Annotated in this window: 52 protein-coding genes (1 of these 52 running past the window's edge); 30 read left to right on the top strand and 22 right to left on the bottom strand. The window is 73.8% G+C overall.

What is annotated here, in order from left to right; genetic code table 11:
* The 3 genes from KBX06_RS11605 to KBX06_RS11595 all read left to right on the top strand — a co-directional run.
* Window positions 1-788 carry the end of a SpoIIE family protein phosphatase gene (locus KBX06_RS11605; protein ID WP_210834485.1) on the top strand. The gene continues 1336 nt to the left of window position 1, outside the view, so 788 of the gene's 2124 nt are visible here — the last part of the coding sequence; its start codon lies beyond the left edge, outside the window; the stop codon is at window positions 786-788.
* A 40-nt stretch (window positions 789-828) separates the two neighbouring features.
* Window positions 829-1506: an HAD family hydrolase gene (locus KBX06_RS11600; RefSeq protein ID WP_210834484.1), complete on the top strand. Its 678-nt coding sequence runs from the start codon at window positions 829-831 to the stop codon at window positions 1504-1506.
* Window positions 1507-1611: 105 nt separating this feature from the next.
* Entirely contained in the window at window positions 1612-2964 is a 1353-nt protein-coding gene (locus KBX06_RS11595; protein WP_210834483.1) for a sodium:proton antiporter, read from the top strand.
* On the opposite strand, the gene KBX06_RS11590 is transcribed toward KBX06_RS11595, so the two are convergent.
* Window positions 2942-3883 carry an NAD(P)/FAD-dependent oxidoreductase gene (locus tag KBX06_RS11590; RefSeq protein WP_210834662.1) on the bottom strand — a complete coding sequence of 314 codons (942 nt, stop codon included), beginning with the start codon at window positions 3881-3883 and terminating at the stop codon, window positions 2942-2944. The two genes, KBX06_RS11595 and KBX06_RS11590, sit on opposite strands and share 23 nt — an antisense overlap.
* A gap of 163 nt (window positions 3884-4046) precedes the next feature.
* Between KBX06_RS11590 and KBX06_RS11585 the strand changes: the two genes are divergently transcribed.
* The gene (locus tag KBX06_RS11585; RefSeq protein WP_210834482.1) at window positions 4047-4262 is read left to right on the top strand and encodes a DUF3072 domain-containing protein; all 216 of its coding nucleotides are present in this window, start codon (window positions 4047-4049) and stop codon (window positions 4260-4262) included.
* Here KBX06_RS11585 and KBX06_RS11580 read toward each other — a convergent pair.
* Complete coding sequence (locus KBX06_RS11580; protein ID WP_210834481.1) at window positions 4256-4771, bottom strand: metallophosphoesterase; 516 nt, start codon at window positions 4769-4771, stop codon at window positions 4256-4258. The two genes, KBX06_RS11585 and KBX06_RS11580, sit on opposite strands and share 7 nt — an antisense overlap.
* 149 nt (window positions 4772-4920) lie before the next feature.
* On the opposite strand from KBX06_RS11580, the gene KBX06_RS11575 reads away from it, so the two are divergent.
* Entirely contained in the window at window positions 4921-6285 is a 1365-nt protein-coding gene (locus tag KBX06_RS11575; RefSeq protein ID WP_307854602.1) for a glycoside hydrolase family 6 protein, read from the top strand.
* Between the two features lie 119 nt (window positions 6286-6404).
* Complete coding sequence (locus tag KBX06_RS11570; RefSeq protein ID WP_210834479.1) at window positions 6405-6989, top strand: general stress protein; 585 nt, start codon at window positions 6405-6407, stop codon at window positions 6987-6989.
* Window positions 6990-7076: 87 nt separating this feature from the next.
* Here the strand turns inward: KBX06_RS11570 and KBX06_RS11565 are convergent, their stop codons facing one another.
* Window positions 7077-7610 carry a GNAT family N-acetyltransferase gene (locus KBX06_RS11565; RefSeq protein WP_210834478.1) on the bottom strand — a complete coding sequence of 178 codons (534 nt, stop codon included), beginning with the start codon at window positions 7608-7610 and terminating at the stop codon, window positions 7077-7079.
* Window positions 7611-7755: 145 nt separating this feature from the next.
* Between KBX06_RS11565 and KBX06_RS11560 the strand changes: the two genes are divergently transcribed.
* The gene (locus KBX06_RS11560) at window positions 7756-8238 is read left to right on the top strand and encodes a MarR family winged helix-turn-helix transcriptional regulator (RefSeq protein ID WP_210834477.1); all 483 of its coding nucleotides are present in this window, start codon (window positions 7756-7758) and stop codon (window positions 8236-8238) included.
* Between the two features lie 11 nt (window positions 8239-8249).
* Entirely contained in the window at window positions 8250-9236 is a 987-nt protein-coding gene (locus tag KBX06_RS11555) for a pirin family protein (RefSeq protein WP_210834476.1), read from the top strand.
* 66 nt (window positions 9237-9302) lie between these two features.
* On the opposite strand, the gene KBX06_RS28220 is transcribed toward KBX06_RS11555, so the two are convergent.
* Window positions 9303-9431 carry a hypothetical protein gene (locus tag KBX06_RS28220; protein ID WP_256442366.1) on the bottom strand — a complete coding sequence of 43 codons (129 nt, stop codon included), beginning with the start codon at window positions 9429-9431 and terminating at the stop codon, window positions 9303-9305.
* Window positions 9432-9573: 142 nt separating this feature from the next.
* On the opposite strand from KBX06_RS28220, the gene KBX06_RS11550 reads away from it, so the two are divergent.
* A complete protein-coding gene (locus KBX06_RS11550; RefSeq protein WP_210834475.1) occupies window positions 9574-11163 on the top strand; it encodes a phospholipase D-like domain-containing protein in 1590 nt (529 codons plus the stop codon).
* Window positions 11164-11191: 28 nt separating this feature from the next.
* Here the strand turns inward: KBX06_RS11550 and KBX06_RS11545 are convergent, their stop codons facing one another.
* Window positions 11192-11950, bottom strand: coding sequence for a hypothetical protein (locus KBX06_RS11545; protein ID WP_247685708.1), 759 nt, complete (start codon window positions 11948-11950; stop codon window positions 11192-11194).
* 354 nt (window positions 11951-12304) lie between these two features.
* Here KBX06_RS11545 and KBX06_RS11540 point away from each other — a divergent pair, with 354 nt between their 5' ends.
* On the top strand, window positions 12305-13132 hold the full coding sequence (locus KBX06_RS11540; RefSeq protein ID WP_210834474.1) for a SigB/SigF/SigG family RNA polymerase sigma factor: 828 nt from the start codon (window positions 12305-12307) through the stop codon (window positions 13130-13132).
* 180 nt (window positions 13133-13312) lie between these two features.
* Here KBX06_RS11540 and KBX06_RS11535 read toward each other — a convergent pair whose 3' ends face one another.
* Genes KBX06_RS11535 through KBX06_RS11525 form a run of 3 tightly spaced genes read right to left on the bottom strand, consistent with a single transcriptional unit; the run spans window position 13313 to window position 16125 of the window.
* Window positions 13313-13930 carry a GNAT family N-acetyltransferase gene (locus KBX06_RS11535; protein ID WP_210834473.1) on the bottom strand — a complete coding sequence of 206 codons (618 nt, stop codon included), beginning with the start codon at window positions 13928-13930 and terminating at the stop codon, window positions 13313-13315.
* Entirely contained in the window at window positions 13927-15453 is a 1527-nt protein-coding gene (locus KBX06_RS11530; RefSeq protein ID WP_210834472.1) for an APC family permease, read from the bottom strand. Before KBX06_RS11530 ends, KBX06_RS11535 begins: the two co-directional genes overlap by 4 nt.
* A 45-nt stretch (window positions 15454-15498) precedes the next feature.
* Window positions 15499-16125, bottom strand: a complete 627-nt coding sequence (locus KBX06_RS11525; protein ID WP_210834471.1) for a GPP34 family phosphoprotein — start codon at window positions 16123-16125, stop codon at window positions 15499-15501.
* 141 nt (window positions 16126-16266) lie between these two features.
* Between KBX06_RS11525 and KBX06_RS11520 the strand changes: the two genes are divergently transcribed.
* From KBX06_RS11520 to hrpB, 3 genes are read left to right on the top strand one after another with little or no spacing between them, the layout of a single operon-like run.
* Window positions 16267-17109 carry a helix-turn-helix transcriptional regulator gene (locus tag KBX06_RS11520; RefSeq protein WP_210834470.1) on the top strand — a complete coding sequence of 281 codons (843 nt, stop codon included), beginning with the start codon at window positions 16267-16269 and terminating at the stop codon, window positions 17107-17109.
* Window positions 17110-17149: 40 nt separating this feature from the next.
* On the top strand, window positions 17150-17350 hold the full coding sequence (locus tag KBX06_RS11515; RefSeq protein WP_210834469.1) for a DUF397 domain-containing protein: 201 nt from the start codon (window positions 17150-17152) through the stop codon (window positions 17348-17350).
* Between the two features lie 28 nt (window positions 17351-17378).
* Window positions 17379-20009: an ATP-dependent helicase HrpB gene (gene hrpB / locus KBX06_RS11510; protein ID WP_210834468.1), complete on the top strand. Its 2631-nt coding sequence runs from the start codon at window positions 17379-17381 to the stop codon at window positions 20007-20009.
* A gap of 86 nt (window positions 20010-20095) precedes the next feature.
* Here the strand turns inward: hrpB and KBX06_RS11505 are convergent, their stop codons facing one another.
* On the bottom strand, window positions 20096-20821 hold the full coding sequence (locus KBX06_RS11505; protein WP_210834467.1) for a PP2C family serine/threonine-protein phosphatase: 726 nt from the start codon (window positions 20819-20821) through the stop codon (window positions 20096-20098).
* A gap of 230 nt (window positions 20822-21051) precedes the next feature.
* Between KBX06_RS11505 and KBX06_RS11500 the strand changes: the two genes are divergently transcribed.
* Both KBX06_RS11500 and KBX06_RS11495 read left to right on the top strand, forming a co-directional pair.
* Entirely contained in the window at window positions 21052-23664 is a 2613-nt protein-coding gene (locus tag KBX06_RS11500) for a glycoside hydrolase family 9 protein (protein WP_210834466.1), read from the top strand.
* Window positions 23665-24725: 1061 nt separating this feature from the next.
* Window positions 24726-25259, top strand: coding sequence for a GNAT family N-acetyltransferase (locus tag KBX06_RS11495; protein ID WP_210834465.1), 534 nt, complete (start codon window positions 24726-24728; stop codon window positions 25257-25259).
* Between the two features lie 50 nt (window positions 25260-25309).
* On the opposite strand, the gene KBX06_RS11490 is transcribed toward KBX06_RS11495, so the two are convergent.
* Genes KBX06_RS11490 through KBX06_RS11480 form a run of 3 tightly spaced genes read right to left on the bottom strand, consistent with a single transcriptional unit; the run spans window position 25310 to window position 28018 of the window.
* The gene (locus KBX06_RS11490; protein WP_210834464.1) at window positions 25310-26275 is read right to left on the bottom strand and encodes a TIGR03885 family FMN-dependent LLM class oxidoreductase; all 966 of its coding nucleotides are present in this window, start codon (window positions 26273-26275) and stop codon (window positions 25310-25312) included.
* A gap of 54 nt (window positions 26276-26329) precedes the next feature.
* Window positions 26330-27742 (bottom strand): NADP-dependent succinic semialdehyde dehydrogenase, encoded by a 1413-nt coding sequence (locus tag KBX06_RS11485; protein ID WP_210834463.1) that lies wholly within the window; start codon window positions 27740-27742, stop codon window positions 26330-26332.
* A gap of 12 nt (window positions 27743-27754) precedes the next feature.
* Window positions 27755-28018: a DUF6343 family protein gene (locus KBX06_RS11480; protein ID WP_210834462.1), complete on the bottom strand. Its 264-nt coding sequence runs from the start codon at window positions 28016-28018 to the stop codon at window positions 27755-27757.
* 189 nt (window positions 28019-28207) lie between these two features.
* Between KBX06_RS11480 and KBX06_RS11475 the strand changes: the two genes are divergently transcribed.
* Both KBX06_RS11475 and KBX06_RS11470 read left to right on the top strand, forming a co-directional pair.
* A complete protein-coding gene (locus KBX06_RS11475) occupies window positions 28208-28816 on the top strand; it encodes an antibiotic biosynthesis monooxygenase (protein ID WP_374225618.1) in 609 nt (202 codons plus the stop codon).
* A 177-nt stretch (window positions 28817-28993) separates the two neighbouring features.
* Window positions 28994-29845, top strand: coding sequence for a GDSL-type esterase/lipase family protein (locus tag KBX06_RS11470; protein ID WP_210834460.1), 852 nt, complete (start codon window positions 28994-28996; stop codon window positions 29843-29845).
* A gap of 63 nt (window positions 29846-29908) precedes the next feature.
* Here the strand turns inward: KBX06_RS11470 and KBX06_RS11465 are convergent, their stop codons facing one another.
* The 3 genes from KBX06_RS11465 to KBX06_RS11455 all read right to left on the bottom strand — a co-directional run bounded on the left by KBX06_RS11465 (window position 29909) and on the right by KBX06_RS11455 (window position 31795).
* The gene (locus KBX06_RS11465) at window positions 29909-30667 is read right to left on the bottom strand and encodes an EcsC family protein (RefSeq protein ID WP_210834459.1); all 759 of its coding nucleotides are present in this window, start codon (window positions 30665-30667) and stop codon (window positions 29909-29911) included.
* Between the two features lie 38 nt (window positions 30668-30705).
* Window positions 30706-30849: a hypothetical protein gene (locus tag KBX06_RS11460; protein ID WP_210834458.1), complete on the bottom strand. Its 144-nt coding sequence runs from the start codon at window positions 30847-30849 to the stop codon at window positions 30706-30708.
* 103 nt (window positions 30850-30952) lie between these two features.
* A complete protein-coding gene (locus KBX06_RS11455) occupies window positions 30953-31795 on the bottom strand; it encodes a peptidase M23 (protein WP_374225617.1) in 843 nt (280 codons plus the stop codon).
* A 420-nt stretch (window positions 31796-32215) separates the two neighbouring features.
* Between KBX06_RS11455 and KBX06_RS11450 the strand changes: the two genes are divergently transcribed.
* From KBX06_RS11450 to KBX06_RS11440, 3 genes are read left to right on the top strand one after another with little or no spacing between them, the layout of a single operon-like run.
* Window positions 32216-33136 carry a proteasome assembly chaperone family protein gene (locus tag KBX06_RS11450; RefSeq protein ID WP_210834457.1) on the top strand — a complete coding sequence of 307 codons (921 nt, stop codon included), beginning with the start codon at window positions 32216-32218 and terminating at the stop codon, window positions 33134-33136.
* A 37-nt stretch (window positions 33137-33173) separates the two neighbouring features.
* Window positions 33174-33971 (top strand): exodeoxyribonuclease III, encoded by a 798-nt coding sequence (locus KBX06_RS11445; RefSeq protein WP_210834456.1) that lies wholly within the window; start codon window positions 33174-33176, stop codon window positions 33969-33971.
* Between the two features lie 28 nt (window positions 33972-33999).
* Entirely contained in the window at window positions 34000-34308 is a 309-nt protein-coding gene (locus tag KBX06_RS11440) for an antibiotic biosynthesis monooxygenase (RefSeq protein ID WP_210834455.1), read from the top strand.
* Between the two features lie 49 nt (window positions 34309-34357).
* Here KBX06_RS11440 and KBX06_RS11435 read toward each other — a convergent pair whose 3' ends face one another.
* From KBX06_RS11435 to KBX06_RS11425, 3 genes are all read right to left on the bottom strand, one after another.
* On the bottom strand, window positions 34358-34636 hold the full coding sequence (locus KBX06_RS11435) for a hypothetical protein (protein WP_210834454.1): 279 nt from the start codon (window positions 34634-34636) through the stop codon (window positions 34358-34360).
* Between the two features lie 92 nt (window positions 34637-34728).
* Window positions 34729-35418, bottom strand: a complete 690-nt coding sequence (locus KBX06_RS11430) for a class F sortase (RefSeq protein ID WP_210834453.1) — start codon at window positions 35416-35418, stop codon at window positions 34729-34731.
* A 7-nt stretch (window positions 35419-35425) separates the two neighbouring features.
* On the bottom strand, window positions 35426-35953 hold the full coding sequence (locus KBX06_RS11425) for a hypothetical protein (protein ID WP_210834660.1): 528 nt from the start codon (window positions 35951-35953) through the stop codon (window positions 35426-35428).
* A gap of 222 nt (window positions 35954-36175) precedes the next feature.
* Between KBX06_RS11425 and trmB the strand changes: the two genes are divergently transcribed.
* The gene (trmB, locus tag KBX06_RS11420; RefSeq protein WP_247685723.1) at window positions 36176-36805 is read left to right on the top strand and encodes a tRNA (guanosine(46)-N7)-methyltransferase TrmB; all 630 of its coding nucleotides are present in this window, start codon (window positions 36176-36178) and stop codon (window positions 36803-36805) included.
* A 113-nt stretch (window positions 36806-36918) separates the two neighbouring features.
* The gene (locus KBX06_RS11415) at window positions 36919-39423 is read left to right on the top strand and encodes an RNA helicase (protein WP_210834451.1); all 2505 of its coding nucleotides are present in this window, start codon (window positions 36919-36921) and stop codon (window positions 39421-39423) included.
* 32 nt (window positions 39424-39455) lie between these two features.
* On the opposite strand, the gene helR is transcribed toward KBX06_RS11415, so the two are convergent.
* Window positions 39456-41600: an RNA polymerase recycling motor ATPase HelR gene (gene helR, locus KBX06_RS11410; protein WP_210834658.1), complete on the bottom strand. Its 2145-nt coding sequence runs from the start codon at window positions 41598-41600 to the stop codon at window positions 39456-39458.
* A 427-nt stretch (window positions 41601-42027) separates the two neighbouring features.
* On the opposite strand from helR, the gene KBX06_RS11405 reads away from it, so the two are divergent.
* From KBX06_RS11405 to KBX06_RS11390, 4 genes are all read left to right on the top strand, one after another.
* Complete coding sequence (locus tag KBX06_RS11405) at window positions 42028-42672, top strand: hypothetical protein (protein ID WP_210834450.1); 645 nt, start codon at window positions 42028-42030, stop codon at window positions 42670-42672.
* 192 nt (window positions 42673-42864) lie between these two features.
* The gene (locus KBX06_RS11400) at window positions 42865-44649 is read left to right on the top strand and encodes a hypothetical protein (protein ID WP_247685707.1); all 1785 of its coding nucleotides are present in this window, start codon (window positions 42865-42867) and stop codon (window positions 44647-44649) included.
* 45 nt (window positions 44650-44694) lie between these two features.
* Entirely contained in the window at window positions 44695-45774 is a 1080-nt protein-coding gene (locus KBX06_RS11395) for a glycosyltransferase family 2 protein (RefSeq protein ID WP_210834449.1), read from the top strand.
* A 131-nt stretch (window positions 45775-45905) separates the two neighbouring features.
* Entirely contained in the window at window positions 45906-46265 is a 360-nt protein-coding gene (locus KBX06_RS11390) for a YciI family protein (RefSeq protein WP_210834448.1), read from the top strand.
* 27 nt (window positions 46266-46292) lie between these two features.
* Here KBX06_RS11390 and KBX06_RS11385 read toward each other — a convergent pair whose 3' ends face one another.
* On the bottom strand, window positions 46293-46727 hold the full coding sequence (locus KBX06_RS11385; protein ID WP_247685706.1) for a cytidine deaminase: 435 nt from the start codon (window positions 46725-46727) through the stop codon (window positions 46293-46295).
* Window positions 46728-46901: 174 nt separating this feature from the next.
* Between KBX06_RS11385 and hrpA the strand changes: the two genes are divergently transcribed.
* Window positions 46902-50930, top strand: coding sequence for an ATP-dependent RNA helicase HrpA (gene hrpA, locus KBX06_RS11380; RefSeq protein WP_210834447.1), 4029 nt, complete (start codon window positions 46902-46904; stop codon window positions 50928-50930).
* Here the strand turns inward: hrpA and KBX06_RS11375 are convergent.
* Entirely contained in the window at window positions 50897-52237 is a 1341-nt protein-coding gene (locus tag KBX06_RS11375) for an NAD(P)/FAD-dependent oxidoreductase (protein ID WP_210834446.1), read from the bottom strand. The genes hrpA and KBX06_RS11375 overlap by 34 nt on opposite strands.
* Before the next feature lie 143 nt (window positions 52238-52380).
* Window positions 52381-53310: a LysR family transcriptional regulator gene (locus tag KBX06_RS11370; RefSeq protein ID WP_210834445.1), complete on the bottom strand. Its 930-nt coding sequence runs from the start codon at window positions 53308-53310 to the stop codon at window positions 52381-52383.
* 35 nt (window positions 53311-53345) lie between these two features.
* Between KBX06_RS11370 and KBX06_RS11365 the strand changes: the two genes are divergently transcribed.
* From KBX06_RS11365 to KBX06_RS11355, 3 genes are read left to right on the top strand one after another with little or no spacing between them, the layout of a single operon-like run.
* On the top strand, window positions 53346-54077 hold the full coding sequence (locus KBX06_RS11365) for a succinate dehydrogenase cytochrome b subunit (protein ID WP_210834444.1): 732 nt from the start codon (window positions 53346-53348) through the stop codon (window positions 54075-54077).
* 1 nt (window position 54078) lies between these two features.
* Entirely contained in the window at window positions 54079-56016 is a 1938-nt protein-coding gene (locus tag KBX06_RS11360) for a fumarate reductase/succinate dehydrogenase flavoprotein subunit (RefSeq protein ID WP_210834443.1), read from the top strand.
* Window positions 56013-56777: a succinate dehydrogenase/fumarate reductase iron-sulfur subunit gene (locus KBX06_RS11355; RefSeq protein WP_210834442.1), complete on the top strand. Its 765-nt coding sequence runs from the start codon at window positions 56013-56015 to the stop codon at window positions 56775-56777. The genes KBX06_RS11360 and KBX06_RS11355 overlap by 4 nt, the downstream gene beginning before the upstream one ends.
* The last annotated feature ends 63 nt before the right edge of the window (window positions 56778-56840 follow it).

Here is a 56840-nt window from a genome sequence, read left to right as displayed (position 1 = left end):
AGCTCTTCGTGACGGTGGTCTTCGGGGTCGTCGACGCAGACCGGCAACGGCTCACCCTGGCCAGTGCCGGTCACCCGGCCCCGCTGATCCGCCGGTGCGCCCTCGACGGTGAGCCGGTCGCCGAATACCTCGATCTGCCTGCGGGCGCCCCGCTGGGCCTGGGCTGCCGGCCACCCACCGTCACGGTGCCTTTCGCCCCCGGCGACACGCTGCTGCTGTTCAGCGACGGGGTGGTGGAGCGGCGCTGGCAGGACCTGACGGCCGGCCTGGAGGCCCTGGCCGCCGCCGTCGCCGGCGCGGGCAGCGGTGATCCCCGCGCGCTGTGCGCGGTGGCGACCGCGGCCGTGCCCGGCGCCACCGAGGACGACGTCGCCGTGCTCGCGGTGGAGCACGCGCTGCGGCCGTCGCGCTCGACGAGCATGGAGGTGCCGGCCGAGCCGACCGCGCCGAGCCGGGTGCGGCACTGGCTGACCGGGCAGCTCACGGAGTGGCAGGTGCCCGAGTCGGTCATCGGCGCGGCGGTGCTCTGCACCAGCGAGCTGACCACCAACGCCCTGCTGCACGCGGGCACCGCGGCCCGGGTGGAGATCGACCTCAGCCCGGAGCGGCTGCTGGTGTCGGTCGCCGACTCGGGCACCCGGGGCACGGTGACCCGGGCGCAGACCGACACGCTCAGCAGCCGGGGCCGCGGGCTCGGGCTGATCGAGGAGCTGAGCGACGCGTGGGGGACGGACCCGACGGTACGCGGCTCGACGGTCTGGTTCGAGATCCTGATCCCGCCCGGGTGACCGGGGCGTCACCCCCGTCCGGAGGGGGTAGGAGGACGGCATGCCCACCGACAAGCCCACCGGTGTCCTCTTCGACGTGGACGGCACCCTGGTCGACACCACCTACCTGCACACCGTGAGCTGGTGGGAGGCGTTGCGCCAGCTCGACCGGCCCATCCCCATGGCGACGATCCACCGTGCCATCGGGATGGGTTCGGACAAGCTGCTCGACCACCTGCTCGGCCCGGAGCGCGATCGGAGCGGGGACCAGAAGCTGCGCGACTCCCACGACACCCTCTTCGCCGAGTACTGGGAGCGGCTGGTCGCGCTGCCCAGCGCCGCCGACCTGCTACGGGCCTGCGCGGAGCGGGGGCTGCGGGTCGTGCTCGCCACCTCCGCCGCCGAGCACGAGGTGGCCGCCCTGCGCCGGGCGCTGGCCGCCGACGACGTGATCCACACCGTCACCTGCTCGGCGGACGCGCGGGAGAGCAAGCCGGCGCCGGACATCCTGGTGGCCGCGCTGGAGCAGTCCGGGCTCGCCGCCGAACGTGTGGTCTTCGTCGGCGACTCGGTGTGGGACGTCGCCGCCGCCGGCCAGTTGGACATCCCCTGCGTGGGGCTGACCTGCGGCGGCACCAGCCGCGGCGAACTGGCCGGGGCCGGCGCGGTGGCGATCTACGAGGACCCCGCCGCGCTGCTCGCCGGCCTCGACGACTCGCCGGTCGCCCGGTTGGGGTGACCGGCGCCGGTTCCGTCGCTCCGGACAGGAATACGAGAAGTCTTCCGGGGGCAAGGACTTGCACCACCTGCCCGCACTCTGTGGGCGAGGCGGAGAGGTGGGGTCGTGGAGCCGGTAGACGTGGCGTTCGCGGTGGTCGGTCTGGGTGCGCTGCTGGCGGGGATCCTGCCCCGGCTGCTCGAACACCGCCCCCTGTCCATGCCGATCGCCTTCCTCGGGCTGGGCATGCTGGTCTTCCTCCTCCCCATCGGGCTACCGAGCCCTGATCCGCTCGCGCACCGGACGTTCGCCACCCACCTCACCGAGATCGGTGTCATCGTGGCGCTGATGGGGGCCGGCCTGAAGATCGACCGGCCGTTGAGCTGGGCCCGCTGGTCGTCGACGTGGCGGCTGCTGGCCATCGCCATGCCGCTGTGCATCGCGGCGGTGGCGCTGCTCGGCTGGTGGTGGGCCGGGCTGCTGCCGGCCGGCGCGCTGCTGCTGGGGGCGGCCCTCGCGCCGACCGATCCGGTGCTCGCCGCCGACGTGCAGGTCGGCGAGCCCACCGACGTCGAGGACTCCGAGGACGAGGTCCGCTTCGCCCTCACCTCGGAGGCCGGGCTGAACGACGGGCTGGCCTTCCCCTTCGTGTACGCCGCCATCGCCATCGCCACCACCAGCCTGGCCCCCGGCGACTGGCTGGGCCGCTGGATCGGCGTGGACCTGCTCTGGAAGGTGGCGGCTGGGGTGGCGGGCGGTTGGCTGGTCGGCTGGCTGCTCGGCAAGCTCTTCTTCCGGGCCCCGAGCGAGCTGCGGCTGGCCCGGCACTCGGAGGGCTTCCTCGCGCTGGCCGCGACCTTCCTGGCGTACGGGCTGGTGGAGCTCCTGGGCGGGTACGGCTTCCTCGCGGTCTTCGTGGCCGCCCGGGCGATCCGGTCCGCCGAACGCACCCACGAGTTCCACTCCGTGCTGCACGACTTCGCCGAGCAGGTCGAGCGGCTGCTCACCGTGCTGTTGCTGCTGCTCTTCGGCGGCGCCGTGGTGGGCGGCCTGCTGGGCCCGCTGACCTGGCCGGCCGCCGCGGTCGGGCTGGCTCTGGTCTTCGTGGTCCGTCCGCTGGTCGGCTGGCTGTCGCTGCGGGGGGCGCCCGGTCGGCCCGCCGAGCACTTGGTGATCGCCCTGTTCGGCATCCGGGGCGTCGGCTCGTTCTTCTACGTGGCGTACGCGACGACGAAGGCCGATTTCGCCCAGGCGGACCTGATCTGGGCGACCGTCGGCCTCGTGGTGATCGTCTCGGTGGTGGTGCACGGCATCGCGGCGACCCCGGTGATGCAGTTGCTGGACCGGTCGGGGCAACGCACCGCCGACCCGTCCGAGCGCGGTCAGGCCGGCGGTCCCGGCGCCGCCGGTGGCCGGCCGCCCGGCCCGCGCCGGGGCCGGCAGGGGGCTCCGGCCCTCACGCCCCACGCAGGCGGGTGACGAGGGCACGACCGAGGTCGCGACCGGAGAGCCAGGCGCTCTGCACCCGGGGCTTGCCGAAGGCGTCGCCGGCCAGCCCGACGCCGTCGGCGTCGAGGTGGTACGTCCCGCCGGGCCCGGCGGTGGGCTTCGCGTACGTCCAGCGGTGCACGTGCACGTGCACCGCCGCTTCGGGCAGCCCCAGCAGGTCCCGGACGGCTTCCTCGATCGCCGGCCCGGCCCCGCTGGGCTGGGCGAGGTGGCCGGCGGCGAACTCGGGCGTGGTGTGGGCGACCAGCACCGGCGCGTCGTCGCCACGGCGGTCGCCGTCGTCGCAGACGAGGTTCAGCAGCGGGTGGTCGTTGACGAAGGCGCCCCGGAAGGTGGCCCACCGGCGGGCCGGGAAACGCAGCACCCCGGCCAGGGACGGCGACCAGCGCTGGGCCTGCGTGGCGCGGGTGGCGGCGGCCAGGGCCGGGTCGAGCAGCAGGGCCGCCTGCGGCCCCGGCATGGCGAGCGCCACCGCCGCACAGGGCCGCCCGTCCACCACGGGCCCCGGCTCGACGCCGAGCACGAGCCGGTCCACGGTCACCGGCAGGTCCCGGGCCAGGTGCTCCACCAGCGAACGCAGCCCCCGGGGCGCCGCCCAGCGCATCGGGCCCGGCACCGCGCGCCGACCGTCGGCGCCGTACGCGACGAAGGTGTCGGTCCACTCGCGGGCCAGGCCGGCCGAGCGCCATCCCTCGGCCACCTCGGCGAAGTCCGGATCGCCGACCGTGAAGTACGCGGCGCCGGTGTCGGCGGGCCGGCCGTCGAAGCGGCGGCTGGCCATCCGGCCGCCGGCCACCCGGGCGCGCTCCCGGATCTCCACCGGGATGCCCGCGCGGGCCAGTTCCGTCGCGCACGCCACCCCGGCGATGCCGGCGCCGACCACCACCACACCCGCCCGCTCTCGCGCAGTCACCCGGTGATCGTATGCGGGCCCGTGTCCCCGGCGCGGCGGGACGCACGCGCGGCACGCCCGGGCGTACGACGCGCGGGAGAGCGCATGGATCGGGGCCGCACGGGGTATTGGCACGTCTGTTCGAAGGAGGGTGGAGACCATGACGGACCGCACCAGCAGCCGGGCCAACCCGGAGGCCGCCATCAAGGACCCGGACGAGTGGGTCACCGGCGAGGAGCCGCCGACCGCCGCCCAGGAGTCCTACCTGGCGACCCTGGCCCGGGAGGCCGGCGAGGAACCGCCGGAGGGACTGACCAAGGCCGAGGCCTCGAAGCGGATCGACCAGCTCCAGGAGGAGACCGGCCGCGGTCAGTGACCGGGCGGGCGGCGCGCTGGCAGGCGGTGCAGCTCGACCTCGTCGAGCCGCCCCGCCGCCACCCGCGCCGTCAGGTACGTGGCGTACGGCTGGGCGCGGCGGTCGGTGGGCGAGCCGGGATTGAGCAGTCGCGGGCCGCCCGGGGCGACCGTGTCCCAGGGGATGTGCGAGTGACCGAAGACCAGCACGTCGGTGTCGGGGAAGCGGGCCGCACACCGACTTTCCCGCCCGGCCTTCGGGCCGGTCTCGTGCACCACGGCGACCCGCAGCCCGTCGAGTTCGATCCGGGCCACCTCGGGCAGCCGGGCGCGCAGCGCCGGCCCGTCGTTGTTGCCGTACACGCCGACGAGACGCCGGGCCCGGGCGGCCAGGGCGTCCAGCAGCGCCTCGTCGACCCAGTCTCCCGCGTGCAGCACCACGTCGGCGGCGTCGACCGCCGCCCAGAGCTGCTCCGGCAGGTCCCTGGCCCGCTTCGGCACGTGGGTGTCGGCGGTGATCACCAGGCGCATCCCGCCATCCTCCCCCCGCAGACCCCGCCGGCCCGGGAAAAATCGCCGGTCGCGCCGCGGGCCCTTCCCATCGCCGCGCCCAGCACGTAGTTTGACGGCGATGCATGGGAGCGCTTCCAGCGGTGCTCCTCGATGGATGGGAGAGTTCCGTGAGAAGCAGACCCGCACTCGTCGCGGCCGGCGCCGCCGCGGCCCTCACCGTCGCCGCCACCGTCGCCGTCGGCGTCCTGCACACTCCCGCCGCCGTCGCCGCCGACTCGGCGTTCTACGTCGACCCGGCCACGGCCGCCGCGGCCTGGGTCGCCGCCAACCCCGGCGATCCCCGGGCCGCCGTCATCTCCGAGAGGATCGCGAACGTCCCGCAGGGCCGCTGGTTCACCCGCACCAACACCTCGACCGTACGGTCCGAGGTCGACGCCCTGGTCGGGGCGGCGGCGGCCGCTGGCAAGGTGCCGATCCTGGTCGTCTACAACATCCCCAACCGCGACTGCAGCGGGGCGAGCGGCGGCGGCGCCCCCGACCACGCCACCTACCGGCAGTGGGTCGACCAGGTCGCGGCCGGACTGGCCGGACGACCGGCGACCATCGTCCTGGAACCGGACGTACTGCCGCTCATGACCAGCTGCCAGAACGGGGCCCAGCAGGCCGAGACGAGGGCCTCCATGGCGTACGCCGGCAAGAAACTCAAGACGGGCTCGGCCGCCGCGAAGGTCTACTTCGACATCGGCCACTCCGCGTGGCTCTCCCCCGGCGAGGCGGCCTCCCGGCTGCTCGGCGCGGACGTCGCCAACAGCGCGGACGGCATCTCGCTCAACGTCTCCAACTACCGGCGCACCGCCGACGAGGTCGCCTACGCCAAGGCCGTGATCGCGGCGACCGGGGTGTCCCGGCTCAGGGCGGTCGTCGACACCAGCCGCAACGGCAACGGGCCGGCCGGCTCCGAGTGGTGCGACCCGGCCGGGCGGGCCATCGGCACCCCGAGCACCACCGCCACCGGGGACTCCGCCGTCGACGCGTACCTCTGGGTGAAGCTGCCCGGCGAGGCCGACGGCTGCATCGCCCCGGCCGGCCAGTTCGTGCCGCAGCGGGCGTACGACCTGGCCGTCGCCGCCGGCCCGGCCCCCACCACCGCGCCGCCGACCACCGCGCCGCCGACCACGGCCCCGCCCACGACGCCCCCGCCGACCACTCCCCCGCCGACCGGCGGCTGCGCGGTGTCGTACACCCCGAACTCCTGGGCCGGCGGCTTCACCGCCGAACTGCGGGTGACCAACCACGGCGCCGCGCTCACCGGCTGGACCGTCACGTTCGCTCCCGGCGCGGGGGTCCGGCTGACCAACGGCTGGAACGGCGACTGGACCCAGTCGGGCGACCGGATCACCGTGCGCAACGCCACGTGGAACGCCGGCCTGCCCGCGGGCGGCACGGTCTCGATCGGCTTCCAGGGCACCTGGCCGGGCGGCACCCTGCCCACCCCGACCGGGTTCACCCTGAACGGCACCGCCTGCTCATGACCCCCACGCGCCTGGCCCGCCCCCGCGCGGGGGCGGGCCGGGCAGCGGGCACCCGCTCCGCCGGTGGCGTTACCCCGGGACGGCGGCGGGAACGCGGGTGGTCGACGAAGGAGGAGCCCATGACCACACCGTCGAGCCCGACCTCGGCATGGCGGCCCGGGATGCCGGGCGGCGACACCCTCCCGTCCGGTCCCGCCGGGCGGCCGAGCGCCCCAGGTCAGGACGGGCACGGCCCGGAGACCGGCCCGCCCACCGTCACGATCGGGTCGTACCCGGACTATCCGTCCGCCCAGCGGGTCGTCGACTACCTGGCGGACAACCGGTTCCCGGTCGAACACAGCGCCATCGTCGGCACGAACCTCACCCTCGTCGAGACCGTGCTCGGGCGGATGACGACCGGGCGGGCCGCCCTGGCGGGCGCCGGCACGGGTGCCTGGTTCGGGCTCTTCATCGGGCTGCTGTTCGGCATCTTCACGGCCGGCAACTGGGTCGCGGTGATCCTGGTCGGGCTGCTCGTCGGCGCGGTCTGGGGAGCGGTGTTCGGCGCGGTCGCGCACGCGATGACCGGCGGGCGGCGCGACTTCACCTCGGCCAGCTCCCTGCGCGCCGGCCAGTACGCGGTGATCGTGGACGCGCAGTTCGCCGAGCAGGCCCGTCAGCTCCTCGGTCGGATGCACATGACGGCCTCGCCACCCGCCCGCTGAGGTCCGTCGGGGCGCCCGCCGGCCGGGAGGCGCCCCGGGCCTCGTCGACCGGGGGCGGGCCCGCCTCGGCGTGGTCCGCCTGCCGGGTCAGCGGTCGGTGGCGAGGCGGGCGTGCAGGTGCTCGTCGTGACGCCGGCCGTCACCGTATCGGTAGGACTCACGCAGTGTGCCCTCGGCGCGGTATCCGGCCCGTTCGGCCACCCGGCAGGAGGGCCGGTTGGCCACCGCGTGGCACAGCTCGATCCGATGCAGGCCGCGCTCCGCGAACCCCCATCCCGTCAGCCGTACGACGGCCCGTGCCGCGATCCCGCGTCCGCGCGCCCCGGCCACCGTCCAGTAGCCGATCGAGGCGTCCCCGCCGTCGATCCGGTGCAGCGACACCGAGCCGAGCAGGACGCCGGGATCGGCGGGATCGGCGACCGCCAGGGAGACGTGGTCCCCGGCAGACCAGTCGGCCCGGCGGCGGACCCACCCGAGCGCGGAGTCCCGGTCGAGCGGCCCGCCCTGGGGGTTCCACAGGGCGATCGCCGGATCCCGCAGCGCGTCGAGGACCCCTGGCGCGTCCTCCTCCCGCCAGGGACGCAGCAGCAAGCCTGGGGCGGCGAGTTCGAGATGGTCCACGAGGCCGGAGTCTGGCACGCCGGGCGGCCCGGTGCCCGGATTTTCGCGGAGACACCGTTCAAAGCTGCAACACCTTTCCCCCGCCAGTCGGGAGATGACGCTCACAGGCACTAATTCAATTTTGAAGGAGTGCTACTGTCGTGGCGTGACCGAGAGCCTGGACAGGGACCGACTCGCCGCCTGGCGGGCCTACATCGAGGCCAGCCAGCGGCTCTACACGCGGTTGGAGGACGACCTGCGCGCCGACAGCGCGCTCAGCTTCGCCGACTACCACGTGCTCGTCCTGCTCTCCGAGGCGCCGGGCCAACGGCTGCGGATGGGTGAGCTGGCGAGCCGCCTGGTCTTCTCGCCGAGCCGCCTGACGTACCAGATCACCACCATGCAGCGGCGCGGCCTGGTGGCCCGGGAATCCTGTCCGGACGACCGCCGCGGCAGCGAGGCCGTGCTCACCGCCGCCGGGCTGCTGGCCCTGCGCGAGGCGGCCCCGCACCACCTGCGTTCGGTGCGCGCCCACCTGATGGACGACCTCGACGACGCCGAGGTCGCCTGCCTCACCCGGATCTTCGGGCGACTCGGTCGGCGCCTGCGCGCGCAGCGCGACGCGTCGACCGCCCACCCCCACAGCTGAGGAGTTCCCCGATGCCCGCCGTCACCGTCGACAACGTCCTCGTCCTGCCCCGCCTGCCCCGGCTCGACGAGTCCACCGCGTTCCGCCCGGTCCGCCGGCTGACCACCGCGCCCAGCGGCTACGAGGGCGAGGGCTTCCCGGTCCGTCGGGCGTTCGCCGGCGTGCCGGTGACCGAACTCGACCCGTTCATCCACCTCGACCAGATGGGCGAGGTGGACTACGCCCCGGGCGAGCCGAGAGGCACGGCCTGGCACCCGCACCGCGGCTTCGAGACCGTGACGTACATGATCGACGGGATCATGGACCACCAGGACTCGCAGGGCGGCGGCGGCACGATCACCAACGGCGACACCCAGTGGATGACGGCCGCGAGCGGGCTGCTGCACATCGAGGCGCCGCCGGAGCACCTCGTCGTGAGTGGCGGGCTGTTCCACGGCACCCAGCTCTGGGTCAACCTGCCCCGGGCGGCGAAAATGGACCCGCCCCGCTACCAGGACATCCGCGGCCGGGAGGCGGCCCTGCTGACCACGCCCGACGGCGGCGCGCTGATCCGGGTCATCGCCGGCGAGATCGCCGGGCACCGGGGGCCGGGCTCCACCCACACGCCGATCACCATCACGCACGTGACCGTGCAGCCGGGCGCGCGCGTCGACCTGCCCTGGCGGCCCGACTTCAACGCCCTGGTCTACGTGCTGGGCGGGCGGGGCACGGTGGGCACCGACGGGCGGCCGGCGCACACGGGGCAGCTCGCCGTGCACGGCCCCGGCGACGCGCTGACCTTCGCCGCCGACGCCAGCCAGGACGGCCACACCCCGACGCTGGACCTCTACGTCATGGGCGGCGAACCGATCCGGGAGCCGGTGGCGCACTACGGCCCGTTCGTGATGAACACCCGCGACGAGCTGCTCCAGGCGTTCGAGGACTTCAAGGCCGGCCGGCTCGGCGTCGTTCCCGCCGAGCGGCTGCCGCACACCGACGGCCAGGCCCCCAGGCCCTGAGGCCACGCGCGGGTGGTGGGCACTCCGGCACCGCGGGGGCGCCCACCGGCACGTCGGACTGCGGCGTCAGGAGACGGCGAATATGCCCGCCACGCCCAGGATCACCATGAGCAACACCGTCACCAGCGCACCCCGCTCGCTCTCCACCGCCTGCTCGCGGTACTCGGTCACGGAGTTCGTCTTCTCGCCGGGCATGGTGTTGCCTCCTCGGTGTCGCGTCGTGATCGGGCGGGATGCCGCGGGTCGGCCGACCGGGTCATCGGGGCGCCGGTCGGGATGCGGACCCACGGCGTGGGTCCTACGGTGAGGACGTCGTCGACCTCGGGGGGCTGGAACGGTGGCATCGCGCAACTGGTTCCTGAGCGCGGCCGAACGCGCCAACCCGGTGTCAGAGTTACCCGTTTGCACCAGCGGAAACCTCGCCGAGCCGTTGATTCACGGCGCCGCGTACTTCGACCGGCTGGTCGACGAGGTGGAGGCCCTGGAGGCCGGCGACCACCTCTTCTTCAGCGACTGGCGGGGCGACCCGGACCAGCGGCTGCGTCCGGACGGACCGACCGTGGCACAACTGCTCGCGCGCGCCGCGCAGCGGGGCGTGGTGGTCAAGGGCCTGATCTGGCGCTCACACCTCGACGTCCTGGCCTACAGCGAGGCGGAGAACCGCGACCTGAGTGAGACGGTCTCCGCCGCCGGCGGCGAGGTGCTGCTCGACCAGCGGGTCCGCCGGGGCGGCTCGCACCACCAGAAGCTGGTGGTGCTGCGGCACCTGCGGGCGCCGGAACGCGACGTCGCCTTCGCCGGCGGGATCGACCTCTGCCACAGCCGGCGCGACGACGCCGCGCACCGGGGCGACCCGCAGGCGGTGCAGATGTCCACCCGCTACGGGGACCACCCGCCCTGGCACGACGTGCAGCTCGCGGTGCGGGGGCCGGTGGTGGGGGCGTTGGACACCACCTTCCGGGAGCGGTGGGGCGACCCGATGCCGCTGGACTCGGAGAACCCCCTGGCCTACCTGCGTGACCGGCTGCGCAAGGCGGACCTGCGACCCGACCCGCTGCCGCCGCAGCCGGCCGATCCGCCGCCCTGCGGCCCGCACCACATCCAGGTGCTGCGCACCTACCCGGCGGTCCGGCCCCGCTACTCCTTCGCCCCCCACGGCGAACGCACGGTGGCGCGCGGCTACACCAAGGCGGTCCGGCGGGCCCGGCGGCTGATCTATCTCGAGGACCAGTACCTGTGGTCCACCGAGGTGGCCGACCTCTTCGCCCGGGCGCTGCGGGACAATCCCGACCTGCACCTCGTCGCGGTGGTCCCCCGCTACCCGGACGTGGACGGCCGGCTGGCGCTGCCGCCGAACACGGTCGGTCGGGAGCAGGCGCTCTCGCTCTGCGAGCGGGCGGCCCCGCAGCGGGTGCACGTCCTCGACGTGGAGAACCACGCCGGAACCCCGGTGTACGTGCACGCCAAGGTGTGTGTGGTCGACGACGTGTGGGCCAGCGTCGGCAGCGACAACTTCAACCGCCGGTCCTGGACGCACGACAGCGAGTTGTCCTGCGCGGTGCTGGACGACACCCGGGACGAGCGGACGCCGACCGACCCGGCCGGCCTCGGCGACGGCGCCCGGGTCTTCGCCCGGGAGCTGCGGTTGCGGCTGTGGCGCGAGCACCTGGACCGCGACCCCCACGGCGGCGAGGACGCCGACCTGGTCGACCCCGCCGACGCCGTGGCGGCGATCACCGCCTCCGCCGACGCGCTGCAACGGTGGCACGACACCGGACGGGTCGGTCCCCGGCCGCCGGGCCGGCTGCTGCCGCACCGGGCGCAACGGCTGCCCTGGTACACCCGGGCGTGGGCGCTGCCGGCGTACCGGCTGGTCTACGACCCGGACGGCCGGCCGCTGCGGGCCCGCCGGTCCGGCACGTGGTGAGCGCGCCCGCCCGGTGCCGGGCGGGCGTTCAGGCGGGTACGGAGAGGGCGTCGATCCTGCCGAGGGTGGGCACGGCCTCGAGGGTGCCGGTGTCCCCGGCGTGGGCGGTCAGCCCTCCGGGATAGGCGAACGAGGCGCGCGGGGAGTAGAAGCCGAACCCGATGGTCAGCGGATTCTCCGGGCGCAGCGCGTAGATCGGGTGCGCCGGCTCCAGGAACTCCAACGACTCGATCACGAACGGGTCCACCGGTTCGGCGACGTACGGGTACACGGAGCTGAGCAACCGCCCGTCGCGGGCCGTGAAGTAGCGGTGGTGGCCGCTGCTGATCGTCCCGCCCGTCTCGCCGACCTGGCAGCGGGCGCGGATCACCGGCACGCCGTCGATCTCCGTCTCGGCGACGGTCTCCCCGCCGTCGCGCGCGATGCGGGTACGGCCGGCGTGGGCGGGCGCGCCCCGGGCGGCGGCGTAGGCCCGGACCCGTTCGCTACAGGTCACGTAGTGCGTCCACCACCCACCGGGGTGGCACCCGCCCGGCGCGTCCACCCCGGTCAGCGCCACGCCGAGGTAGGTCAGCGAGTACGCGCCGAAGCCGGAGGTCTGGCTGTCGTCGTCGACCACGTACTGGTTCATGAAGACCAGCCGGTCGGGCGACGGGCGCAGCCCGGCCGGGACCAGCGCCGCGGCCGCGTCCGGGTCCGCCGGCAGCCAGCCGAAGTAGAGCGTGCGGCTGTTGACGACCAGGTGGGGAGCGGCGGGGTCGAGCACGGAACCTCCGGGGCGGGGCATGTACCCGCACGCTACGGGCCGTCCCGATGACGCAACAACGACGGAAAGCCGACATTCGACGCCGGTCGTCCGGTCCACCGTGACCGCCCGGCCGGGCGGGTGGGGCCGCCCGGATGCGACATCGTCGATGTCTGGTCGGGCCGGGCTGACCGCACGCCGACGTAGGCAGGCCCACAATCCGAGGAAGGTTTGCCTGTTTAGCCACTTTGATGGCCAGAAATTACTTAAGTACATCGTACTTTCGGCTAGATTTCGTCAGACTGATCGGGCTAAGGTGACTCCCGAACGGACATCTGAAGTTAAACCTAAGCGTCACGTCTTTTATCCGCGGACGAGGTGCAGGGAGGACCACCCATGACCGCGCCAACGATCAGCGAGCCGGCGACCACAACAGCACCCGGCACCACTGCGAAGCTCGACCCGCGTGCGCTCACCGACAGCGCCGCCGACCTGCTCAACGCGATGGCCGCGCTGCCGGCCGGCCACCCGTCCCGCGCCGCCCTGCGCGACAAGGCGATCGAGGCGTGGCTACCGCTCGCCAACCATCTCGCCCACCGCTACAGCGGTCGGGGCGAGCCCACCGACGACCTGGCCCAGACCGCCGCCGTCGGCCTGATCAAGGCGATCGACAAGTTCGACCCGTCCCGCGGTGTCGACTTCGCCGGCTACGCGATCCCCACCATCATCGGCGAGCTCAAGCGGCACTTCCGCGACCGCACCTGGGACATCCGGGTCCCGCGTCGCCTCCAGGAGCTGCGCCTGGCCATCTCCGACGCCAACAGCACGCTGCTGCAGAGCCTCGGCCGTTCGCCCACGGTCGCCGACATCGCCGCCCACCTCAAGCTCACCGAGGAAGAGGTGCTGGAAGGGCTGGAGGGCGCCCGCGCCTACAACGCGGTCTCGCTCTCCACGCCGACCGGCGACGGCGACCGCGCCACCGAGCTCGGCGACATGCTCGGCGGTGAGGACGGCGAGTTCGAGCTGGCCGAGCTGCGGGTGGCCCTCGGCCCGGCCCTGGCGACGCTCGACGAGCGCGAGCAGAAGATCCTCACGCTGCGCTTCTACGGCAACCTGACGCAGTCGCAGATCGCCGAGCAGATCGGCGTCTCGCAGATGCACGTCTCCCGGCTGCTGGCCCGCGCGCTCACCAAGCTGCGGGGGGAACTCGACGGCACGTACTAGGGGTGACAGGGAGATGGCCGGGCCGGCGGGCCCGGCCATCTCCCTGTCCGGCGTGAAGGCGCCAGCACCGCAGAACGGCGCCCGGGTCACCCTCCTCGCGGGGGCGAACCGGGCGCCGTCGCTGCGCAGCGGGTCGACCGGACACCGTCGGGCCGGGCCGGTCGGGGCGTGCGCCGTCGCTCAGGCGGGGTGCCCGGATCCCGTCGCCGGGGGTACGGGCTCGCGCCACATCGGCCAGAACGGCGTGCCGTCGGGCAGGTGGAACGGCTCGGCGACCCGGTAGCCGTGCCGCGCGTACAGGTCGCGGCCGATCTCGCTGGCCGCCTCGAGGTAGCCGGGCACGCCCCCGGCGTCCAGGACGGCGTGGTGGTGCCGCAGCAGCGCGCTGCCCAGCCCCTGCCCCTGCCGGTCCGGCGCGACGGCGAGGAACGCCAGGTGGTGGTGGTCCGGGTGCGGGTGGTGGGCCTCGAAGAGCCTGTCCAGGTGTGCGAACCGGTCGGTCCACTCCCCGCACGCCGCGGCCAGCCGGGCGTCGTAGTCCGCTGGCGGCGGGGCCGGTTCGCCCACCGAGGGGAACCAGACCGCCACCCCCGCCCGGTCCGCGGTCGCGTGCACGAGGCCGTGCCGCATCGCGTGGTCCACCAGGATCGCGAACTGGCCGGCCAGCACGGTCTGTCGCCGCGCCGCGTCGGGCACCAGCCAGCGCGGGGCGTCCAGGGCCATGAACGCCTCGGCGATCCGGCCGGCCACCAGCGACGTCTCCGCCGGCCCGAGCCGCTCGACCCGTACCCCGCTCATCGCCGCGCCGCCGTCGCAGCCGGGACGGACGCGCCGACGTGCCCGGTGGTCGGCACCGTCGCCGCCACGCTCTCCGCGCCCAGACCGATGCGGGCGTACGTGTCGGGGCGGCTGTCGCGCAGCACCAGCGCCCACAGCAGGCCGAGCAGCGCGGCGACCGGGTAGACCGCCGGAACCGCCCAGCGCAGGGGCGAGTCCGGCGCCACCCCGAGCAGATCGGCGAAGTTCGCCACCGCCAGCACGACGATGACGGCGAGGGCCACGGCGGCGAGGCCGGGGGCGAGGGCGCGACGCCACAGCGTCTCCTCCGCCCGGCTGCGGGCGAAGAACGCGATCACCGCGACCGACGTGGTGGCGATCAGCAGCAGCACCCCGAAGCCGCCGGCCGTGCCGACCCAGTAGAACAGCTGCACCACCGGATCCCAGCCGTTGAGGGCGTAGAGCACGATCACCACCAGCCCGAGCGCGCTCTGCGCGAGGGAGGCCGCCCGGGGCGACCCGGTGCGCGGGGAGGTCCGCCCGAACACGGCCGGCAGCACCCGCTCCCGGCCGAGGGCGAAGGCGTACCGGGCGGTGGTGTTGTGGAAGGAGATCATCGCGGCGAGCACCGAGGTCAGGAAGAGCGCCTGGCCGACGGCCACGGCGGTGCCCCCCAGGTGCGCCTCGGCCAGGTTGAAGATCAGTCCGATGCTCTGCTCGCCCGCCTCGGCGGCGATCCGGTCCGGCCCGACGGCGACGGTCATGCTCCACGACGACAGCGCGTAGATCCCGGCGATGATGGCGATGGAGAGATAGGTGGCCAGCCGGACCGTCCGCCGGGGGTCCTTGCTCTCCTCGCTGAACACCACGGCGGACTCGAAGCCGACGAAGCCCAGGATGGCCAGCACCAGCACCGCGCCGGCGCCGGGCACGACGAGGTTCTCCGGCGAGAGGGCGGCGAAGCTGACGTTCCCGCCGGCCGGGTGGGTCAGCTGCCCGAGGTCGAAGGCGACGATCACCACCATCTCGGCGACCAGCAGCGCCGCCAGCACCAGGCCGTTGAGGTCCACCCGGAGCAGGCCGAGCACGCCGACCGTCGCCCAGGCGATCAGCGCCACCAGCCACCACGCCGGGGCCACCCCGAAGAGGCGGCCCAGCACCGGCTCCGCGGCGGCACCGATGGTGCCGTAGAGCCCCACCTGGAGGGCGTTGTACGCGATCAGCGCCACCCAGGCGGCGCCGACGCCGGCCGGGCGGCCCAACCCCCGGGAGACGTAGGCGTAGAACGCGCCGGCGTTGGTCATCCGCCGGGCCATCGCCACGTAGCCGATGGAGAAGAGCGCCAGCACGGCGGCCACCGTCAGGAAGGCCACCGGGATGCCGAGCACCCCGACGACCCCGTAGCCGGTGGTGACGACGCCGGCCACCACGGTCAGCGGGGCGGCGGCGGAGAGGACGAAGAAGATCACCGACGGCACGCCGAGCCGGCCGCGGGCGAGGGCCTCGGAGACGTTGCTCGGTCGGCCGAGTGTTGGTGTCGACATACGCGGGACTCCGGTTCGAGGGGAAAGGGAGGGGTGGAGGGGCGGTCAGCCCGCGCCGCGCAGCACGGCGGCCCCGACCGCGGCCTCGGTGTTGGCCACGAGTTCCCGCAGTGGCGGGGGCAGCGCCGGGATGAGCACGCCCAGCCGGTGGTGCGCCCGGGGGCCGGCGCTCCACAGCACCTCGCGGCTCAGCCCGGCGGCGACGACCAGACCCAGCAGCGTCCCGTCGGGCACGCTCGGCGGTTCCGGCCGGTCGAGCAGGGCACGCAGCCGGGTGGCCGGCCAGGCCACCGCGTTGAGGTCGATCGGCAGGTAGCTGACGGTGGTACGGATCAGCCGCCGGCTCTCCTGCCGGCGCAGCACCCCCGCCCTGACCAGCCGCTCCCCCACCGAGGCGGTGGCGGTCTGCGCCAGGAAGCTCAGCCAGGTGCGCACCGGGTGCTGCTGCGTCTCGCCGACCAACTGGTCGAGCACGGTGTGCGCCAGCGCGTCCGCCGGCGGGCGGCGGTCGACCACCGTGACCAGGCCGGAGGCAACGGTGACGTGGCCCTGGAGGACCAGTTCACCGAGCAGCCCTCCGGCGAGGCCGAGGCCGGTCGCCGTCGGGTGCAGCTTCGCCTTGCCCCGACTGTCGTTGTGGGTGATCAGGAAGAACTCGTCGGCGATGAGCAACCGGTCCTCCCACGCGGGTTGTCCACAGTGATCGCAACCGGGCAAGGATGCACCGGCCGTGACTGCAACGCAACTCCCGTTTATGGAAGTTGCACTCCGTACTGGCGCGACCTGCGGATCTTGCCGTGACAGACTCGGAGGGTGACCGCGAGCCCCACCGTCCGCCGCCGCCGCATCGCCCGGGAACTCCGCCAGTTGCGCGAACGCGCGGGCATGACCCTGGACGTCGCCGCCCGGCAACTGGACATGTCCAAGAGCAACCTGTCCCGCATCGAGAACGCCCAGATCGGCATCAAGCCGCGCGACGTCCGGGCCGCGCTGGCGCTGTACGAGGTGACCGGGGCGGATGCCGAAGCGCTGATCGAGATAGCCCGCGGGGCGCAGCAGCGCGGCTGGTGGCAGAGCTACAGCGACGTGCTGCCGGAGTGGTTCGAGTTCTACGTCGGGCTGGAGGCGGAGGCGGCGACCCTACGCACGTACGAGGTCGAGGCGGTGCCCGGGTTGTTGCAGACGGAGGCGTACGCGCGGGAGGTCTTCCGGCGCACCGCGGGCGAGGACGGGATCGAGCGCAAGGTCGCCGCGCGGCTGCAACGGCAGAACGTGCTGCACCGCGACAGCCCGGTCGAGTTGTCCGTGGTGCTCAACGAGGCGGCGCTCTGCCGTCCGGTGGGCGGGGGCCCCGTGATGTCCGATCAGATGGCCCATCTCGCGAAGGCTGCTCAGTTACCGAACGTTACTCTTCAGGTACTTCCGTTCTCGGCCGGCGGGCACCCGGCGATGAACGCCCCGTACGTCGTGCTGACGTTCGCCGATGCCGCCGACGCGACCGTGGTTTACCTGGAAAACCTTACGATGGGACTGGCTCTGGAGGAGGCCGGCCAGGTGCGCGGGTATAGCCTTGTGCACGAGGAGCTGTGCCGGATGGCACTCAACCCGGAGGCGTCTCTGACGCGACTGACGGAAGCTTCTCGTCACTTTGCGTGACCGCTGACGCGGCGCGCCGGCACAGACGGGGGTACCGCCGATGACCGCGTTCGACCTCACCCGGGCCCAGTGGCGCACCAGCACCCGCAGCGTCGGCAACGGCAACTGCGTGGAGGTCGCCGCCGCCGGGGACCGGGTCGCCGTCCGCGACAGCAAGGACCGGCCCGGTCCCGTGCTGGCCTTTCCCGCGTCGGCCTGGCACGCCTTCGTCACCAACGTCGACGGGGTACGCCCCGGCTGAGCCGCGGCGGGCGGTGCGAGACTGGGCCGTGCTCTCGGACGTGCTCCTCGACCTGCCCGTACGGCCGGTGCTGCCGGAGCTGGTCGCGGCGCTGCGCGCCACCGGCGCCGGGGTGCTGGTCGCCCCGCCCGGGACCGGCAAGACGACCCTCGCCCCGCTGGCCGTGGCCGACGAGGTCGCCGGCCGCGTGCTGGTCGCCCAGCCGCGCCGGGTGGCCGCCCGCGCGGCGGCGCGCCGGATGGCCGCGCTGCTCGGCGAGCCGCTCGGCGAGCGGATCGGCTACGCCGTGCGCGGCGAGCGACGCAGCGGACCGCGCACCCGCGTCGAGGTGGTCACCACCGGGCTGCTGGTGCGGCGGCTGCACCGCGATCCCGAGCTGGCCGGTACCGGCGCCGTGCTGCTCGACGAGTGCCACGAGCGTCAGCTCGACGCCGACCTGGCGCTCGCGTTCACGGTGGAGGCCCGGGCCGCGCTGCGTCCCGACCTCTGGCTGCTGGCGATGTCGGCCACCCCCGAGGCCGACCGGTTCGCCGCGCTGCTCGGCGGCGGGGGCGCTGCCGCCCCGATCGTGCGGGCGTCCTCGGCCCTGCACCCGGTGGCCCGGATCTGGGCACCCCCGCCCCGGCCGGTGGCCGCGCCCGGGGCCGGCCCGGTCGACCGGGGCCTGCTCGACCACGTCGCGGCAACGGTCCGCCGGGCCCTGCGCGAGCGCGACGGGGACGTGCTCGTCTTCCTGCCCGGAGCCGGCGAGATCGGCGCCGTGGCCCGCCGGCTGGCCGACCTGCGCGACGCGGTCGCCGTCCTGCCGCTGCACGGCCGGCAGCGCGGCGCCGACCAGGACGCGGCGCTGCGCCCGGCCGACCGGCGGCGGGTGGTGCTCGCGACGGCCGTGGCGGAGAGCAGCCTGACCGTGCCGGGCGTACGAGTGGTGGTGGACGCCGGGCTGTCGCGGGTCGCCCGGATGGACCTGGCCCGGGGCCTGGGCGCGCTGGTCACCGTCGGTGTGTCCCGGGCGGCGGCCACCCAGCGGGCCGGCCGCGCGGGCCGGGAGGCGCCGGGGTGCGTCTACCGCTGCTGGTCGGCGGCCACCCACGAGCGGCTGGCCGCGCAGCCGGAGCCGGAGATCGCCACCGCCGACCTGACCGGCTTCGCCCTGGAGCTGGCCGCCTGGGGGTCGCCGGACGGCGCCGGGCTGGCCCTGCCCGATCCGCCGCCGGCGGCGTCGATGGCCGTCGCCCGCGACACCCTGACCACGCTCGGCGCGCTCGACGCGGACGGCCGGATCACCGACCGGGGCCGGGCGATCGCCGCGGTCGGGGCCCACCCCCGGCTGGCCCGGGCGCTGCTCGACGGAGCCGCCCGGGTGGGCGCGGACCGGGCGGCGGAGGTGGTGGCGGTGCTCGCCGACGACACCGCCGCCGGGCCGGGCGACGACCTGACCGCCGCCTGGCGCCGGCTGCGCGCGGGCGCGGACCCGGGCGCCACCGCCCGCTGGCGTGCGGAGGTACGCCGGCTGCGCGCCGCCCTGCCCGACGCCGCGCCGGCGGGGCGACCCGGCCGGGCGCCCGCGACCCACCGTGCGGCGACGGCGGAAGGGGCCGGCCGGGCGCGGCCGGACGCCGACCCGGGCCGGACCGGGGAAGCCGGCCGGACCGGGGAAGCCGGCCGGGACCGGCTGACCGACGACCTGGCCGCCGGGCTGCTGGTCGGGCTCGCCCACCCGGAGCGGCTGGCCCGGGTGCGGCGACCGGGCGGCTCGGCGTACCTGATGAGCGGCGGGACCGCGGCGGAGCTGGCGCCCGGGTCGGCGCTGGCCGGCGTCGACTGGCTGGCGGTCGCGGTGGCGGACCGTTCCCCCGGCGCGCCGACCGCCCGGGTACGGCTGGCCACCCCGCTCGACGAGGCGACCGCCCGGGAGGCGGGCGGGCCGTTGCTGCGCACCGAGCGGGAGGTCGGCTGGGCCGACGAGGACGTGGTGGCCCGGGAGGTGGTGCGGCTCGGCGCGATCGAGCTGGTCGAGCGACCGCTCACCCGGCCCGACCCGGCGCAGGTGGCGCAGGCCCTGCTGACCGGCCTGCGTCGTACCGGCCTCGGCCTGCTGACCTGGACCCCGGCGGCGCGGGCCCTGCGCGAGCGGCTGGCGTTCTGCCGGCACGCGCTCGGCGGTGACTGGCCCGACGTGGGCGACGAGGCGCTGCTCGCCGACGCGCCCGCCTGGCTGGGCCCGGAGCTGGCCCGCGCCCGCCGCCGCGCCGACCTGGCCCGCGCCGACGTGGCCGGGGCACTGCGCCGGCTGCTGCCGTGGGCGCTGGCTGCCCGGCTGGACACCGTGGCACCCGAGCGGCTCACCGTGCCGAGCGGGTCGCGGGTCCGGCTCGACTACGCCGACCCGGCGGCGCCGGTGCTCGCGGTGAAGCTCCAGGAGACCTTCGGCTGGCGCGACGCGCCCCGGATCGCCGACGCCCGGGTGCCGGTGCTGCTGCACCTGCTCTCGCCGGCCGGACGGCCGGTGGCGGTCACCGCCGACCTGGCGTCGTTCTGGCGGACCGGCTACCCGCAGGTGCGGGGCGAGCTGCGCGGACGCTACCCGCGCCACCCGTGGCCGGAGGACCCGACCACGGCCCCGCCCACCCGGCACGCCGCCCCGCGCCGCCGGTGAGCGGGCTCATGTCGTGGCCTCCCCGCGGTCGGCGACGCCACGAGGCTCCTGAGCGCCGAACCGGCTGGTTCGCTCGCGACGCTCGCTCACTCCTCCACGACGTCGGCGACGACCACCGTGACGTTGTCCGGCCCACCGGCGCGCAGCGCCAGGTCGATCAGCCGGCGGGCGCAGTCGTCGCGGTCCGGGTGCTCGGCCAGCACCTCGGCGAGGGTGTCCGGGCGGACGACGTTGGAGAGCCCGTCGCTGCACAGCAGCCAGCGGTCCCCCACCCACGGCACCATCGTCGCGTACGCCGGGGAGACCTCCTCGCCCTGCAACGCCTGGGTGACCACGGCCCGGCGGGGGTGGCTGCTGGCCTGGTCGGCGGTGATCACCCCCTGGTCGACGAGCAGTTGCACGAACGTGTCGTCCCGGGTGATCTGCTTGAGCACGCCTTCGCGGAACAGGTAGGCGCGGGAGTCGCCGACGTGGGCGAGGGCCAGGCAGGTGCCCGTACGGGCGAAGAGCAGGGCGGTCAGGGTGGTGCCCATGCCCTGCCGCTCCGGATCCTCGGCGACCGCCTGGTGGATCCGCACGGTGGCCTGCTCGATGCCGCTCTGCAGCGCCGCCACCAGCGCGTGCTCCGGGGTCTCGACGTCCAACGGAGCGACCGCCTCGATGGCGATCGCGCTGGCCAGGTCGCCGGCCGCCATCCCGCCCATGCCGTCGGCGACGGCGACGAGCCAGGTACCGGCGTGCAGGGCGTCCTGGTTCCCACTGCGGATCAGCCCACGGTCGCTCGTTCCGACGGAACGCAGCTTCAGGGTCATGGGTGGCAGCCTGCCAGGCGGAGGGCTCGGTTGTCTCTAGGAGATCGAGACCTCGGCGCGTCGCGCGGCGAATCTCACTGTCGCCGGGCCCCGTCGGGCGGTTCCGAAGCATCCAGTCGGATCGATTGACAGGTGCCGAGCGCACTGGAAGCATCGAGGCGGGCTGGGAGCGCTCCCAGCTTTTCCGTCACCGCCCCGTCCCCCGCAGTCGTCCGGAAGGAACAACACCCGTGACGCCATCCCCCCGCCGCCTCGCGCTGCTCGCGGCCGCGACCGCCGTCGCCCTGACCGCGGCCACCGCCGGCGCGGCCCACGCCGAACCGCCCCCCGACGCACCCGAACAGATCGACAACGGCGACTTCAGCGCCGGCGTGTCCCCCTGGTTCTCCTACGGCACCGGCGCGCTCGGGGTGACCGACGGCCGGCTCTGCACGACGGTGCCCGGCGGCCTGGCCAACCCGTGGGACGCCGGCATCGGCCAGGACGGCGTGCCGCTGGTCGCCGGAGCCGAATACACCCTCGGCTTCGACATCTCCGCCACCCCGGGCACCGCCGTCAAGGCCGTGCTGCAACTGGGCAGCGCCCCCTACACCACGTACGCCAGCGTCGACGCCACCGCCGGCGGCACCGCCCAGCGCTTCGAGCAGACGTTCACGGTCACCGACGGCAACCCGGCCGCCCAACTGATCTTCCAGGTCGGCGGCAGCGCGGCCGAGCAGACCGTCTGCCTCGACGACGTGTCGCTGCGCGGCGGCGACCCGCCCGAGCCGTACGTGCCCGACACCGGGCCACGGGTGCGGGTCAACCAGGTCGGCTACCTGCCCGGGGGGCCGAAGAACGCCACCGTGGTGACGTCGGCGACCGACGCCCTGCCCTGGCAGCTCCGCTCCGCCGCCGGCGCCGTGCTGGCCAGCGGCAGCACCACCCCGCGCGGCGTCGACGCCGCCAGCGGGCAGAACGTGCAGACGCTCGACTTCTCGTCGTACCGGACCCCGGGGGCGGGGTTGACCCTGGTCGTCGACGGGGAGACCAGCCACCCCTTCGACATCTCGGGCACCCTCTACGACCGGCTGCGTGCCGACTCCCTCCAGTTCTTCTACGCCCAACGCAGCGGCATCGCCATCGACGGCGACCTCATCGGCGCGGAGTACGCCCGGCCGGCCGGGCACCTCGGCGTGGCGCCCAACAAGGGTGACACCTCCGTGCCCTGCCAGCCGGGCGTCTGCGACTACTCCCTGGACGTGCGCGGCGGCTGGTACGACGCCGGCGACCACGGCAAGTACGTGGTCAACGGCGGCATCGCCACCTACCAACTGCTGAGCACCTTCGAGCGGACCAGGACGGCGGCCACCGCCGGCCACGGCGCGGCCCTCGGCGACAGCACGCTGCGGGTGCCCGAACGCGGCAACGGCGTACCGGACGTCCTCGACGAGGCCCGCTGGGAGCTGGAGTTCCTGCTGCGCATGCAGGTGCCGGCCGGCGAGCCGCTCGCCGGGATGGCCCACCACAAGATCCACGACCGGAACTGGACCGGGCTGCCGCTCGCCCCGCACGACGACCCCGAGCAGCGCGAGCTGCACCCGCCGTCCACCGCCGCCACCCTCAACCTGGCCGCCGTCGCCGCCCAGTGCGCGCGCCTGTTCGCCCCCTACGACGCGGCCTTCGCGACGCGCTGCGGCACCGCGGCGAAGTCGGCCTACGCCGCCGCGAAGGCCAATCCGACGCGGTACGCCAGCCCGGCCGACAGCACCGGCGGCGGCGCCTACGACGACACGAACGTCACCGACGAGTTCTACTGGGCCGCCGCCGAGCTCTACCTGAGCACGGGCGAGCAGGCGTACCTGGCGGACCTGAGCGCCTCGCCGCACCACACCGGCGACGTGTTCGACCCGCGCGGCTTCGGCTGGCAGGGCGTCGCCGCCCTGGGCCGGCTCGACCTGGCCACCGTGCCGAACGGGCTGCCGGCCGCCGACCTGGCCCGCGTCCGCGCCTCGGTCACCGCCGCCGCCGACGCCCACCTCGCCGAGGCGGGCCGACAGGCGTACGGGCTGCCGATGCCCGGGGACCCGGGCAGCTACTTCTGGGGCGGCAACAGCAACATCATCAACAACGCGGTCGTGCTGGCCACCGCCTTCGACCTGACCCGGAACGCGAAGTACCGCGACGGCGCGGTGCAGGCGATGGACTACGTCCTCGGCCGCAACGCGCTGAACATCTCGTACGTGACCGGGTGGGGCGAGCACGCGGCGGAGAACCAGCACAGCCGGATCTTCGGCCACCAGCTCGACCCGGACCTGCCGAAGCCGCCCGCCGGCTCCCTGGCCGGTGGCCCGAACGCCGCCCTGCAGGATCCGTTCGCCGCGAAACTGCTCGCCGGCTGCAAGCCGATGTTCTGCTACGTCGACGACATCAACTCGTACGCGACCAACGAGGTGGCGATCAACTGGAACTCGGCGCTGGCCTGGATCGCCTCGTTCCTGGCCGACCAGGGTGACTCGGCGGCGGTGCCGGCGCCCACCTGCGCGGCCACGTACACCAACCACGGCACCTGGCAGGGCGGCACCGGATTCACCGCCCAGGTGACCATCCGCAACACCGGCACCAGCACCGTCGACGGTTGGACGGCCCGCTTCGCCTTCACCGGCGACCAGAAGGTACGCGAGGCGTGGCTGGCCAAGGCGACCCAGGCGGGGGCCACGGTCACCGCGAAGAACGAGTCGTACAACGCCCGGATCGCCCCGGGCGGCTCGGTCACCTTCGGCTTCAACGCGGTGACCGGCGGCGGCGCGAACCCGGAGCCCGGCCTGATCACCCTCAACGGCGCGGCCTGCACGCTGTCCTGACCGACCCGCGCCCGTCGCCCTGCGGCGACCGGTCGCCTGGACCGCACCGACCCGCATCGTCGCGGTGACGACCGCGCCGCCCGCGTGGTGGCCTCCCCGAATCCGAGGGAGGCCACCACCTTGGTCGGGCCTCCTCGCGCGACACGGCCGGGCGGCCGGCAGGCGCCCAACTGCGGTGGACGGCCTCCGCAGCGTACGACAGGGTGGCGGCATGGACGACGCGGAGCGACGGGTGTGGCGGCGCTGCCGGACGGCACCCGGGAACGCTGCCTGATCTCCTGCCTGGCCACCGAGCGACTCGCCGCGCTCACCGCGCACGCGCGGGGCCCGGGGTGGGGCAACCCCGGCCAGGGGTACGACGAGGGGTACGACGGGCGGTCCCGCCCGACGGATGCCGCCGACACCGGCGGACAGGCACGATGCCCTGATCTGCGGCGGTCGAGGCGCCGGGCCGGGCACGGGCCGGCGCCTCGACCGAGTCGGCGCCTCAGCCCGAGCCAGAACGGGCCCGAGCCAGAACGGGCCCGAGCCAGAACGGGCGGTCCGAGCCGGAGCGGCCCGCTGGGCGACCAACCAGGCGGCGAACGTGTGCCGGCCGCCGAGTCCCCTGCCGCCCCCTGCCCCATCGGTGCCCCTGTCGAGCTGCCCCCATAGATGGGGCAGGGGCCAGGCCGCAGCATCGACCATCCGACGTAGGCGCGGGCAGGCACCCGCGCCTACGGCACGGCCCAGTCTGCTGCGCCCACAGATGCGCCACCCCGACGAGGACGCCCGGCCGCCCGGCCGCCAGGACGGCCGGCCGCCAGGACACCCGGCCGCCAGGACGGCCGGTCCCATGGACGGCCGGTCCCATGGACGGGGCAGCTCGACAGCTCCCGCTCGGCACATCCGCCCCGGCTGGTCGAGCGGGCAGTTGTGGGGTCGGATGCCGTTGTGGGATCGGATGCTGCCCGTGGCCCGCCCAGCCCGGGTCAGGGCGCGACGCCGCCGGGTCGGGGCTGTCGTGGGCACCGGGGGAACCGCCGTGCGTCGAGGCGCCCGGCTGTAGCAGCATGTCCGACATGACCGACCAGCGGAGCCCGAACCTGTGCCCCGGCGCACCCACAGACTCGCCCGCCGTGCTGCGGCTGCTCGACGACGCCACCGCCTGGCTGGTGGCACGGGGGCGCACCGGCCAGTGGGGCACCGAACCGGCCTCGGCCGACCCACGGCGGATCGCGCAGGCCGAGGCCTGGGCGACCGGCGGCGGGCTGTGGCTGGCGACGCTCGGCGAGCGGGCGGTCGGCGCGCTCGTGGTGGGGACGGCGACCGCGTACGTGCCACCCGCCACCGAACCCGAGCTGTACGTGAACCTGCTGGTCACCGACCGCGCGCACGCCGGGTCGGGCATCGGCGGCAGGCTGCTGGCGTACGCCGCGCAGCTGGCCCGGGAGCGCGGGCTCGGCCTGCTGCGGGTGGACTGCTACGCGGGCGACGACGGCGCGTTGGTCCGGTGGTACGAGCGGCAGGGCTTCACGGCCACCGACGCGTTCACGGTCGAGCGCCCGGGGCGCGACCCGTGGCCCGGGCAGGTCCTCGTGCGCCGCCTGCCCTGACCCGGGCCGCTCAGCCCTGACCCGGGTTGCTCGACCCTGGCCGGCCCCGCTCAGGCGGCGCTGCGCAGCTTCGGCAGCACCTCGGCGCCGAACGCGTCGATGAAGTCCCGCTGCTCCTGCCCGACGTGGTGCAGGGCGATCTGGTCGAAGCCGAGCTCCAGGTACTCCGTCAGCCAGCCGACGTGCCGCCCGAGGTCGGCCGAGACGTTCACGACGTCGTGGACCTTCTCCATCGGCACGCCCTGCGAGACCGCGTCGAAGTGCTCCGGGGTCTCCAGGTCCCAGCAGACCGGCGGGGCGAAGACGTTGCTGCGCCACTGGTCGTACGCGACCCGCTCCGCCTCGGCCTGCTCCGGCGCCCAACTCACGTGCACCTGGAGGTGCAGCGGCCCACGCCCGCCGGCGTCCCGGTACGCGTCGATCATCTGCCGCAGGTGGGCCGTCGGGGCGTTCACGGTGATCAGCCCGTCCGCCCACTCGGCGCACCAGCGGGCGGTGGCCACGCTGACCGCCGCACCGATCAGCGCCGGCGGCTGCTCCGGCCGGGTCCACAGCTTCGCCCGGTCGACCCGTACCAGGCCGTCGTGGCTGACCTCCTCGCCGGCCAGCAGCGCGCGGATCACGTCCACGCACTCGCGCAGTCGGGCGTTGCGGACGTCCTTGCGCGGCCAGCCGTCGCCGGTGATGTGCTCGTTGCTCGCCTCACCGGTGCCGAGGGCGGCCCAGAACCGGCCCGGGTACATCGTCCCCAGGGTGCCGATCGCCTGCGCGATGATCGCCGGGTGGTAGCGCTGCCCGGGGGCGTTGACCACCCCGAACGGCAGGGTGGTGGCCTGAAGCGCGGCCCCCAGCCAGGACCAGGCGAAGGCGGACTGGCCCTGCCGCTCACTCCAGGGCGCGAAGTGGTCCGAGGACATCGCGGCGTCGAAACCGGCCCGCTCGGCGTGGATCACCGCCTCCAGCAGGGCGCGGGGATGGATCTGCTCGTGGGACGCGTGGAAGCCGAACACCGTCATGGCGTCACTTCGTACCCATGACGGGGTCCGGCTACGCCGACGAGTCGACGCGGGCTACTCCGCGTGCGCCCCGGCGCCGGCCGACGCGGCCCCCTCGCCCACCCAGACGGTCTTCGTGTTGCAGAACTCCCGCATGCCGAGTGCGGAGAGCTCGCGGCCGTAGCCGGAGTTCTTCACCCCGCCGAAGGGCAGTTGCGGGTAGGACGTGGTCATCCCGTTGATGAAGACGTTCCCGGCGTCCAGGTCGGTGGCGAAGCGCTCCTGCTCCTCCGGGTCGCGGGTCCAGGCGTTGGATCCCAGGCCGAAGGAGGTGCCGTTGGCCACCTCGATCGCCTCGTCGTACGACGACACCCGCCAGAGGCCGGCGACGGGGCCGAAGACCTCCTCGGACCACATCCGCATCTCGGGGCGCAGGTCGGTGACCACCGTCGGCGGGTAGTACCAGCCGGGGCCGGCGGGCGGCTCGCCGCCGCAGAGCACCGTGGCGCCCTTGTCCACGGCGTCGCGTACCTGGGCGTGGATCTCGTCGCGCCCACCCTCGCTGGCCAGCGGGCCGACATCGGTGTCGGGATCCATCGGGTCGCCGACGCGCAGGGCCGACATCCTCGCGGCGAACGCCTCGGCGAAGGCGTCGAAGACGTCGGCGTGCACGATGAACCGCTTGGCGGCGATGCAGGACTGACCGTTGTTCTGGCAGCGGGCGGTGGTGGCGACCTCGGCGGCCCGGTCGAGGTCCGCCGACGGCATCACCACGAACGGGTCGCTGCCGCCGAGTTCCAGCACGGTCTTCTTCAGCTCCCGGCCGGCGATCTGGGCGATCGACCGGCCGGCGCCCTCGCTGCCCGTCAACGTCGCCGCCCGCACCCGGGGGTCGCTGAGCACCCGGTCGACCTCGGCCGAGCCGACCAGCAGCGCGGTGAACGCCCCCTCCGGGAAGCCGGCACGGCGGAACAGGTCCTCCAGCAGCAGCGCGGTCTGCGGCACGTTGGAGGCGTGCTTGAGCAGGCCGGTGTTGCCGGCCATCAGGGCCGGCGCGGCGAAGCGCAGCACCTGCCAGAGCGGGAAGTTCCACGGCATCACGGCGAGCACCGGCCCGATCGGCTGGTAGCGGACGAAGGCCCGGGTGGCCTTGACCGCCCCCGCGTCGGCGGGCTCGTCGGCGAGGAAGTCGGCCGCCTTCGCCGCGTAGAAGCGGCAGGCGGTGGCGCACTTGGTCACCTCGGCCCCGGCCGACGCGTACGTCTTGCCCATCTCGGTGGTCATCAGCCGGGCGATCTCGTCGCGTTCGGCCTGCAGCAGGTCGGCCGCCGCGTTCAGCCAGCGACCGCGCTGGTCGATCGTGGTGCCGCGCAACTGCCGGTACGCCACGTCGGCCCGTTCGATCGCGGCGTCGACCTGCTCCGCCGACATCGGGTCGTAGGTCTTGAGCGTCTCTCCGGTCGCGGGATTGGTGGTCGCGATGGGCATGTCTGACTCCTGTCACTCGAACAGTGAGTGGCGGGCTCCCGGTTCCTCCCGGCGGCGGGCGGCGCGGCGGCGCTGGATGATGATCAGGTCGACCACCGCGACCACCGCGAAGACCACGCAGAGGACCCCCAGCCACGCCAGGTCCGCGTAGAACGCCAGCACCGCGAAGACGGTCATGGTCACCAGCCCGAAGCTGGCCAGCAGGAGCCGCATGTTGAGCGCGCTGTAGGCGTGGCCGACCGTGCCACGGGCGCGCCGGGGCTGCGATCTCGTCATTGCACCGACCTACCCCCGATCGGCCGGCTTAACCCGCTGGGCCGATCGACTCCCCCGGGCGGCCCCGGGGGGTGTGCCAGTCTCCCCGGGCCGCCGCGTCCGTGGGCCGCGTCACCCCGTGCGTGGGGTGCGTTACACCGGCGGCCCGTGAGCCTGCCCGACCGGCTCCGACCGGAGACAATGACCGGTATGACGACCCACGCGCTGCCGGTGACCGTCGCCGTCGCCCGGCGCACGGACCCCGCCCGGACCAGCGAGATGGTGGCCTGGATGCGGGCCGGGACGGCGCTGGCCGAGGCGTTCCCGGGGTTCCTCGGTTCCGGCTGGGTGCGCAGTGCGCCGGGCTCGGGCGAGTGGCACGTCATCTATCGCTTCGCCGACCAGGAGACGCTGCGCCGCTGGGAGGAGTCCCCGCAGCGGCACTGGTGGCTCTCCTCCGCGCAGGGCATCGTCGAGCACACCCGGGTCGAGCGGCGCACCGGCATCGAGGGCTGGTTCGACCCGCCGCGGGAGCACGTGGCGCAGACCGTGCCGGTCGGCGCCGAGCCGACGGTGCCGTCGCCGTCCCCGCCGCGCTGGAAGCAGGCGGTGACCATCTGGCTGGCGTTCTTCCCGCTCAGCCTGACCGCGACGCTGCTCACCAGCCGCTATCTCCCGGACGTGCCGCTGGCCGCCCGGGTGCTGATGATGACTCTCACGCTGACCCCGCTGATGACCTACCTGGTGCTGCCCCGGATCACCCGGGCCCTGCACTGGTGGCTGCACGGCCAAGCCGCGCCCTGGCGCCCGGCGCGCTGACCTCCGTCTGAGGCCGCTGATCCCGCCCGACCGCCGCCTGGCGCGCGATCCGCGCCTAGCACGCGGACCCACGCCCGACCAGCCGTCTGCCGCATAGCCGACAGCAGCGGGCCGCCCCACCGCACCCGCGCTTAAAGTTACCGCGCTGTCGCTCTCCGCCGCGGGACTGGGGATGGTATGCCTCGACGCTGGGTCACCGTGGCCGCCTGCCTGCTGGCGCTGGTCGCGCTCGCCTGCGAGGGCGGTGGGGAGCCGGGCTCCCGCCCGCCCCGGGAGACGCCGTCGCCCGGCTCACCCGGCGGCATCGCGGCCCTCGGCGACTCGATCAGCACCGGCTTCGGCTCCTGCCTGGTGCTCGTCTCGTGCGAGCGCAACTCCTGGTCCACCGGCGACGGGCTGCGCGTCGACAGCCTCTACCGGCGGCTGCTCGACCGGAACCCGGCGATCCGGGGCAAGATGCACAACCACGCCAGCCCCGGGGCCCGCGCGGCGTCGCTGGAGGGGCAGGCCCAGCGGGCGGTACGCGACCGCGTCGACCACGTCACCGTGCTGATCGGCGCCAACGACGTGTGCCGGGGCGGCATCGAGGCGATGACCCCGGTGAAGCAGTTCCGCGCCGACGTCGACCGCGGCCTGCGGGTGCTGCGGAAGGGCCGGCCGAAGGCGCGGGTGCTGGTGGTGAGCGTGCCGAACCTGCACCGGCTCTGGGAGGTCGGGCGCACCGACGCGCGGGCGGTGCGGGCGTGGAAGCGGGGCGTGTGCCCGGCGCTGCTGGCGAACCCCACCTCGACGGATCCGCTCGACCGGGCGCGCCGGGCGGCCGTGCGGGAGCGCATCGCCGACTACAACGCCCAGCTCGCCGCCGCCTGCAAGGCGTACGGCTCGCGCTGCCGACACGACGGCGGGGCCGTGCACCGGGTGCGGTTCGACCTGGAACTGGTCAACCCGCTGGACTGGTTCCACCCGAACGCCGCGGGCCAGGACCGCCTGGCCGACGTGGCGTGGCGCGCCTCGGGCCTCGGCTCCTGACCCGCCCGCCGGCCGCGCCGGCCCTTGCGGACCGGGCGCGGGTTCGGCGTCGAGCGGCCCGCGTCAGGGCCGACGGGGCTCGGGGACGGTGGGTCCGCCGTGCTGGCGGTAGAGGGCGTGGGAACGCACGGCGAGGTCCTTGGTCGCCGACGAGTTGGCCCAGGTGCCCAGGACGATCGCCGCACCGGGCACCACCTTCGCGAAGACCCGCTTCGCCGCGCGCAACCCGGCCATCTGGGCCAGGCGTACGCCGAGGCGCAGCATCACCTTGCCGAGCGGGTTCTGCCCGCCGCTGCCGAAGAGCGCACCGGCCCGCTCCCGCCCGGCGGCCACCCCGAGCGCGAGCCGGGCGCTCTCGGCGACCTTGTGCACCTTCTGCAGCACCAGCAGGTCGGTGGCCCGGTCGCCGTGCAGCGGGTCGACGCCGTACGCGGCGGCGATGTGCAGCACCATCCGGGCCTGGGTCCAGGCCAGCACCCCCACGTCGATCACGGCACCGGGCAGTCCGGCGGCGCCCGATACCGCCCCGGAGAGCCGGGCGTGGTTGACGAACTTGCGTACCGCCTGCTCCGCCAGGGCTTCGGCGGAGGCCCCGGGCTGCTCGGCCCGGGCCCGCGCCGCCCAGTGCGCCGCCTCCGGCCCCAGGCGGCGCACGGCCTCCAGGGCGAGGTGCTCCGGGGCGTACTGCGGGTCTTCCCGCATCCGGTCCCAGAGCTTCAGCGGCGGCGCCTCGGGGGCCTCCTGCGTCGGTGCCGGAACCACGGCCGGCGGCTGCGGTCCTCCGGCGACGGGCTGGTCGTCGGTGGGCGCGGAATCGGTCACAGGGTCTCCCGGGGGTCGGAGAGGTCGTCGGTGACGGGTCAGCGGCGGTTCTGGAACTTGGCCGCGAGGCCCTTCAGCTTCTGCTGGGTGCCGGGCTTGTTCAGCTCGCGCCGGCCGCGGTCGACCATCTGCTGACCCTTGGGCGAGCGCAGGAAGGTGCTGATCCGCTGCATCAGTGACATGTGGTCCTCCAGTCGGTGGTGCCTGTTCCATGTGTACCTCGGAGCGACAACACATGTACCCCGGATGCCCGAACCACAACCGTCCAATGTGGTTGGTCAGAGCCTACTGCCCGGCCTCGAGGACCGCGGCGACGACCTTGGTGGCCCGCGACTCGTGCTTGGCGTAGTGCTCCGGATAGGCCGAGATCTGCACCGCCTGGGCGGCGTCGGTGAGCCGCATCTGCTGCCAGCCGGGCACCCGGGCCAGCGCGGAGAGGAACTGCCGGGTGGCGAACTCCGGGTCCATCAGCTCCCCGACCTCGCCCCAGCCGCTGCTGGAGCGCTGCTGGAACAGCCCGACCGAGTCGTGGTCCCACCCGATGCCCTGGTGCGGGTAGTCGCGGGACTCGGGGAGCACCCCGCTGGCGACGTTGTAGAGGTTGCTCTCCTGCATCGCGGTGGCGACCGCGATCACCAGGGCACGCCGGGGCATCCCCATCTCGCGGCCGGTCCGCACGATCGCCTCGGCGTTCTTCATCTGGGCCTTGTCGAGGCCGGCGACCGGAGCGGGGGCGACCGGCTTGCGCGTGGTCCTGCGCGGGGCGGGGGTGGTGGTGTCCGGGTCGGCGGCGCGGGTGGGGCTGGCGGAGACGGCGACGCGCTCCTTGTCGCGGGAGGCCGGGCCCGGCTCGGCACGCTCGGCGAGCGCGGCGGGGGCGGGTGCGGCGTCGGGGGTGGCGTCGGCGGATCCGCCCCGCGCGCCCTGGGCGACGGCGGTCAGGCCGAGGCAGCAGAGCACGCCGGTGGCGAGGGCGATCCGGGCCCGGGCCGGGCCGCGCGTCAGCAGGCGGGCGTACGCCCCGGCGGCACGGAGACTGGCTGACCGATCGGACGAGGGGATATCGTTCGAACGGTCGATCGGCTCGCCGACGGTGGTCTGGTCGGCGGAGGTGCGGTCGTCAGGCATCAGCCGAGGCTAGGCAGGCCGACACCCCGATCACCTCAGGTGATCTCGTGGCTTTCCTCACGATTTGGCCAGGCTCGGGTGGACGCCCGCGCCGAGCCGGGCAGCCCCGGGGACGGACCTCGCGGACCGGTCAGACCTCCGCAGCGCCCCGCGCCGTCCCGGCGTGCCCGGAACCCGGACAAACCACCGACGCCCGGCCCATGATCCCCAAACTCCCCCGTTCAGCCGATAGCCTGGTCGTCCTGACAGACATGGCTTCGTCGCCCGACGGCGGGGTTGCGGGCATACGCCCGATTACTGGTCACGTGACGACCCGCGGCGGGGCGCGGCGAGGAATGCACGAGGATGGCGGGTACGTTCCCCGAACCGGGTGCCGTCCCGCACGGCGACCCGTACGCACGACCAGGGAGGTCCGCACCGGTGCTCGACCCACACGAGCTCTACGAGCTCACCGACGATCTGCCCGACCTCGGTCAGCCGGTGCTGATCCAGACCCTCACCGGCTTCGTCGACGCCGGAAGCGCCACCCGACTGGCCAGGGAGCAGCTGCTCACCTCCCTGGACGCCCGCCCGATCGCGCGCTTCGACGTGGACCAGCTCTTCGACTACCGCTCGCGCCGACCGGTGATGACCTTCGTCGAGGACCACTGGGAGGCGTACGACGCCCCGGCGCTGGAGCTGCACCTGCTCCGCGACGACGACGAGACGCCCTTCCTCCTGCTCACCGGCCCGGAGCCGGACCTTCAGTGGGAGCGTTTCGTGGCCGCCGTGGCCGGGATCTCCGCCCGGCTGGACGTCCGGCTCACCGTCGGGCTCAACTCGATCCCGATGGCCGTGCCGCACACCCGGCCCGCCGGGGTGACCGCACACGCCACCCGCCGCGAGCTGATCGCCGGCTACGAGCCGTGGTTGCAGCGCGTGCAGGTCCCCGGCAGCGTCGGGCACCTGCTGGAGTACCGCCTCGGCGAGCTGGGCCGCGACGCTCTCGGCTTCGCCGCCCACGTACCGCACTACGTCGCGCAGACGGAGTACCCGGCCGCCGCCGAGGTGCTGCTCGCGTCCGTGTCGCGCAGCACCGGGCTGCTGCTGCCCCGCGACGGGCTGCGCTCGGCGGCCGAGGTGGTGCGCGTGGAGATCGACCGGCAGGTCGCCCAGACCGACGACGCCGCCCAACTCGTGCAGGCCCTGGAGGAGCAGTACGACGCGTTCGCGCGTGGCCGGGGCGAGAAGAACCTGCTGGCCGCCGAGGCCGGGCCACTGCCCACCGCCGACGAGCTGGGCGCCGAGCTGGAGCGGTTCCTGGCCGAGCAGACCCGCCCGGGCGACACCCCGGGCAGCTGACCCGGCGACGCGTGCGCGGATGGGGCAGGCTGGTCACATGCGTCTGGCGACCTGGAACGTGAACTCGGTGAAGGCCCGCCTGCCCCGGCTGCTCGACTGGTTGGCCGGCACCGGGCCGGACGTCGTCTGCCTCCAGGAGACGAAGTGCCCGGACGGCGCCTTCCCGGTTGCCGAGGTGGGCGAGCTGGGCTACACGGCGGCCAGCCACAGCGACGGCCGGTGGAACGGGGTGGCGATCCTGTCCCGGGTCGGTCTGGCCGACGTCACGGTGGGGTTCCCGGGCGAACCGGGCTTCCCCGATCCGGAGGCCCGGGCCATCTCGGCGACCTGCGGCGGGGCCCGGGTCTGGTCGGTGTACGTGCCGAACGGCCGGACTCCCGACGACCCGCACTACGCGTACAAACTGGCCTGGTTCGCGGCGCTGCGCGACGCGCTGGAGGCGGAGCTGACCGGCGGCCTGCCGCTGGCGGTCTGCGGCGACTTCAACGTGGCGCCCACCGACGCCGACGTCTGGGACCCGGCGGTGTTCACCCACTCCACGCACGTCACCCCGGCGGAGCGGGCGGCCCTCGCGGCGCTGCGCGACCTCGGGCTCTCCGACGTGGTGCCCACCCCGATGAAGGGCCCGCACCCGTTCACCTACTGGGACTACCGGGCGGGCATGTTCCACCAGAACAAGGGCATGCGGATCGACCTCGTGTACGCCTCCGCGCCGTTCGCCCGGGCGGTCCGCTCGGCGTACGTCGACCGGGAGGCCCGCAAGGGCAAGGGCCCCTCCGACCACGCGCCGATCGTCCTCGACGCCGACCTGGTTCCGGCGGTCGAGTCGTTCTGAGCCCCGGCGTCGTCGCTAGGCTTGGGCCATGGCAGTCGTGAAGATCAACGCGATCGACGTCCCGCCCGGTGCCGGCGAGGAGTTGGAGAAGCGGTTCGCCGCCCGGGCCGGGGCGGTGGAGAACTCCCCCGGGTTCCTCGGCTTCGAGCTGCTGCGTCCCGTCGCCGGGGAGAACCGCTACTTCGTCTACACGAAGTGGGAGAGCGAAGAGGCCTACCAGGCATGGGCGGCCGGCCCGTCGCGCGCCGCCCACGCCGGCGAGAAGCGCCCCCCGGTCGCCTCCGGCGCCACCCTCCTGGAGTTCGAGGTCGTCCAGCAGGTCCCCGGTCGATCGTGACGGACACGGAGCCTGACTGGTGCAGCCTCGAATACCATTCGCATTCACTTCACAGCGGAAATCCGTTGTTCCACGGCGCGTCCAACTGCTCCGGGTCCACGCCAGCTTCCCGCACCGCCGCATCCACCTCGCCGACCTCGTCAACGATTCTCAGATAAGGCGTCCTCATGTCCTCTTCGCAGAAACAGGCGTCGTCGTCGACCAACTGTTTCGGCACCTCGATCGCCGCGACTCTGAACCTGCCATCCGGCGCGGGCAACACCCAGACCCACGAATAGCAGTCGCCGGAACCGCTCGGCCTTCGGGCTGACACAAGCGCCTTGGTCATGAGTAGGCGATTCCTCGCCTGAGTCCTCATTCAACCACGGTATCGCACGTTCCAGGCGTCCGGGCACCGCCGCCACCTGGATCACCCTGCGGTCAAGAAGGTGACCGGGTGTCGGCGGAGGAGATCATCGTGGCGAAGGCGATGATGTTGTCGGCGTAGCCCGTCCGGCCGCCCAGCCAGTCGCCGCCGCAGGTGATCAGGCGCAGGCCCGGCGGGCCCTCGTCGCCGTAGACCCGTTCCGCCGGCAGCCGCTCCTTGGGGAAGTGCTCCACGGAATCGACCTTGAACACCACGACCGAGCCGTCCGCCCGGGTCACGTCGACGGTGTCGCCCGGGCGCAGTTCGTGCAGGTCGTGGAAGACCGCCGGGCCGCGCCTGGTGTCCACGTGCCCGACGATGACCGACGGGCCCGGCTCGCCCGGCGTGGGGCCCCGGTCGTACCAGCCGGTCTCGTCGGCCCGCTCCAGCGGCGGCACGGCGATCGACCCGTCCCGGGCCTGGCCCACCGGGGCGACCGGCGCGGACACCTCGATCGCGGGAACCGACAGGCGCACCGGCCGGCTGGCCGCGAGCGCCCCGCTCCCGCTGCGCGCCGGCCGGTCCTGCCCGCCGCCGGCCGCCCAGTCGAACGGCCCGGCGGTGCGCCCCAGCCCCGCCCCGGTGGCGAAGACCCCGGCCAGCACCAGCACCACGGCCAGCGGCACCGACCAGGGGCGTCGTCCGGGCGGCCGTGGCCCCCGGGCCGTCGCGGCGGCCGGCTGCGGGACGGGTGTGGTGGCCATGACGGGCTCAGCGTCGGACGGCGCCACGGACGGTACGCGGGCGGCGCCCCGCCCGGACCGCGAGCACGATGCCGGTGACGGTCAGGGCGACGCCACCCGGCAGCAGCAGTTCCCCGGTGAAGCCGCCGGTGCCCCCGCCGAACCCGGTGGCCGGGCCGCGACTGGGCTGCACGGCCCTGACCACCTGGAGCATGGTCGAGGCGCTCTCGCCGTCGCGGCACTCCAGCTTGATCCGGTAGTTGCCGGGGCGGGTGCGCTCCCGCACCATCGGCGCGGCGGTCAACGTGCCGTCCTGCGGCTGCACCTGCACCCGGCCGAAGGCGTCCGAGACCACGGTGGCGGGGACCAGATTGTTGCGGCAACTGGCCCGGATCCCCACCAGGTATCCCGCCTCGACCGTGCTCGGGCTGACCTCGACGAAGACGTTCGGCCCCGGCGGCCCCGGCTGGGGCGCACCGGCGAGGGCGGGCGCCGCCGCGAGCAGGGGACCGACGACCACGGTCGCGATCGCCAGCGCCACACCGCCACGGTGCACCGTCACGACGCCCCCTCCCGGCGCGTTGGGGCAGTGCCGGGCAACACCAGACACCCGGTCTGCCGTACGGGATGGATTCTCCCATCCCCGGGCGAACATCACATCCGATCCGGCGCGGCCGTCGCGTACGCTCAGGTCGTTGTGACCTTCACCGACTCCCCCGCCGCCGTCCCCGCGCCCGCCGCCCGGCCGATCCGGACCTTCCATCCGCGCCGTGGCCGGATGAGCAGCCGCCAGACCGACGCCCTGGACCGCCTCTGGCCGGTCTACGGCCTGCACGTCCCGGAGCGGCCCGGCACGCCGGTGGACCTGGCCGGCCTGTTCGGCCGCCGGGCCCCACTGGTGCTGGAGATCGGTTCCGGCATGGGCGACACCACGGCCGAGATGGCCGCCGCCGACCCGGACCGAGACTATCTGGCGGTCGAGGTGCACACGCCCGGAATCGCCAACCTGCTGGACCTGGTGGACCGCCACGGCCTGCGCAACGTACGGGTGGCGCAGGGCGACGCCCTGGACCTGGTCGCGGGCCTGCCGGAGGCGGCGCTGGACGCCGTGCACGTCTTCTTCCCCGACCCCTGGCCCAAGTCCCGCCACCACAAGCGGCGGATCATCCAGCCGGCCCACGTCGCGCTGCTGCGCTCCCGGCTGGCGCCCGGCGGCATCCTGCACTGCGCGACCGACTGGGCCGAGTACGCCGAGGCGATGCGCCACACCCTGGACGCCGACCCGGGGCTGGTCGACGCGTACGACGGCTTCGCCCCCCGCCCCGCCCACCGTCCGGTCACCAAGTTCGAGCGCCGCGCCCTGCGCGCCGGCCGCCCGATCTTCGACCTGATCCACCGCCGGTCGTGAAAGGAAGGGCCCCTTCTTAACGGATTCCGTTGTACAAGGGGCCCTTCCTAACATCTCGACCGCCCGGGCCGGTTGGCGCTCGGGGGCATCGTCCAGGCACCATGGGACCCGCTATGACGCTCACCGCCGCGCTGCCGACAAGCGCCGACCCCGACACCCTGTTCGACGCGTTCGCCGGCTGGGCGAAGGAGCGCGGCCTCGACCTCTACCCCCACCAGGAGGAGGCGGTCATCGAGATCGTCTCCGGCGCCAACGTGATCATGAATACGCCGACCGGCTCCGGCAAGAGCCTGGTCGCGATCGCGGCGCACTTCGCGGCCCTGGCGGACGACCGGACGACCTTCTACACCGCCCCGATCAAGGCGCTGGTGTCGGAGAAGTTCTTCGCCCTCTGCGAGGTCTTCGGCGCCGACAACGTCGGCATGCTGACCGGCGACGCCAGCGTCAACGCCGACGCGCCGATCATCTGCTGCACCGCCGAGATCCTGGCCAACCTCGCGTTACGCGAGGGCGAGCGCGCCGACGTCGGCCAGGTGGTCATGGACGAGTTCCACTTCTACGCCGAGCCCGACCGGGGCTGGGCGTGGCAGGTGCCGCTCATCGAGCTGCCGCAGGCGCAGTTCGTCCTGATGTCCGCCACGCTGGGAGACACCACCCGCTTCGTGGACGACCTGGCCCGGCGCACCGGCCGGCCCACCGCCGTCGTCCGTTCCGCCGAGCGGCCGGTCCCGCTGATCTTCTCGTACGCGATGACGCCGCTGCACGAGACGCTCGAGGAGCTGCTGGAGACGAAGCAGGCCCCTGTCTACGTCGTGCACTTCACCCAGGCAGCCGCCCTGGAACGCGCCCAGGCGCTGATGAGCGTCAACGTCTGCACCCGCGCCGAGAAGGACATGATCGCCACCGCGATCGGCAACTTCCGGTTCACCTCCGGCTTCGGCAAGACCCTGTCCCGGCTGGTGCGGCACGGCATCGGCGTGCACCACGCCGGGATGCTGCCCAAGTACCGCCGGCTGGTCGAGACCCTGGCCCAGGCCGGCCTGCTCAAGGTCATCTGCGGCACCGACACGCTCGGCGTCGGCATCAACGTGCCGATCCGCACCGTGCTGTTCACCGGCCTGTCCAAGTACGACGGGGTGCGCACCCGGCTGCTCAAGGCCCGCGAGTTCCACCAGATCGCCGGGCGGGCCGGACGGGCCGGGTTCGACACCGTCGGCCGGGTCGTCGTGCAGGCCCCCGAGCACGTCATCGACAACGAGAAGGCGCTCGCCAAGGCCGGCGACGACCCGAAGAAGCGACGCAAGGTGGTGCGCAAGAAGCCGCCGGAGGGCTCGATCGGCTGGGGGAGGCCCACCTTCGACCGCCTGGTCGACGCCGAGCCGGAGCCGCTGACCTCCAGCTTCCACGTCAGCCACTCGATGCTGCTCAACGTCATCGGCCGCCCCGGCGACGCGTTCGCCGCGATGCGGCACCTGCTCACCGACAACCACGAGGACCGCGCCGCCCAGCGCCGGCACGTCCGCCGCGCCATCGCCATCTACCGGGCGCTGCGCGCGGGCGGGGTCGTCGAGCAGCTCGACGAACCCGACGAGACCGGGCGACGGGTCCGCCTCACCGTCGACCTCCAGCTCGACTTCGCGCTCAACCAGCCGCTCTCCCCGCTGGCGCTGGCCACGATCGAGCTGCTCGACGTCGAGTCCCCCGCGTACGCCCTCGACGTGCTCTCGGTGATCGAGTCGATCCTCGACGACCCGCGTCAGGTGCTCTCCGCGCAGCAGTTCAAGGCCCGCGGCGAGGCGGTCGCCGCCATGAAGGCGGAGGGCATCGAGTACGAGGCCCGCCTCGAACTCCTCGACGGGGTGACCCACCCGAAGCCGCTGGCGGAACTGCTGGACTCGGCGTACGAGATGTACCGGCAGGGGCACCCGTGGGTCGCCGACCACCAGCTCTCCCCCAAGTCCGTCGTGCGGGACATGTACGAGCGGGCGATGACCTTCACCGAGTACGTGCAGTTCTACGGCCTGACCCGCTCCGAGGGCCTCGTGCTGCGCTACCTCGCGGACGCGTACAAGACGCTGCGGCAGACGGTGCCCGAGGACGCCAAGACCGAGGAGCTGGTCGACCTCATCGAGTGGCTCGGCGAGCTGGTCCGCCAGGTCGACTCCAGCCTCATCGACGAGTGGGAGCGGCTGCGCAACCCCACCGACGCCGCCGAGGCCGCCGAGGCGCTGGACGACCGCGTGCCGGTGGTCACCCGCAACGCCCGCGCCTTCCGGGTGCTGGTGCGCAACGCCCTGTTCCGCCGGGTCGAGCTGACCGCCCTGCGCCGCTGGTACGACCTCGGCGAGCTGGACGCCGCGTCGGGCTGGGACGCGGACGCGTGGGCCGACGCGCTGGAGCCGTACTTCGAGGCGTACGACTCCATCGGGGTGGGGCCGGACGCGCGCGGCCCCGCGCTGCTCATGATCGAGCAGGGCCGGGAACGGTGGACGGTCCGGCAGATCCTCGACGACCCCGAGGAGGACCACGACTGGGGCATCAGCGCCGAGGTCGACCTCGCGGCCTCCGACGAGGCGGGCGCGGCGGTCGTCCGGATCACCTCGGTCGGCCAGCTCTGATCGCCGCCCGGCGGCGTGCCGCCGGGCGGCGGTCACCTGGTGAGGACGACGAGCTGCCGGGTCGCCCGGGTCATCGCGACGTAGCGGTCGACCGCGCCCTGCACGCCTGCGCCGAACGCCTCCGGGTCGACCAGGACGACCAGGTCGAACTCGAGCCCCTTGGCCAGCTCAGGCGTCAGTGACCGGACCCTGGACGTCGTCCGGAACGTGGGATCGCCGATGACGCAGGCGGTGCCCTCGGCGTGCGCGGCGAGCCACGTGTCGAGGATCGCTCCCAGGTCGGCGGCCGAGCCGTGTGCGACGGGAACGCCGCCGCGGCGAATGGAGGTCGGCACGTTGGCGTCGGGGAGCACGGCCCGGATGACGGGCTCGGCCGCCGCCATGACCTCCTCCGGCGTCCGGTAGTTGACGGTCAGGGATGCCAGGGTGACCCGGTGGAGCCCGATCCGCCCGAGCCGTTCCCGCCACGACTCCGTGAACCCGTGCCGGGCCTGGGCCCGGTCCCCGACGACGGTGAAGCTTCCCGACGGGCAGCGCAGCAGCAGCATCTGCCACTCGGCGTCGGTCAGCTCCTGGGCCTCGTCCACCACGATGTGGGCGAACGGTCCGGCGAGCAGGTCCGGCTCGGCACCGGGCAGTGCGGTCTCGTCGACCAGGGCGTCCTGGAGGTCCAGCTGGCGCAGGCTCGACAGCACGCCCTCGCCGTCGTCGTAGACGTGGGCCTCGATCAGGTCGTCGACGACCGCGGCCATGCGCGCGCGTTCGACGGCGACGAAGGCCTCCTGCCGGCGCCTGCGCCCGGACGCCTCCGCATCGCCGAGCCGCTGCCGTGCCGCGTCCAGCAGCGGCAGGTCGGACACCGTCCAGGCCGCGGCGTCGCGGCGCTGCAGCCTGCGGACCTCGTCGGGGCTGAGCCAGGGAGCGCACCTGCGCAGGTAGGCGGGCACCGACCACAGGTCGCCGACGAGGTCGGTCGCCTCGATCAGCGGCCAGGCCCGGTTGAACGCCGTGCGCAGTTCCCGGTTGCGCAGCAGCGAGGCGCGGACCAGGTCGTCCGGCTCGTCGCCGTCGTACTTCTCCACCAGGATCGTCAGCAGTTCCTCCCAGACCTCGTCGCGCGCCTCGTTGTGCGGCGTGCCGGGCCCCGGCGCCTCGAACGCCTGGGCCCAGTCGTCGGCGCTCAGCCGGATGTCGGCCTCGTCGGTGCTGACCGTCATCGCTTCGGCCGGCGGCTCCTCGTAGAACCTGACGGCCGCCTCGATCGCCCGCACCAGCTCCGCCGACGACTTCAGCCGGGCCACGTCCGGGTCGGCCTCGATGCCCGCCGCGGCGCCCTCGGGTACGAGGTCCCGCAGGGTGCAGGTCTGCACGTCCTCCTCCCCCAGGCTGGGCAGGACGTCGGAGACGTACGCCAGGTAGGGCTGGTGCGGACCGACGAACAGCACGCCGCCCCGGCGCTGGCCGAGGCGCGGGTCGGCGTAGAGGAGGTACGCGGTGCGGTGCAGGGCGACGACGGTCTTGCCGGTGCCGGGACCGCCGTCGACGACGAGCGCGCCGCTCGATCCCGCGCGGATGATGGCGTCCTGGTCGGCCTGGATCGTGCCGAGCACGTCGCGCATCCGCGACGACCTGCTGGTGCCCAGGCTGGCGAGGAATGCGGACTGGTCGTCGAGCGTGACGGCGTGGCCCTCGAACCCGTCCGGGGTGAACACCTCGTCCCAGTAGTCGGTGATCCGACCACGGGTCCAGCGGTACCTGCGGCGGCTCGTCAGACCCATCGGGTTGGCGTGGGTCGCCGCGAAGAACGGCTCGGCCGCGGGGGAACGCCAGTCGAGCAGCAGCCGGCGGCCTGCGCCGTCGGTGAGGCCACGTCGTCCGACGTACCCGGGCGCGGAGTCGTCCGTGCCCACCATGCGGCCGAGGCACAGGTCCACGCCGAAGCGGCGCAGTGTGCGCAGGCGGGCGGCCAGCCGACGGACCTCCATGTCCCGGTCCACCGCCTGCCGGCCCTTGCCACCGGGGGCCCTGCGCTCGGCGTCCAGGCGGTCGGACAGTTCGGTGATCGACTGTTCGATGCTCCGCGCGACGGCCGCGAAGTGCCGCTCGTCGGCGGCGATCAACGTCGGTTCGGCCTTGGGGGCGAGGCGGTCGGGAAGGTCGAACGCGCCGGCCGTCAGAGGATTCACGGCAACTCCGATCTAGTTCATTTCATGGGTTCCGTTTCCGCAGCTCGCGGCCTCGGCCGGTGATTCTGCGGCACAGACCGGGTCTTGCCGCAAGCCCCCGGGTGCGATATATGTTGAGAAGGGAAAGGGGCGGACGCTCCCTTTCCCTTCTTTCTGTCCGAGGCGGAAAACCCTTTCGGGAATGGGTGCCGCACACGACGGCGCGGCGGCCAGGCGGACACTGCCCGGCCCGCGAACGTGCGGGGGCGCCTCGGCGGGGCCGCCGGCATGGTGTGGATCTTCCGCGACGCAGGGGTGACTCTCCATCGTGCCCGCCCTCGCCAGGACGCCCGAGGAACCCTCCGCAAAGCCTGGGAGATGTCACACCCGTCGATTAGAATGTGTGTACTAATCGAGGTCCTGACCTGGGAGGACGCCCGTGACCACGCCCGCCTCCGCCCCACCCACCCCCTACGCCACCCTGCTCGGTTTCACCCGCTACGTCGACCGCACCGGCCCGACGAAGGCCACCTTCGTCGGGGGCCTGCGCAAGCAGCGGGCCAGCCGCTCCGGCTTCAACCCGCACGGCCAGTTCGTCAAGGCACTCAAGGCCGACATCGCCTTCCACACCGGCGGCACCCACCTCGACCAGGTGGCCGACGCGGTCAAGCCGCGCTGGCGTCCGCTCTACCAGGCCCTCGTCCCCGGCGCGACGACCTGGCTGCGTTCCCTCGGCGAGCCGAGGTCCGTCGACCTCGCCCAGACCCGCGACGCGCTCGCGATGCTCGGCGACCTCCCCGTCAAGGTCAACCCCCAGTTCGGCGTACGCCACGCCGACGGCCGCGTCGAGGCCGTCCGACTGCACTTCGACGAGGCACCGCCCAGCGAGGAGGCGACGCTCGCCACCCTGCACCTGATGGCCCGGCACATGGACGCGGTGCTCCCGCACGCCGAGCCGGTCCTGGTCGACGTGCGCCGGGGCGAGGCCCACCGGATGCCCGCCGACGCCCGCCCCGAGCAGATCGAGCGCTGGCTGGCCGGCGAGGCGGCAGCCTTCCGGGCCATCTGGGCCACCGCCGCCTGACCCTCTCCCACCAACCGACCCGCCGCCCGGCCCGGCCCGTCATCGGCCGGGCCGGGCGGCCCAGCGCCGCACGCGATCCCCCGTCGCTCCGCTGCGGCGCGCGCCGGACCACGGGTCTACGGGCCCCGCGCGTAGCCCACATGCCGGGCGGCGGATCGACACGACGAGCCACATCGTGAATCATCTATCTTCATGACCACCGGGTCCACGAACGCCCCACCACCCGCCGAGATCGCCGACGGCGACCGGGTGCCCGCCGCCGGAGCGCCCGGCCGGCGGGAGCGATGGCGATGGCTGCGGCACGAATGGACGCTGGCGGTGCTCGGCGGGCTGCTGCTGGCGGTGGTGCTGACCTGGCCGACGATGCGACATCCGGCGAGCACGATCCCCGGCGACATCGGCGACCCCACCTTGCAGGCGTGGCAGATGGCCTGGGCCGGGCACGCCCTGCTCACCAACCCGGCCGGGCTCTGGCACTCCAACACGTTCTTCCCCGAGACCCACACGTACGCATACAGCGACACCCTGCTCGGATACGCCCCGCTCGGGATGCTCGGCTCGGGCTTCGAGGCCGCCCTGGTCCGCTACAACGTGACGTACGTGCTGGTGCACGCGCTGGCCTTCGTCGGGGCGTACGCGCTGGCCCGGCAACTCGGGGCCGGCCGGCTGGGCGGGGCGGTCGCCGGCGTCGCGTGGGCGTACGCGCCGTGGCGGCTGGCACACGCCGGTCACCTGAACATCCTCTCCAGCGGCGGGATCGCACTGTGCCTGGCGATGCTGGCGCGCGGCCACGGCTGGTCGTTGCGGCACGGCTACCGACCGGAGCGCCGGCGACCGGGCTGGGCCCTGGCGGGTTGGCTCGTCGCCGCGTGGCAGGTCAGCCTGGGCTTCGGCATCGGGCTGCCCCTGGTCTACTTCCTGCTGGCCGCGGTGCTGGTCGGGGCCGGCGGCTACGGCTGGTCGTGGTGGCGACGCGGGAGAAGGCCCGCGTTCGGCCGGCGGCTGCTGGTCGCCGACCTGGCCGGTGGGGCCGCCTTCGGGGCGGTGACACTGCTGCTGGGTCTGGTCTACCTGCGGGTCGTCGACCTCAATCCGCAGGCCGAGCGGTCGCTGGCCTGGACGGAGATGTTCTCGCCGCCGCTGATCGGCCTCGTCACCGCCCCGGCGGACTCCTGGTGGTGGGGCGAGCGGCATGCGGCGGCCCGCGAACAGCTGTCCTGGCCGCCGGAGATGGCTCTGCTGCCCGGAATGGTGCTGCTGGCGTTGGCGGCGGCGGGACTGTTCGTCTCGGTCTATCCGGCCCGACGCCGGGTCGCGGTGGCACTCGGCGTGCTCATCACGGTGCTGCTGGGCCTGGGGGTCACCCTCGGCGGCGACGGCGACCCGGGCTACCTGACGCTGTCGAAGCACCTGCCGGGCTGGGACGCGCTGCGGACCCCGGGCCGGATGATGCACTGGACCAGCCTGCTGCTGGCGATCCTGGCAGCGGGCACGGTGACGGTGTTCGCCGAGGCGGTGCGACGGTGGTCGTCGCGGGGCCGGGCGAGGCTCCTGGCGCCGGTGCTGCTGCTGGTGCCGCTGGCCCTGGTGGGGCTGGAGGGGGTCAACCGGACGGCCCATCCGGTGGTGCCCACGCCACCGGCGGCCATGCGTGCGGCGACGGAGCCGATGCTGGTGCTGCCCGCCGGCGGCGCGCTCGATCTGATCTTCATGTCGTGGACGACGGACGGGTTCCCGAGGGTCACCAACGGCCTCGCCGGGTTCGAGCCGGTCACCCAGGCGCAGACCCGCGCCGCGACGGCCGCCTTCCCCGACGCGGGCAGCGTGGCGTACCTGCGGGGCATCGGGGTGCGCTCCGTGGTGGCCCTGCCGGGCTGGGCCGCCGGCACCCCGTGGGAAGGCATCGCCGACCGGCCCTACGACGGGCTGGGCGTCACCCGGGAGGAGATCGATGGTGTGCTGGTCTACCGCCTCTGACCGGGCCGGCGCGGGGCGGGCGCCCTCGGGCACCGGCCGGGCGGGGTGACGGGCGTGCGCCTGTCGGTGGTGGTGCCCTGCTTCAACGAGGAGGCCTCGGTGGAGCGGCTGCACGCGGCGGTGAACGCCGCGGTCGCGGAACTGACCGACGTCGAGATCGAGGTGGTGTACGTCGACGACGGCAGCTCCGACGGCACCCTCGTGGCGCTGCGCCGGCTCGCCGCCGACGACCCCTGCGTGCGGTACACGTCGCTGAGCCGCAACTTCGGCAAGGAGGCGGCGATGCTGGCCGGGCTGGAGCGGGCCACCGGCGACGCGGTGGTGATCATGGACGCCGACCTCCAGCACCCGCCGTGGCTGCTGCCCGACATGATGGCGCTGTACCGGCAGGGCTTCGACCAGGTGATCGCCCGCCGGGACCGGCGTGGTGACCGGTTCGTCCGGATGCTCGCCTCGCGCTCCTTCTACCGGCTGGTCAACTGGTGGATCGACGTACGGCTGCTGGACGGGGCGGGCGACTTCCGGCTGCTGTCCCGGCTGGCCGTGGACGCGGTGCTGGCGATGCCCGAGTACAACCGCTTCTCGAAGGGGCTGTTCTCCTGGATCGGGTTCCGCACGGTGGTGGTCGCGCACGGCAACCAGACCCGGCAGGCGGGCCGGAGCCGGTGGACGTTCGGCAAGCTGTTCAACTACGCGTTCGACGGGCTGCTGTCGTTCAACAACCGACCGCTGCGCCTGGCGATCTACGGCGGCCTGTTCCTCACCCTGATCGCGGTGGTCTACATGGCCTGGGTGGTCGCGGACGCCGTCAGTAAGGGCATCGACGTGCCCGGCTACACCACGATCATCGTCAGCGTGATCGGTCTCGGTGGCATCCAGATGACCATCCTGGGCGTGATCGGGGAGTACATCGGCCGGATCTACTACGAGACCAAGCGTCGGCCGCACTACCTGGTCCAGGAGACCGAGGACCTGGTCACGGAGAGCGGGGAAGCGCCCCGGGTGCCGGACCAGCCGGCGGTGCGGGTCCCCCGGGTCGGGCCGGCCCGCGAGGACCTCCCCCGGTACCGCTCGCTGCGGCGCGCCGCCAGCGACTCCGTGACGGGTGACGCGCGGCAGCCGTGAGGTCGCCCCACCCCACCGTGGCGGGACGCCCGGCCCGCCCGACCCGCCGTTGTCGATCCGAGCGGCGCCGACCAGGGCATCCGGCGAGGATCCGGGCGGGCGGCGGCCCTGGCCGCCCTAGTGTGTGGGGCATGCGATTCGACCAGCACACCGTGGTGCTCCTCCTCCGGCCGTCGGACGCGCCGGAGCTGCCGCTCGACGCGGTCGACCGGTTGCAGGACGCCCACCTGGCGCACCAGGCGGGGCTGGTGGAGCAGGGGCTCGTCCTGGCTGCGGGACCCTTCGTCGACGCCGACGACGAGCAGACGCGCGGATTCGTCGTGCTCTCCGTCTCCCCGCAGGAGGCCCGCGAGCTCTACCACAACGACCCGGCCGTACGGGCCGGGCGACTGAGCGTCCAGGTGATGAGCTGGATGGTGCCGGAGGGCATCGTGCGGTTCGAGAGCGTGCCGATGCCCCGGTCGATCCTGGAGGCCGCCGCCGGCGACTGACGGCGGCCACCGGGGTCGGTCGGGGCGTCAGTCGGCCGGTCGCGGCGCGGGAACCGGGCCGGTCGGCCCGTCGAGCTGCTGGTCGGCCCAGACGTACGTCTCCGGCAGCAGTTCGGCGACGTGCACCACGCGCAGCGCGTCCATCGGCCCGACGATGACCCGGACGGTGGGGAAGTAGTCGCGCAGCACCTGCCGGCAGCGCCCGCAGGGCGGGATCACCCCGCGCCCCCGGTCGCCCACCGCGACGATCGTCTCCAGCTCGGTGACGCCCTGGGTGGCGGCGGCACCGACCGCGACCACCTCGGCGCAGGGACCGCCGGTGAAGTGGTAGACGTTGACCCCGGTGAAGACCCGGCCGTCGGTGGTCCGCGCGGCGGCGGCGACCGTGTGGTTCTCGCTGCGGCAGCGCAGCTTGGCGACCGCCGTGGCGGCCTGCACCAGGGCCCGGTCGGTGTCCCGCATCGTCATCCCATCCCCCGTGGCCAAGGTCGGTCGGCGCCCCACTCTAGTCCGGCGGACCGATCCCGCGCGCTCCCCGCCCGGCCGCCGTCGACGGGCGTGGGCGGGACGGGTGGGGGCGGTGCGGCGGTAACCCGGGAGCGGTCCGGCCGGCGGCTGCCTATCCTTGGCGACGACATGCAGAATCCAGCCGCACCCGCCGCGACCGACCCCGTCCGCGAGCTGCACCGCCGCCTGAGTCCCCTGATGTTCCGCGACCAGCGTCGCCTGCAACGACGCCTGGACGGGGTGCGCAGGCTGCGCGACCCGCAGCGCCGGGAGTCGGCGCTCGGCGAGATCGCCGCCGACGTGGCGCGGGCCGAGGCGGTGCTCGATAACCGCCGCGCCGCCGTGCCGGTGATCACGTATCCGGCCCAGTTGCCGGTCAGCGAACGCAAGGACGACATCGCCGCCGCCATCCGCGACCACCAGGTGGTGATCGTGGCCGGCGAGACCGGCTCCGGCAAGACCACCCAGCTGCCGAAGATCTGCCTGGAGCTGGGGCGCGGGATCACGGGCCTGATCGGGCACACCCAGCCGCGCCGGCTCGCCGCGCGTACGGTGGCGGACCGCATCGCCGAGGAGCTCGGCACCGAGCTGGGCGACGTGGTCGGCTACAAGGTGCGCTTCGCCGACCAGGTCAGCGACCGCAGCCTGGTCAAGCTGATGACCGACGGCATCCTGCTCGCCGAGTTGCAGACCGACCGGATGCTGCGCCAGTACGACACGCTGATCATCGACGAGGCGCACGAGCGCAGCCTCAACATCGACTTCATCCTCGGCTACCTGCGCCAGCTCCTCCCCCGCCGCCCCGACCTCAAGGTGGTCATCACCTCGGCGACCATCGAGACGGCGCGCTTCGCCCGGCACTTCGCGGGGCCGCCCACCGCCGACGAGCCCGACGGCGTACCGGCGCCCGTGGTCGAGGTCTCCGGGCGCACGTACCCGGTCGAGGTGCGCTACCGGCCGCTGGTCGCCCTCGCCGAGGGCGACGACGACGGCGAGGACGAGGAGAACGTCCGCGACCAGGTCCAGGCCATCGGCGACGCCGTCGGGGAACTGGCCGCCGAGGGCCCCGGCGACGTCCTGGTCTTCCTCAGCGGCGAGCGGGAGATCCGCGACACCGCGGACGCGCTGGGCAAGCTGGTGGAGAAGAAGCCGGCGCTGCGCGGCACCGAGATCCTGCCGCTGTACGCCCGGCTCTCCACCGCCGAGCAGCACCGCGTCTTCGCCCCGCACGCCGGACGCCGGGTGGTGCTGGCGACCAACGTCGCGGAGACCTCGCTCACCGTCCCCGGCATCAAGTACGTGGTGGACCCGGGCACGGCCCGCATCTCCCGCTACAGCAGCCGGCTCAAGGTGCAGCGGCTGCCGATCGAGCCGGTCTCGCAGGCGTCGGCCAACCAGCGCAAGGGGCGCTGCGGGCGTACCTCGGACGGCATCTGCATCCGCCTCTACGACGAGCAGGACTTCCTCTCCCGCCCGGAGTTCACCGACCCGGAGATCCTGCGTACCAACCTCGCCTCGGTCATCCTCCAGATGACCGCCATCGGGCTGGGCGACATCGCCGCGTTCCCGTTCATCGACCCGCCGGACCGACGCAACGTCGCCGACGGCGTCAACCTGCTGCACGAGCTCGGCGCGCTCGACCCGACCGAGGCCGACCCGGCGAAGCGGCTCACCCCACTGGGCCGGCGGCTGGCCCAGCTCCCCGTCGACCCGCGGCTGGCCCGGATGGTCGTCGAGGGCGAACGCAACGGCTGCGCCACCGAGGTGATGGTGATCGCCGCCGCGCTGTCGATCCAGGACCCGCGCGAGCGGCCCGCCGAGAAGCAGGCCCAGGCCGACCAGGCCCACGCCCGGTTCACCGACCGCGAGTCGGACTTCGTGTCGCTGCTCAACCTGTGGCGGCACCTGCGCGAGCAGCAGCGCGAGCTGTCGTCCAGCGCGTTCCGGCGGATGTGCAAGGCCGAATACCTCAACTACCTGCGGGTACGCGAGTGGCAGGACATCGTCAGCCAGCTGCGCCAGGTCCTGCGTACGCCCGAGGAAGGGCGACCGACGCGCGACGCGGGCGGCGGGCGCCGGGGCGGCGCGGACCTGCCGGAGGAGATCGACACCCCTAAGGTGCACCAGTCGCTGCTGCCCGGCCTGCTGTCGCACGTCGGGCTCAAGGACGCGCAGAAGCACGAGTACCTGGGCGCCCGGGGCGCGAAGTTCGCGCTCTTCCCGGGCTCGGCGCTGTTCAGGAAGCCGCCGCGCTGGGTGATGGCCGCCGAGCTGGTGGAGACCTCCCGGCTCTGGGGCCGGGTCGCCGGCCGGGTCGAGCCCGAGTGGGTCGAGCCGCTGGCGACGCATTTGGTCAAGCGCAGCTACAGCGAGCCGCACTGGGAGAAGAAGCAGGCGGCCGTGATGGCCTACGAGAAGGTGACCCTCTACGGCATTCCGCTGGTCACCTCACGCAAGGTCAACTTCGGCCGGATCGACCCGGCGCTGTCCCGCGAGCTGTTCATCCGACACGCCCTCGTCGAGGGCGACTGGCAGACCCACCACCGGTTCTGGGCCGACAACCAGCGGCTGCTGACGGAGATCGAGGAGCTGGAGCACCGGGCCCGGCGCCGCGACATCCTCGTCGACGACCAGACCGTCTTCGACTTCTACGACGCGCGCGTCCCGGCCGACGTGGTCTCCGGACGGCACTTCGACGCCTGGTGGAAGAAGACCCGCCGGGAGCAGCCCGACCTGCTCACCTTCACCCGGGAGCTGCTGGTCAACACCGGCCGGGTCGGCGTGGACGAGGCCGACTACCCCGACGAGTGGTCCGCCGACGGGGTGACCCTGCCGCTGACCTACCGCTTCGAGCCGGGCACCCCGACCGACGGCGTGACCGTCGACATCCCCCTGCCCCTGCTCAACCAGGTGCCGGCGGAGAGCTTCGACTGGCAGGTGCCCGGGCTGCGCGAGGAACTCGTGATCGCGCTGATCCGCTCGCTGCCCAAGGCGGTGCGCCGCAACTTCGTACCGGTGCCGGACTACGCGCGCGCGGCGCTGGCCGCGATGCCGGCCGGCGAGGAGCCGCTGCTGGACGCGCTGACCCGGCAGCTGCGCCGGATGACCGGCGTCACCGTGCCCCGCGACGCCTGGGACACCGAGCGGCTCCCCGCGCACCTGCGGGTCAGCTTCCGGGTGCTCGACGAGGAGAACAAGCCGGTCGCCGAGGGCAAGGACCTGCCGGCCCTGCAACGCCGGCTCAAGGCGGAGGTACGCCAGGTCGTGGCCGCCGCCGCACCGGACGTCGCCCGGACGGGCCTCCGCACCTGGAGCATCGACGATCTTCCTCGCACCATCGAGCAGGTGCGCGCCGGGTACGCGGTGACCGCGTACCCGGCTCTGGTCGACGAGGGCGACACCGTCGGGGTGCGGGTCTTCGACTCGCCGGCGGAGCAGGAGGCCGCGCACTGGGCCGGCACGAGGCGGCTGCTGCGGCTGACCGTGCCGTCACCGGCGAAGTTCCTCCAGGGGCGGTTGAGCAACGAGGCGAAGCTGGCGCTGAGCCGCAACCCGCACGGCGGCGTGCAGGAGCTGATCTCCGACGCGGCCGGGGCGGCAATCGACAAGCTGATCGGCGACGCCGGCGGACCGGCCTGGAACGCCGAGGGCTTCGCCGCCCTGCGGGAGAAGGTCCGGGCCGACCTGGTCGACACCGTGGTCGAGATCATGGACCGCGTCCGTCGGGTGCTCGCCGCCGCGTACGCGGTCGAGCAGCGCCTCGGCGCCACGCGGAACCTGGCGGTGGTGGCCGCGCTGGCCGACGTCCGGGCCCAGCTGGGCGGCCTGGTACACAAGGGGTTCGTCACCGAGACCGGCTACGCGCGCCTGCCCGACCTGCTGCGCTACCTCACCGCGATCGAGCGGCGGCTGGACCGGCTGCCGGGCAACCCGCAGCGCGACAAGCAGCAGCAGGACCGGGTCGCGGTGGTGCAGAAGGAGTACCAGGAGATGCTCGCCGCGCTGCCGCCGGGCCGCCGGCAGTCGGCGGCCGTCCGGCAGATCCGCTGGTCGGTCGAGGAGCTGCGGGTGAACGTCTTCGCCCAGGCGCTGGGCACCCCGTACCCGGTGTCGGAGCAGCGGATCTACCGCGCGATGGACGAGGCCGAGGGCCGGTAGGGCGACCCGCGCAGCACCCGCAGCAGCACCGGCGGGGAGAGCAGCCGCGTCGGCGGGTCGACGAGGTTCACCACCCGCAGGAACGCCGCGCCCAGCGCCGGGTCCCGGGTCGCCGCCGCGTGCAGCCGGCCCACGTACGCGTTGACCAGACGTACCCGCGGCGAGCGCCGGCCGGGCACCTCGGGGAAGCGCAGGTCCGTGCCGACCGCGATGGACCACGGCCCGTCGATCAGCCGGGCCGCGCCCCGGAAGAACCGCCGGGCGAGCCGGTCGGACGACCCCCGCAGCAGTCGGCGCAGCAGCAGGGCCTCCAGCGCGGCCACCGTCATGCCCTGCCCGTAGACCGGGTTGAAGCTGCACACCGCGTCGGCCACCACCAGGTAGCCGGCCGGAAAGCGGCGCAGCCGCTCGTAGCGCCGCCGTACGCTGGCCGGGAACCTCATCGTCGCCGGCGGGCCCTCCGGTCGCGCCGTACGCAGCAGGTCGGCGATCTGCGGGGCGGCGAGGGTCTCGGCGAAGGCGGTCATGCCCTCGTCGTCGGCCGGCGGCTCCTCGCCCAGCATCCCGCTGAGCGCCACCGCGAACCGGCCCTGCTCCTGCACGGTGACGATGCCGGCCCGGGGCTGGCCGGGCACGGCGTTGGTGAGCGCGCCGAGCAGCCCTTCCAGGTGGTGCGGCTCCCGCCGGTAGGTGCGGGTGAGGTAGGTGACGCCGACCTTCACCCGTTCCTCCGGCGCCGGCCGGTAGCCCAGCTCGGCCAGCCACACCGGGCTGCGGGTGCCCCGGCCGGCGGCGTCGACGACGAGGTCGGCCGCGACGGTGGTCGGCTCCCCGTCGCGGGGACGCAGCCGTACGCCGGTGACCCGCCCCCGGTCGGCGGTGGTGGTCAGGCCCGCCACCTCGCAGCCCGACACGATCCGCACCCCGGGCAGGGCGGCCACGCGCGCCCGGACGACCTGTTCGAGCAGCGGCCGGCTGACCCCGAGGGCGACCAGCGGGGACGGGGCACGCCGCATCCGGTGGCCGTTGTTGTACCAGTGGACCTGCTCGTGCAGGTCGACCGTGGGCACGCCGTGGGCGGCGAGTTCCGCCGAGATCCCGGGCAGCAGTTCCTCGAACGCCTGCCGGCCTCGGGTCAGCAGGACGTGCAACTGCCGCCCCTGGGGTACGCCCCGGCGGCTGTCCGCCCGCTCGGGCAGCAGGTCGCGGTCCACGAGGGTGACCCGCTCGTACGCCTCGGTGAGTGCGCGGGCGGTCAGCAGGCCGCCCATGCTGGCGCCGATCACCACGGCGCTGCCCGTTGCCATGCGGGCAGCGTAGGCAGGCAGGCGGGGGGCGGGCGCCTTCCGTCGTGCGCACCTGGCGGCATCAGCCGGCACGGCCGGGCCGCCTGGGACCGGCACGGCCCGGGGCCGTGGGACCCGTGCGGCCGGGCGCGCGGGCGGCGGCGTCAGAGGGGCTCGACGCCCGGCGGCAGGTCCCCGTCGTTGGTGGCGTCGCGGACGTAGTCGAGCAGTATCCGGCGCAGCTCCCGGCCGGCGTGGGTGGGCACCACGTCGCGGCGCCGGGCGACCGCGATGGTGCGCCGCACGCCGGGTGGGGCCAGCCTCGTGACGCGTACGCCCGGGCGGCGGGCCACCACGATGCCGGGGACCAGCGCGACGCCCAGCCCGGCCTCGACGAAGCTCAGCACCGCGTCCATCTCGCCGCCGTCGACGGCGATGGTCGGCTCGAAGCCGGCCTCCCGGCAGGCCTGGAGGGTGGCGTCGCGCAGGTCGTAGCCCTCCCGGAACATCACCATCGGCTGCTCGCGCAGGTCGGTGATGCGCAGCTGCCCGGTCTCCGGCGTCACCGACAGTTCCTCGACGGAGGCGACCACCAGGCTCTCCCGCAGGATGGGGTCGGCGCGCAGCCCGGGGTCGGTGCCCTGGGCCGGCATGATGATCAGTGCCAGGTCGAGGTCGCCGCGGAGCAGGTCGCGGACCAGGTCCTGCGATCCGCTCTCCTCCACCCGCAGGTCGATGGTGGGGTGGGCGTCGCGGAACCGGCGCAGCACCGGCGGGGCGAGCGAGGTGGCGAGGCTGGGGGTGGCGCCGAGCCGGACCCGGCCCCGGCGCAGGCCGACCAGCTCCTGGACCTCGCGGGTCGCGGTGTCGACGTCGGCGAGGATCCGCTTGGCCAGCGGCAGCAGCACCTCGCCGGCCGCGGTGAGCGTGATGTTGCCCCTTACCCGTTCGAACAGCGGGGCGCCGAGGCCGTCCTCCAGGGCGTGAATTTGCTTACTCAAGGATGGCTGGGTGATGCCGACGATGTCGGCCGCCTGGGTGAAATGTCGTACTTCCGCCACCGCGACGAAGTACTTCAGCTGATGGAGCTGCATCTACATAGCCTATAGCTATCAAGACTACGAGGTCGATGCATTGGACGACTGAATCAACTGCTCCTAGCGTCGATCGCGTGGTAGTCACAAGAACTCGGTCGCCCATCCGTTCCAGCGTCGGCCTGAAGGCCGTCATGGCGGTGACGGGCATCGTCCTGGTGTCGTTCCTGATCGCGCACATGCTCGGCAACCTGAAGATCTTCACGGGGGCGACCTCGTTCGACCACTACGCGCACTGGCTGCGCGAGCTCGGCACCCCGCTGCTGCCGGGCGTGTGGTTCCTGTGGATCCTGCGGATCGGCCTGCTGGTGTCGGTGCTCGGCCACATCTGGGCCGCGACCGTCCTCGCCCTACGCGCCCGCGCCGCCCGCCCGGTGCAGTACGCGCACCGCAAGAAGGTGCAGGGCAGCTACGCGGCCCGCACCATGCGCTGGGGCGGCGTGATCATCCTGCTCTTCGTGGTCTACCACATCCTGGACCTCACCACCGGCACGCTGAACCCGGTCGGCGACCCCGGCCGGCCGTACGCCAACGTGGTGGCCGACTTCGCCCCGGAGCGCTGGTACGTGACGCTCTTCTACACCCTGGCGGTGGTCACCCTCGGCTTCCACCTGCGGCACGGCCTGTTCAGCGCGCTGCGCAGCCTCGGCCAGCAGAGCCCGCGCGGCGAGCGGCGGGCCCGGGCCGTGGCCCTCGGCTTCTCCGTCGCGCTCTGCGTCGGCTACCTGGTGGTCCCGTTCGCCGTACTCACCGGATTGGTGTCCTGACATGGATCTCTACACCGAGGGCGACCCGATCGCCGACACCAAGGCTCCCGACGGCCCGATCGAGACCCGCTGGGAACGCCGCCGCTTCGAGGCCAAGCTGGTCAACCCGGCCAACCGCCGCAAGATGACCGTGATCGTGGTCGGCACCGGCCTGGCCGGCGGCTCGGCCGCCGCCACGCTGGGCGAGCAGGGCTACCGGGTCAAGACCTACTGCTACCAGGACAGCCCGCGCCGGGCGCACTCCATCGCCGCGCAGGGCGGCATCAACGCCGCCAAGAACTACCGCAACGACGGCGACTCGGTGCACCGCCTCTTCTACGACACCGTCAAGGGCGGCGACTTCCGCTCCCGCGAGTCGAACGTGCACCGGCTGGCCGAGGTCTCGGTCAACATCATCGACCAGTGCGTCGCGCAGGGCGTCCCGTTCGCCCGCGAGTACGGCGGCCTGCTGGACACCCGCTCCTTCGGCGGCGCGCAGGTGCAGCGCACCTTCTACGCCCGGGGCCAGACGGGCCAGCAGTTGCTGCTCGGCGCGTACCAGGCGCTGGAGCGGCAGATCGGCCTCGGCAACGTGGAGATGAACACCCGGCACGAGATGCTGGAGCTCATCGTCGTCGACGGCAGGGCCCGCGGAATCGTGGTCCGGGACATGGTCACCGGCGAGATCGCCTGCGAGTTCGCGGACGCGGTCGTGCTCGCCTCCGGCGGCTACGGCAACGTCTTCTACCTCTCCACCAACGCCAAGGGCTGCAACGTCACGGCCACCTGGCGGGCCCACCGCAAGGGCGCGCACTTCGCCAACCCCTGCTACACGCAGATCCACCCGACCTGCATCCCGGTCTCCGGCGACCACCAGTCGAAGCTGACCCTGATGAGCGAGTCGCTGCGCAACGACGGCCGGGTCTGGGTGCCCAAGGCCAAGGGCGACACCCGCAGCCCGCGGGACATCCCCGAGGACGAGCGGGACTACTACCTGGAGCGGATCTACCCCTCCTTCGGCAACCTGGTCCCCCGCGACATCGCCTCCCGCGCCGCGAAGAACGTCTGCGACGAGGGGCGCGGCGTCGGCCAGACGGGGCTCGGCGTCTACCTGGACTTCGCCGACGCGATCAGCCGGCTCGGCCGCAAGGCCATCGGGGCCAAGTACGGCAACCTCTTCGAGATGTACGAGCGGATCACCGGCGAGGACCCGTACGAGGTGCCGATGCGGATCTATCCCGCCGTGCACTACACGATGGGCGGCCTCTGGGTCGACTACGACCTCCAGTCGACGATCCCGGGCCTCTTCGTGATCGGCGAGGCGAACTTCTCCGACCACGGCGCGAACCGGCTCGGCGCCTCGGCGCTGATGCAGGGCCTGGCCGACGGCTACTTCGTGCTGCCGAACACCGTCGCGCACTACCTGGCGTCCGGCCCGCTGGAGAAGGTCGACGCCACGCACCCGGCGGCCGTGCGGGCCCGCGCCGACGTCGAGGACCGGATCCAGCGGCTGCTGGCCGTCGACGGCGACCGGACCGTGGACTCGTTCCACCGCGAGCTGGGCCAGATCATGTGGGAGCACTGCGGCATGGAGCGCAGCGAGGCCGGGCTGCGCAAGGCGATCGACGAGATCCGCGCCCTGCGCGAGCAGTTCTGGCAGCGGGTCCGGGTGCCGGGCAGCGGCGAGGGACTCAACCAGTCGTTGGAGAAGGCCGGCCGGGTGGCCGACTTCTTCGAACTGGCGGAGCTGATGTGCGTCGACGCCCTGCACCGCGAGGAGTCCTGCGGCGGTCACTTCCGGGCCGAGCACCAGACGCCCGACGGTGAGGCGGAGCGCGACGACGACCGCTTCGCGTACGTGGCGGCCTGGGAGTTCACCGCGTCCGGCGAGCCCCCGGTGCTGCACAAGGAAGACCTGAACTTCGAATACGTCCACCCCACGCAGCGGAGCTACAAGTGAACCTGACCCTGCGCATCTGGCGCCAGTCCGGCCCCGAGGACAAGGGTCGGATGGTGACCTACAAGGTCGACGACGTCTCTCCGGACATGTCGTTCCTGGAAATGCTCGACGTCCTCAACGAACGGCTGATCCTCGCCGGCGAGGAGCCGGTGGCGTTCGACCACGACTGCCGCGAGGGCATCTGCGGCATGTGCGGCCTGATGATCAACGGGGACGCGCACGGGCCGCAGCGCGGCACCACCGCCTGCCAGCTGCACATGCGGCAGTTCTCCGACGGTGAGACGATCGACATCGAGCCGTGGCGGGCCCGGGCCTTCCCGGTCATCAAGGACCTGGTGGTCAACCGGGACGCCTTCGACAAGATCATCGCTGCCGGCGGCTACATCACCGCGCCGACCGGCAGCGCGCCCGAGGCGCACTCGACCCCGGTCGCCAAGGCCAACGCGGACGCGGCCTTCGAGGCGGCGGAGTGCATCGGCTGCGGCGCCTGCGTGGCGGCCTGCCCGAACGGCTCCGGCATGCTCTTCACCGCCGCGAAGGTCACCCAGCTCTCGCTGCTGCCGCAGGGCCAGCCGGAGCGCTACACCCGGGTGGTCGGCATGGTCGACGCGCACGACGAGGCCGGCTTCGGCGGCTGCACCAACGCCGGCGAGTGCACCGTCGTCTGCCCGAAGGGCATCCCGCTGAACACGATCGGTCGGCTCAACCGGGACTTCCTGATGGCCACCTCGAAGCGGAGCGACAACATCGCCGGAACCTGACGGCGCCCACGGATCCTGACGACCGGACCGGACGGGCGGGCCGCCGTACCCCTGCGGGTGCGG

The organism is Micromonospora sp. C31, from assembly GCF_018070575.1.
Taxonomy (GTDB): Bacteria; Actinomycetota; Actinomycetes; order Mycobacteriales; family Micromonosporaceae; genus Micromonospora.
Note: the sequence above shows the minus strand (reverse complement) of the source record. Positions and strands in the feature narration are given on the sequence as shown.

Bases quoted from the DNA above. Each gene is read 5' to 3' on its own strand.
- KBX06_RS11600 (WP_210834484.1), top strand. From the start codon at position 829: ATGCCCACCGACAAGCCCACCGGTGTCCTCTTCGACGTGGACGGCACC.
- KBX06_RS11585 (WP_210834482.1), top strand. From the start codon at position 4,047: ATGACGGACCGCACCAGCAGCCGGGCCAACCCGGAGGCCGCCATCAAG.
- KBX06_RS11580 (WP_210834481.1), bottom strand. From the start codon at position 4,771: ATGCGCCTGGTGATCACCGCCGACACCCACGTGCCGAAGCGGGCCAGG.
- KBX06_RS11570 (WP_210834479.1), top strand. From the start codon at position 6,405: ATGACCACACCGTCGAGCCCGACCTCGGCATGGCGGCCCGGGATGCCG.
- KBX06_RS11555 (WP_210834476.1), top strand. From the start codon at position 8,250: ATGCCCGCCGTCACCGTCGACAACGTCCTCGTCCTGCCCCGCCTGCCC.
- KBX06_RS28220 (WP_256442366.1), bottom strand. From the start codon at position 9,431: ATGCCCGGCGAGAAGACGAACTCCGTGACCGAGTACCGCGAGCAGGCG.
- KBX06_RS11545 (WP_247685708.1), bottom strand. From the start codon at position 11,950: ATGCCCCGCCCCGGAGGTTCCGTGCTCGACCCCGCCGCTCCCCACCTG.
- KBX06_RS11540 (WP_210834474.1), top strand. From the start codon at position 12,305: ATGACCGCGCCAACGATCAGCGAGCCGGCGACCACAACAGCACCCGGC.
- KBX06_RS11535 (WP_210834473.1), bottom strand. From the start codon at position 13,930: ATGAGCGGGGTACGGGTCGAGCGGCTCGGGCCGGCGGAGACGTCGCTG.
- KBX06_RS11530 (WP_210834472.1), bottom strand. From the start codon at position 15,453: ATGTCGACACCAACACTCGGCCGACCGAGCAACGTCTCCGAGGCCCTC.
- KBX06_RS11515 (WP_210834469.1), top strand. From the start codon at position 17,150: ATGACCGCGTTCGACCTCACCCGGGCCCAGTGGCGCACCAGCACCCGC.
- KBX06_RS11505 (WP_210834467.1), bottom strand. From the start codon at position 20,821: ATGACCCTGAAGCTGCGTTCCGTCGGAACGAGCGACCGTGGGCTGATC.
- KBX06_RS11495 (WP_210834465.1), top strand. From the start codon at position 24,726: ATGACCGACCAGCGGAGCCCGAACCTGTGCCCCGGCGCACCCACAGAC.
- KBX06_RS11490 (WP_210834464.1), bottom strand. From the start codon at position 26,275: ATGACGGTGTTCGGCTTCCACGCGTCCCACGAGCAGATCCATCCCCGC.
- KBX06_RS11485 (WP_210834463.1), bottom strand. From the start codon at position 27,742: ATGCCCATCGCGACCACCAATCCCGCGACCGGAGAGACGCTCAAGACC.
- KBX06_RS11480 (WP_210834462.1), bottom strand. From the start codon at position 28,018: ATGACGAGATCGCAGCCCCGGCGCGCCCGTGGCACGGTCGGCCACGCC.
- KBX06_RS11475 (WP_374225618.1), top strand. From the start codon at position 28,208: ATGACGACCCACGCGCTGCCGGTGACCGTCGCCGTCGCCCGGCGCACG.
- KBX06_RS11470 (WP_210834460.1), top strand. From the start codon at position 28,994: ATGCCTCGACGCTGGGTCACCGTGGCCGCCTGCCTGCTGGCGCTGGTC.
- KBX06_RS11460 (WP_210834458.1), bottom strand. From the start codon at position 30,849: ATGTCACTGATGCAGCGGATCAGCACCTTCCTGCGCTCGCCCAAGGGT.
- KBX06_RS11455 (WP_374225617.1), bottom strand. From the start codon at position 31,795: ATGCCTGACGACCGCACCTCCGCCGACCAGACCACCGTCGGCGAGCCG.
- KBX06_RS11445 (WP_210834456.1), top strand. From the start codon at position 33,174: ATGCGTCTGGCGACCTGGAACGTGAACTCGGTGAAGGCCCGCCTGCCC.
- KBX06_RS11440 (WP_210834455.1), top strand. From the start codon at position 34,000: ATGGCAGTCGTGAAGATCAACGCGATCGACGTCCCGCCCGGTGCCGGC.
- KBX06_RS11435 (WP_210834454.1), bottom strand. From the start codon at position 34,636: ATGACCAAGGCGCTTGTGTCAGCCCGAAGGCCGAGCGGTTCCGGCGAC.
- KBX06_RS11430 (WP_210834453.1), bottom strand. From the start codon at position 35,418: ATGGCCACCACACCCGTCCCGCAGCCGGCCGCCGCGACGGCCCGGGGG.
- trmB (WP_247685723.1), top strand. From the start codon at position 36,176: ATGAGCAGCCGCCAGACCGACGCCCTGGACCGCCTCTGGCCGGTCTAC.
- KBX06_RS11415 (WP_210834451.1), top strand. From the start codon at position 36,919: ATGACGCTCACCGCCGCGCTGCCGACAAGCGCCGACCCCGACACCCTG.
- KBX06_RS11400 (WP_247685707.1), top strand. From the start codon at position 42,865: ATGACCACCGGGTCCACGAACGCCCCACCACCCGCCGAGATCGCCGAC.
- KBX06_RS11390 (WP_210834448.1), top strand. From the start codon at position 45,906: ATGCGATTCGACCAGCACACCGTGGTGCTCCTCCTCCGGCCGTCGGAC.
- KBX06_RS11385 (WP_247685706.1), bottom strand. From the start codon at position 46,727: ATGCGGGACACCGACCGGGCCCTGGTGCAGGCCGCCACGGCGGTCGCC.
- hrpA (WP_210834447.1), top strand. From the start codon at position 46,902: ATGCAGAATCCAGCCGCACCCGCCGCGACCGACCCCGTCCGCGAGCTG.
- KBX06_RS11375 (WP_210834446.1), bottom strand. From the start codon at position 52,237: ATGGCAACGGGCAGCGCCGTGGTGATCGGCGCCAGCATGGGCGGCCTG.
- KBX06_RS11370 (WP_210834445.1), bottom strand. From the start codon at position 53,310: ATGCAGCTCCATCAGCTGAAGTACTTCGTCGCGGTGGCGGAAGTACGA.
- KBX06_RS11365 (WP_210834444.1), top strand. From the start codon at position 53,346: ATGCATTGGACGACTGAATCAACTGCTCCTAGCGTCGATCGCGTGGTA.
- KBX06_RS11360 (WP_210834443.1), top strand. From the start codon at position 54,079: ATGGATCTCTACACCGAGGGCGACCCGATCGCCGACACCAAGGCTCCC.